Origin of the sequence: Sphingomonas sp. SRS2, assembly GCF_000971055.1 — a bacterium.
Lineage (GTDB): Bacteria > Pseudomonadota > Alphaproteobacteria > Sphingomonadales > Sphingomonadaceae > Rhizorhabdus.
The window spans coordinates 1-52,772 of the sequence record NZ_LARW01000164.1; the positions used below are offsets into that span (position 1 = coordinate 1).

Consider the following 52,772-nt stretch of genomic DNA (forward strand, 5'->3'; position numbering starts at 1 on the left):
ATGGCCGAAGCCGCTCGAACTGCTGTTCACTCAACCAAAACTCGCTCAAATCCACGCTCCTGCTGTCGCAGAGCCTGAATCACATCCGAGCCGCCGTGGGAATCCCATTTATGGGTCCGGACCCTAGCGCAACGCCAATGCTCCTCGCCAGATTGGAAACCTCATGCGAGTGGGTGAGGCGATTTCTAACACTATCGTTCTTATCCAGTGGGAAGACTTGAGTTTTATCCGCCAATCTGCGCACCGGGGTACTGAACAATATCCGGTCGTAGTCCCTCTCAATCTCTGTTCGCGTCCCTGCTGCATTCAACGGCACAGGATCCGCCTTGTCGGAGAGGTCTTTTCGCCTAGCCGAACTCAGCAATTTTCCCCAGTCCAACATGATCAACGGATCTCCCATTTTTATCGCGTAAGCGCCGAAAAGAAACTTCTTTGATTTCGCAGCCTTACGAAGTCTCCGCTCTTTATTGTATTAGTGCTACGCCTTGTCCCGCCAGATGATGTCACAACTTGCAAATCCGGATTATTGACTAATGAGAAATTGATATCATCGCTGTGAGCAGGTGTCTGATTGTACGAACTCGAATAAAATTTATGAATGCTCAAGTGGCCGCCGTTCTTCTCCAAAAGATTGGGAATATCCCGATCAAGCTGATTTCTAGCATGCGACCTACTGGCACGATCAAAAAGATATAAGTTCAGCTCCTCATTCGGGTTATAATAAAGCATATTCAATCCCGATCTCCCAAAGTGCGCTTGCGCGCTCTTATTCTTATGGAGAACATCGTTATAAACCTGCCGAGCCTTATAAGAGTTAGCGAAATGTATTAGCCAATACCTCCATCCATTTGGATTATGTATAGAGAAGGGGCTAACATAGCTTGAGATACCTTTTAGAGCCTCAAATACTATCTTTTCTACGGACCCTAACCACTGTTTTTTATTCTGATTTTTGTCGATTTCTGCAACATTCCCCGTAAATGGGATAGAGTTATTTGCAGAGATTTCGATCACACGGCTAGGAGTGAGATAAGTAAGAAATGACTCTATAGCAAATGTGAGAAATATCTCAGTCGATCTAGCTACACCCATTAAGTATGCAAGTGACTTCTCAGAAACCTGAGTGTACCCGTACTGATCTAGATTAAATAAAAGATTCTTGAAGTTTTTATATTTTATGCTCTCGCATATGGATATTTTATTCTCCTCAAATGCGCCTACGGAGAAATTTATTTCAAGCGACAGCCTTGGGCAGGTTTCGGCGATCTCTTCGACCATTGATGCAATGTTATTCTGGAGTAACGATATTGCTTCGTGACTCAAATCGTTGAAATATAAAGAACATTCTATATCGAGCGGCTTAAATCCCTCGATGACTCGTATGACATTCAACTCCTTGGAGATTTCCTTAAGCACTCGCAAAAAAATTATCGGGGAACCCACCGAGCCACCGTTATACAATCCTGCTCCACAAAATCCATCAACAATAGCGAGACGAAATTTTCCTTGCTGAGGAAGCACGCATCGAATTCTAAGGTATTCACGAAAATACTCGTCTAATACCTTTAATTTTATCTTAGAGTGGCTATTAATATTAGCGCCATTCGCCCAATCATATTCTTTCTTGGACATCGGGAATTCTCTTGTTAAGGCCTGCATAGAAAATTGGCATATCGTCCCAATGCTTACCTTTATAGGTTCTTCCATTAGCCTTCTTCGATCTACGCCTATTATCGCTGCCCCAAGAACCCCATTGCTTGAAGAAAAATGCTGTATCAGCAATAGAGCATTGATCGAATATTTCGTCTATCCATTCTTCTTTTATCGGTCTGGAACGAGGGCCGCTTTCACCGCCGACGATTGCCCAGTCTATACCAGAAAGGTTCACGTTTCCGACCGAGCTTATCAATGGTTCGAAGGATACGAATCTTATAGCTGCAGGAGTAAGGCGAAGAGAGTCGATCCGATCCACCACATCAGCGGCTTCGACACTCGTTCCAAGCCAAACATTAGGCAAAACTTCGCCAATCTCTGACGAAACTATGGAAGCCATTCGCTCGGGACGCTTCGTCAATATCTGATAATGGTGCCGTGGAGTTTCTTTCATTACTTTCCACACAGCTTTTATGAATTCCAAGCTTACCGCCTCATGAAAAAGATCGCTCATGGAGTTTACGAATATTTTCCGCGGCTTTTTCCACTTGTATGGTACCCCGAGCGAAGCATCATCTAGTCGTACCTTGCCTGTCCAAATCGCTTTACCGCCGGATATTCGGGTTAGCCCCTTATATTTGGACAGTTCCATAGACGCTAAGCGCCTGGCCATATTCATGGCGTAGCAATTCGTGCAGCCGGCCGACACGATATTGCAACCCGCAACTGGGTTCCATGTTGAATCTGTCCATTCAATTTCGGTGGTGCTCATAGTGGATAAGTTCGATCATAAGAATTTTATACGATGGACGTTTGTAGCTAGGCCCGAATGAATCAGGCAGTGAAACAAACCGTCGCGGTAAATTTTGATCGTATCAGATTCGCTTGGCTTCACCAGCGTGTCCAACTCGGTTTCACGGTCTAATCCCGTATCATGCCTTTTTTTTTCGATCGGCATCTAAAATTTGGCGGATCAGCCGGAATTGGCCGAGGTCGCTCAGAAATTTTCGACACGGGGCTTGGTGTCGATTGGTCAATTTTTCCACAAAGTTGGTGGATCGATGCCAAGTTGGTGCCCCCCCTCATCCGCCTTTGGCTCAGAGCTTGTATGTTCACCTCCCAATCCACCAACAGCATGGAGTGAGTTTGTTCGTTGTTTGTTCTTGCAATCTATTGCCATTTCTGATATCGACCACAGATTGAGCGCGCCTTGGATTGCGCCTCAACAATCTGGCAAATCGAGCAGATAAGGCATGCAACCCGACATCCTCGCCAACGCCCCCCGCTGCGGCGCACGCACCCGCGCCGGGCACGCGTGCCTCTCCCCCGCCATCAGCGGCAGACGGCGCTGCCGCATGCACGGCGGCAAAGGCAGCGGTGCGCCGCGTGGCAATCGCAACGCGTGGAAACATGGCCTGCGCTCCGCGCGGATGGCCGAGATTCGGCGTTATCTGCGGGTCAGCAATCTGGTGATCGCCACCTGCCGGGCGCGGCTGGCGCTGTACAGGGCGCTTGAGCGGGCGGGCGCCGATACGCGGGCCCACCTGCCGGCCATGAGCCCGACAGAAAAAATAATAGAAAAACGCACCATCAACCCCATGCACCCGGAATCGTCGCCGGAAACGGGGACAGAAACCGCGCTAAATGAGCCCAGCCAAGGGACTCGACGGATCGGCATACATGCGCCGTCCCATCCGCCCGGCGCGATAGGCGAGGCGTCCGCTCTCGACCGCCAGCTTCATCGCGGTCGCCATCATCACCGGGTTCTTGGCTTCGGCGATCGCGGTGTTCATCAGCACGCCCGCGCAGCCCAGTTCCATCGCGACGGTCGCTTCGGAGGCGGTTCCGACGCCGGCGTCGACCAGCACCGGAAGATTGGTGCCCTCGACGATCAGGCGGATCGTCACCTTGTTCTGGATGCCGAGGCCCGAGCCGATCGGCGCGCCCAGCGGCATGATCGCCACCGCGCCGGCATTTTCCAGCCGCTTCGCCGCGATCGGATCGTCGACGCAGTAGACCATCGGCAGGAAGCCTTCCTTGGCCAGAATCTCGGTCGCGCGCAGTGTCTCGACCATGTCGGGATAGAGCGTCTTCGCCTCTCCCAGCACTTCGAGCTTCACCAGGTCCCAGCCGCCGGCCTCGCGCGCCAGCCGCAGCGTGCGGATCGCGTCCTCGCCGGTGAAGCAGCCGGCGGTGTTGGGCAGATAGGTGATCTTCTTCGGATCGATATAGTCGGTCAGCATCGGCGCCTTGGGATCGGCGATGTTGACCCGGCGCACCGCGACGGTGACGATCTCCGCGCCCGACGCCTCGACCGCGGCGGCGTTCTGCGCGAAATCCTTGTACTTGCCGGTGCCGACGATCAGCCGCGACCGGAAGGTCCGCCCCGCGACCGTCCAGCTGTCGTCGTCAACAGCGGCGGCGTGATCGCCACCCCCTACAAAATGCACGATCTCCAGATCGTCGCCATCCTCGACCAGCACCTGATCGAGCGTCGAGCGGGGCACGACCTCCAGATTGCGTTCCACCGCGACCTTGGTCGGCTCCAGCCCGAGCTCCTGGGCGAGCTGGGCGATGGTGATGCCGGCGATGATCCGGCGATGCTCGCCATTGATGCGGACCTGGATCGTGCCGTCGGGATTGGTCATCATGTCTCCAATGCGCATCTGCCCAATGCGCTTTCGCTTTGTGTCGCGGAGTCATATAGGGGTGGCGGTCGCCCCCTCGCAATCGAAAGGCTGGAAGTTTGGCGGATCGCCCGGTCATCTTCGTCCTCAATGGCCCCAATCTCAACATGCTCGGCACCCGCGAGCCCGAGATTTACGGCTCGGACACGCTCGACGACATCGCGGGCAAGCTGGAGGATCGCGCGCTGGAACTCGGCGTGGCGATCGACATGCGGCAATCGAACCATGAAGGCCATCTGGTCGACTGGATCCAGGAAGCGGCGATCAGCGGCGCAAAGGCGGTGATCATCAATCCCGGCGCCTACACCCACACTTCGATCGCGCTGCACGACGCGATCAAGGGCGTCCGGATTCCGGTGATCGAGGTCCATCTGTCGAACCCGCATGCGCGCGAGGCATTCCGCCATGTCAGCTATGTGGGACAGGCGGCGAAGGGCTCGATCATGGGGTTCGGCGTGCAAAGCTATATGCTGGCGCTGGACGCCGCCGCCCGCTTCTGACAATGGCGTGCGCCACGGATCAACAATCGACGAGCAACTAATGGCCGATCAATCGCAGGGGAAAGCAATGCAGGTAGACCCGGAACTGGTACGCCAGCTTGCCGTGCTCCTCGACGACACCAACCTGACCGAGATCGAAATCCAGGACGGTGAGCGGCGCATCAGGGTCGCGCGCAACATTGCCGCCGCCGCGCCGGTCTACGCCGCGCCTGCCGCGCCGACTGCCGCCCCCGCCGCTGTTGGGGCCCCGGCCCCGGTCGCGCCCGAGGCTGCGGCGGATCATCCCGGCACGGTCAAGTCGCCGATGGTTGGCACCGTCTATCTGTCGGCAGAGCCCGGCGCGAAGCAGTTCGCTTCGGTCGGCGACAAGGTTGCCGCCGGTCAGACGCTGCTGATCGTCGAGGCGATGAAGGTGATGAACGCGATCCCCGCGCCGCGCGCCGGCACGGTCAAGGCGGTGCTGGTCGAGAACGGCCAGCCCGTGGAATATGATCAGCCTCTCATTGTCGTCGAGTAAACGATAATGGCGATCAGCAAGGTCCTCATTGCCAATCGCGGCGAGATCGCGCTGCGCATCCACCGCGCCTGTCACGAGATGGGCATCCAGACGGTCGCGGTCCATTCGACCGCCGACGCCGACGCGATGCATGTCCGTCTCGCCGATCAGTCGGTGTGCATCGGCCCGGCGCCCGCGTCGGAAAGCTATCTCAACATCCCGAGCATCATCGCCGCCGCCGAGATTTCGGGCGCCGACGCGATCCATCCGGGCTATGGCTTCCTCTCGGAAAACGCGCGCTTTGCGGAGATCGTCGAATCGCACAACCTGATCTGGATCGGCCCGAAGCCCGAGCATATCCGGACGATGGGCGACAAGATCGAGGCGAAGCTTTCGGCCGCCAAGCTTGGCCTGCCGCTGGTCCCTGGATCGCCCGGCCCGCTGAGTTCGTTCGAGGAGGCCCGTGCGGTCGCCGCGAAGATTGGCTATCCGGTGATCATCAAGGCCGCCTCGGGCGGCGGCGGGCGCGGCATGAAGGTCGTCGCGGCCGAGGACCAGCTCGAGACACTGATGGCGCAGGCCGGTTCGGAGGCGAAGTCGGCCTTCGGCGACGCCACCGTCTACATGGAAAAATATCTCGGCGATCCGCGCCATATCGAGTTTCAGGTGTTCGGCGACGGCAAGGGCAATGCGATCCATGTCGGCGAGCGCGATTGCTCGCTCCAGCGCCGCCACCAGAAGGTGCTGGAGGAGGCCCCCTCCCCCGTCATCACCCATGCCCAGCGCAACGAGATGGGCGCGATCTGCGCCCGCGCGATGGCCGATATGGGCTATCGCGGCGCGGGGACGATCGAGTTCCTGTACGAGAATGGCGAGTTCTACTTCATCGAGATGAACACCCGGCTTCAGGTCGAGCATCCCGTGACCGAGGCGATCACCGGCCTCGATCTCGTCCGCGAGCAGATCCGCATCGCCGAAGGCAAGCCGCTCTCGGTCGCGCAGGAAGACCTCGAATTCCGCGGCCACGCGATCGAATGCCGCATCAACGCCGAGGACTGGAAGACCTTCATGCCGAGCCCCGGCACGGTTAAAGCCTTCCATGCGCCGGGCGGCATGCACGTCCGCGTCGATAGCGGCATCTACGCCGGCTACCGCATCCCGCCCTATTACGACTCGATGATCGCCAAGCTGATCGTCTACGGCCGCGACCGTGAGGGCTGCCTGAAGCGCCTGCGTCGCGCGCTCGAGGAGTTCGTGGTCGACGGCGTCAAGACGACGATCCCAATGCACCGCGCGCTGCTCGACGACCCCGAGTTTCAGAAGGGCGAATATACGATCAAGTGGCTCGAGGAATGGCTGTCGAAGCAGACCGGCGCATGAAGGCAACGATCTGGCACAACCCGCGCTGCAGCAAGTCTCGCGAGGCGCTGGCGATCCTGGAGGCAACGCCCGGGGTCGAGGTCGAGGTGGTCGAGTATCTGAAGACCCCGCCCAGCCGCGCCGCGATCGCCGCGATCTACAAGAAGGCCGGGATCAGCCCGGCCGAGGGACTGCGTAAGGCCGAGGATGGCGCGAAACCGCTCAAGGGCGCGAGCGACGACGCAATCCTCGACGCGATGGCGGCCGACCCGATCCTGATCGAGCGCCCGCTCGTCGAGACAGCTAAGGGCGCGCGCCTGGGTCGACCGCCGGAGAAGGTGCGCGAGATACTCTGATCGCTTCCGATATCGTCGCCCCGGCGGAGGCCGGGGCCGCTACAGGCTCTTTGACAAACGAAGAACTCAGGACGCGCCCTGCACCTTAGCCGACGCCATCCGGCTCGCGGGTTGCAGGTAGCGGTCGATGATCGCGGTCCAGCGCTGGTAGCCGCTCTCGTTCAGGTGCAGGCCGTCCAGTCGGAAAAGCTGCACGTCGGGCCGCCCGTCGGCCGCCAGCAGCGCCGTCCCGACATCGATATAGTCGAACCCCACCGCTGCCGCGCTCGCCCTGATCGCGGCGTTGGCGGCGCCCATATGCGGATAGAGGTGCCAGCGCGACGGGGTCGGCTTCATCGACAGATAGGCGATCCGCGCCGCCGGCATGTCGCGCCGCAGCCGGGCGAGCAGGGTAAGCACATCGGATGCGGCCTGCTCGGCGCTCGCCCCGCCCGCGATGTCGTTCTCGCCGACATAGACCAGCACCGACGCCGGCTGCACGCCCGCGACCACGCGGTCATAATGGTGGAGGACATCAGCGGTCGTCGCGCCGCCGAAGCCGCGATTGGCGGCGTGGAGCGCCGGAAAGCTCCCCGCGACATCCCACAGCCGGATGCTCGAACTGCCGAGGAACAGCGTCGACGCCTGCCCCGCACCCGCAAAGGCCGCGACCTCCGCGTCGAAGCGTGACAGCGGTTTCGCCGGAACCATCGGTTCCGCCGCCAGCGCCGCCGCAGCCGCCGTCATCGCCATGACTGCCGTCAGTATCAGTTTCATATCCGCCGAAATCCGCCTGCCGCCGCAATTTAGTCACGTCTGGCCGATGGAAAAAGCCGCGGAGGCGAAACTATCCGCCAGCCGTCGCAGCGGTGAAAACCGCCAGCTGATCGGCGAAGGCCCGCTGGTACGCAGGCCGCATTTCGCCCCGCGCGACATAAGCGGAAAGGGTCGGGTAGGATTTCAATATCCCCGAGCCGTCCAGCCTGCGCAGCACCGTCACCATCAGCAGGTCGCCCGCATTGAACGCGCCGTCGAGCCAGTCGGCATCGCCAAGCCGGCGAGCCAGCTCGTCGAGCCGTTTGCGAACGCAATCCTCCAGCATCGGCAACCGCTCCTCGTGCCAGCTCTTGCCGCTCTCCAGGATCATCGCCATTCCGAACTCGACGATCGGCGGCTCCACCGTGTTGAGCGCGGCGAACATCCAGGTGATCGCGCGTGCGCGGGCATTCGCGTCGGCTGGCAGCAGGCCGGCATTGCGCTCAGCGATATGCAATATGATCGCACCCGACTCGAACAGTACGAGATCGCCTTCCCGATAGATCGGGATTTGCCCGAAAGGCTGTAGCGCGCGATATGCGGGCTCCTTCATCTCGGCGAACGAAACGAGCCGCACGTCATAGGGCTGGCCGACTTCTTCAAGCGCCCAGCGAACCCGCATGTCGCGCGCCAGCCCCCGGCCACGGTCGGGAGAGTTTTCGAAGGCGGTGATGGTAATCGTCATCGTAAACTCCCAGGGGCGGCCGGTCCGCTATTCCGCCGCCAGCAACTGTTCCGCCCCGCCAAGATCGACCGAAACCAGCCGGCTCACCCCGCGCTCGACCATCGTCACGCCGAACAGGCGGTGCATCCGGCTCATCGTCACGGCGTTGTGGGTGACGATCAGGTAGCGGGTATCCGTCTCGTTGGTCATCGCGATCAGCAGGTCGCAGAAACGCTCGATATTTGCGTCGTCGAGCGGCGCATCGACCTCGTCGAGAACGCAGATCGGTGCGGGGTTGGTGAGGAACAGCGCAAAGATCAGCGCGACCGCGGTCAGCGCCTGCTCGCCACCCGACAACAGGGTGAGCGACGACAGGTTCTTACCCGGCGGCTGCGCCATGATCTCCAGACCGGCTTCGAGCGGATCGTCACTGTCGATCAGCGCCAGATGCGCCTCGCCACCGGCGAACAACGTGGTGAACAGGCGGCGGAAATGCCCGTCCACCGCCTGGAACGCCGCCAACAACCGCGCCCGCCCCTCACGGTTGAGGTTGCCGATCGAGCCACGCAGCCGGTTGATCGCCTGATAAAGCTCGTCGCGCTCCGTGACGCTCGCACCATGCTGCGCCTCGATCTCGGCGAGTTCGGTTTCGGCGACGAGATTGACCGGGCCCAGCCGCTCGCGGTCGGCGGTCAGCCGGTCGAGCCGCGCCGACTCGCTTCCGCCATCTCCGACATCAGAGCTGTCGAAGCCGATCTTCCCGGGCAGCACCGGCGCGGGACATTCGAAGCGTTCCCCGGAGATGCGCCCCATCTCGACCCGGCGAAGTTCCTGATTCTCCAGCCGGGCCTGCGCGCGCGCCCGCGCCTCGCGCGCAGCGGCCAGCGCTTCGCCGCCCTGCGCCACATCACTCTCGATCTGGCGAAGTTCATTCTCGGCGATCCGCTCCGCCTCGCGCGCGGCTTCGGCGGCCTGATCGGCGGCACGGGCATCCGCGCCGACCGTTTCGATCAGCGCCTGCAATTCCTCGGGCCGCCCTTCGAGCGCCCTCGTCTCGGTCTCGATCGCGGCGGCGCGGGCATCCATCTCGGTGATACGGTTGGCGGCGTCGCCGGCGCGCGCTCGCCAGCTTTTCGCCTCGCCGCGCGCCGCCTGCTGCCGCTGCGCATCCGCCGAAGCGGCCTGCGCCAGCGTCATCGCCTGCCCGCGCGCCTCGAACAGCCGGGCACGAACCATCTCGCTCGCCGCGCGTAGCCGTTCCATCTCGCTGCGGGTCGCCTCGCCATCGGGCAGCGCCATCATAACCGCCATCTGGGTCTGGACCAGTTCGCCCGCTTCGTCCGCCTCGGCCTTGCCGCGCTGGGCCCTTTCGGCCATCGCGCCGCGCTGCCCGGCCAGCCGCTCGATGGCGGTGGTCGCCTGGTCTTCGTCACGGATCGCTCCGCGCTGGGCGATTTCGGCGCGGCCGAGTTCGGCGCGCGCCGCGTCGATCGCGTTCTTTGCCGCCTGCACCGCGCCGTTGGCCTCACCCAGCGCTACCTGCGCGGACTCGAGTTCGGCGCGTGCGCCCGGCAGGACGGCGTCAAGTTCGGCGAGCCTGTTCGCGCGCACCAGCCGCTCAGCCGCCGCCGCACCGACGTCGTCCGCGACAAAGCCATCCCAGCGCCGCATCCGTCCATCGCGCGTCACCAAGCGTTGGCCGACGTCGAGCACGATCGACCCATCATCGCCATCGGCAACCGCAACCTGCGCAAGCCGACGCGTCAGTTCGGCGGGCGCGGTGACATGGTCAGCGAGCCGCTCAGTTCCACCGGGCAGCCTCGGGTCGTCGCCTGCCGCCGCGCCCGTCCAGCGCAGTGGCCCGTCGCCCCCCACCGCCGCATCGAGATCATCGCCCAGCGCCGCCGCCAGCGCGCGCTCATAGCCGGGCGCGGCCTTAATCCGGTCGATGGCGCGATTGCCTTCTCCCGCCCCGCCTGCTGCTTTTTCCAGCGAGCGCGCCTCGGATTCGAGTGCGGCAAGCGCCGCCCGCGCCGCGCCACTTGCGGTTTCAGCCTCATCGCGACGGACAGCGGCAGCGGCGCGTGCTTCCTCGGCCCGACCGATCGTCTCCATCGCCTCTGAAATGCTGCGTTCGGCGAGTTCCCTCGCGGCGATCGCACCGTACCGGCGAGCAATCAGCGGAGCCTCATCGCCAAGCCCTTCCAATTCGCGCGCTATCCGCTGCGCCTCGGCCTGCGCGCGGTCGAGCCGCTGCCGCGCCGCGCTGACATTCGCCTGCGCGACCCGCATGTCGGCCTGTTCGGCGGACCAGGCGGCTTGCGCCTTGGCGACCGCCAGTTCGGCCTCGCGCGCCTCGGTCTCGGCATCGCGGACCTGCGAATCGATCGCCGACTGGCGGACCGTGGCTTCTTCGATCCGGCGGCTCAGCTCCTTCTCTTCTTCGGCGAGCGCGTTGAGCGCCGCCGATGCGTCGATCGCCAGCCGGTCTTCGCGCGCCCTGTCGCGGCTCAGCGTGTCGCGCGACTGGGCTATATCGGCGATCCGGCGGCGAACGGTCTCCAACTCACCGGTCAGCGTCGTGAGCCGATGCGCAAGGCCGGTCGATCGCTCACGCGAGGTCTGCGCGGCGACGCGCGCATCACCCACCTTCCGCGCCGCATCGGCCTGGCGCGCGGTCGCTGCCTTCTGCGCATCGGCGGCGATGGCGACCAGCGCCTCGGCCTGCGCCGCTTCCTTTTTCGCAACGTCGGCGGCCTCCGCGGCATCGCGCCAGCGCGAGAAAATGAGCCGCGCCTCCGCGACGCGGATCTGATCGGTCAGGGCCTTGTAGCGTTCGGCGGCCCGCGCCTGCCGCCGCAGCGATCCGGTGCGCGCTTCCATATCGGCGATCAGGTCGTCGAGCCGGGCGAGATTGGTCTCGGTCGCGCGAAGCTTCTGCTCGGCATCCTTGCGGCGGACGTGGAGGCCGGCGATCCCGGCCGCCTCCTCAAGCATCTGCCGGCGCTCGACCGGTTTCGCGGCGATCACAGCGGCGATCCGCCCCTGGCTGACGAGTGCAGGTGAGTGCGCGCCGGTCGCCGCATCGGCGAACAGCAGGCCAACATCCTTCTGCCGCACGTCGCGGCCGTTCATACGATAAGCAGAGCCCGCACCGCGCTCGATCCGGCGGGTGACTTCGACCTCCCGGTCGTCGTCATCCTCGGCCTCGGGCCGCTCCGTGAAGAGGGTTACTTCGGCGAAGTCGCGCGCCGGACGCGTCACCGTACCGGCGAAGATCACGTCTTCCATGCCGCCGCCGCGCATCGACTTGGCGCTGGACTCGCCCATCACCCAGCGGATCGCTTCGAGCAGGTTGGACTTGCCGCAGCCATTGGGACCGACAATGCCGGTCAGCCCGCGCTCGATCAGCAGCTCGGTCGGCTCGACGAAGCTCTTGAATCCCGAGAGGCGAAGCTTGCGGAAGCGCATGGCCGGCTCAGTAAGCTCCCGCCGATGCGCCTCCGCACGTCATATCAGCGGACCTTTTCGCGTAGCTTGGTTTCCAGGCCCGGCCAATCATAGACGCCTTCCTGCTTCTCCCCGTTGATCAGGAAGTTGGGAGTGCCGTCGATCTTGTCGGTATTGGCGCCATGGTCGCGGATCTTGAGCAGCTGATCGAGCGCCCCCTTATCCGACAAACAGGCCTTGATCCGCTCTCCCGGAACGCCATGCGCCTTGAAGAAATCCTCCAGCCCCGACAGCGTCACCAGCTGAATGAACTGCTCGTGCTGCGGCAGGGCCCCCAGCGACTGAAGCGTCTTCTCGTCGACCGAATTGAACTTGCCGACCCAGTCGCCCTGCGTGGCGAACAGCTGCTCGACGAAGGGGAAGAAGGTTTCCGGCCCCTGACAGCGGGCGACCAGCGACGCCGCGACGTCGAGCGGATTGAGCACGAACGTGCGGTATTCCCAGCTGACCTTGCCGGTCTTTACATATTGCTCCTTGAGCACCGGCGCGCCCGCCTTGGTGAAATCGCGGCAATGCGGGCAGGTCATCGAAGCATATTCGACTAGCTTGTACGGCGCGTCGGGGTTGCCCATACGGAAGCCGCCTTCGGGCGTTTTGGTGACGGTCAGGCTCCAGTCCTGTCCGCTATAGGGAGCCCCGGGCAGCGCGGTGGCCGTATTGCCTCCGACATTGGTGCTGTCCGCGTCCTTCTTACCGCAGCCCGAAAGTAGCAGGGCTGCACCGATCGCCGCGACGGCAAGCGTCTTCTTCATCACCAAGATATCTCCAAGCAGCATGTATGGCTGTCGGAGACAGTGATAACCGTGGCGGCGACAGGCGCAAGGGGGCTGGCCGCCATTCCGCGGCCGCCCGGATCAGGATAGCGGCTTGCCATCCTTTTTCACGATAACGCCGCCATCATGAAGTCCTCTCCTGCTGCGCGATACGGTCAGATGGCGGGAGCGTGATCGATCCCGCCGCCCGTCGAGGTTAGCGAAGCGCCGCCTTGATCAGCGGCTCGAGATCTGCCCAATCGTGGACTCCCTCCTGCCGCTTGCCGTTGATGACGATCAGCGGCGTTCCAGGGATTTGATCGCGTTGCCAGCTATTGCCGGCCATCTGCGTCAGCTGTTCCTTTGCCTTGGCGTCCGCCAGGCACGCGGCATAGGCCTTGGCGGGCATGCCGCGCTTCGAGAAAAAAGCATCGAAGCCCGCCGCCTTTGCCGCCGCCGCGATCTTCTGGTCAGGCGACATCGCGTCGAATCCGGCGATGTTCTTGACGCTCGAGCCCTTGGCCATCCAGTCGGCCTGGCCCGCGAACAGCGCCTCGATCGAACCGAGATACTGCGCCGGCGGCTCGCATCGCAGCAGCAGCGACGCCGCGAAATCATAGCCGTCGCGAACCGCATGGCGCACTTCGAGGCTGGCCACGCCCGTGGCGATATAATCGCGCTTGAGCGGCGCGAGCGCCGAGGCCGACAGATCGGCGCAGTGCGAGCATGTCAGCGACAGATATTCGACCAGCTTCACCTTGGCAGCCGGATTGCCGATCACGATGGCGCCCTCCGCCGTGCGATTGGCGGTGGCCAGCCAGTTGGCCTTCGCGGGAACGGACTTCGCGGGAGCTTTGCCGGGAGCGGCGGTGGCCGCCGCCAGCGGCGTGGCGAGGGCGATCAAAAGCAGCGCCCGTGCGATCGACGGTTTCACCGGTCACTCTCTCCGGAAGCGATGATGGGTGCGCCGCTGGTGGCGGCGAGCGCCCCCGCGAGCGAGGCGAGGCAGGCGCGGAGTTCGGGATCGCCGACGGTGCGCAGGCTCTCACCCAGGTCGATTGGCGCCGCCTTGAGCGACGGCGGCGCGGCGCGGGGCGCAACGGGAGCCTGTGCGGCGCAGATGCCCTGGCGAATCAATATGCGCGCGACCGCCGAATAGCCGAAGAAGCGGTTGACCCGTTCGATGATGGTTGGCGCAACATGCTGGAGCATCGTGCCATGCGCGCCTTCGACGAGCAGGGTCAGCACGCCATCGGCGCGGCGGCCCTGCGGAAAGCGGATCGATTCGGGCACCGACAGCTTCGCATAGCGTTCGCCGACGATTTCGGACCAGCGGCTGACAACCGAACTCTGCACGAAACCGAAGCGGCGAAAGGCGGCACGGCCGACATCGGGCAGCATATCGGCGACCGAACGCGCGCTCCCGCCGCGCGGGCGCGGTTCGGGAGCAGCCTTCGCAGGCTTCACCGATGCCGATTTCTTTGTCTTGCCCGCTTCGCTCATCCTGGCCTTCATGCCATAGGCGCACCATGCGCGTCGATGCCGTAGCTGAAAATTTGCTCGCCTGGTACGACAAGCATCGTCGCCGCCTGCCCTGGCGCACCGAAGCGGGCGCTCCGCCCGCCGATCCTTATCGCGTCTGGCTGTCGGAAGTCATGCTTCAGCAGACAACCGTCGCGGCGGTAAAGCCTTATTTCGAGCGTTTCACGAGCCGCTGGCCAACCGTCGCCGACCTTGCGGCGGCCGACGCCGCCGATGTGATGGCGGCCTGGGCGGGGCTCGGCTATTATGCCCGTGCCCGCAACCTGATCGCCTGTGCCCGGGCGGTCGTCGGCGACCATGGCGGGCGGTTTCCCGATAACGAAGCGGCGCTCCGCACCCTGCCGGGGATCGGCGATTACAGCGCCGCGGCGGTTGCCGCGATTGCCTTTGGCCGCCGCGCGGTGGTCGTCGACGCCAATGTCGAACGGGTCGTCAGCCGGCTGTTCGCCTTCGCCGGGCCTTTGCCCCAAGCCCGGCCCGGCCTGCGCGGGCTGGTCGACAGCATCACGCCGAGCGATCGTGCCGGCGATTTCGCCCAGGCGATGATGGATCTCGGCTCCGGCATCTGCAGCGTCCGATCGCCGCAATGCCTGATCTGCCCGCTGAGCGATGGGTGCGCCGCGCGAACGTCCGGAAACCCCGAGGCCTGGCCGGTCAAGGCCCTCAAGCGCGCCAAGCCGCAGCGGCGCGGCACTGCCTATTGGATCGAGCATGACGGCAGGGTCTGGTTGATTCGCCGTCCCACCAAAGGCCTGCTTGGCGGGATGCGCGCCCTGCCGAGCGGACCATGGAGCGACACCGACCCAGGCCTGATCGATGCGCCGGCCCCCGCGGACTGGCGCGACGTGGGCAACGTCGCGCACGTCTTCACCCACTTCGCGCTCGACCTGCGCGTGATGACAGCGGCGCTGGGGCATGTGCCGGGCGATGACGGCGAATGGTGGCCGATCGACCGGATCGAGGAAGCTGGCCTCCCCACCCTCTTCGCACGCGCCGCCACCCGCGCTATCGCCAGCCGGGACTCGATAGGGAGAGATGATGGCTGACTTCCCCGCCCCCGGTTTCACCGGTTCGCCGCTCGTTCGGATCGACATCGAACGCGGCAATCGCGGCTATTTCGACCAGCAGGTTGCGAGCCTTTCGGCCCGGCTGCTCCGGCTCGACGGGCTGACACCCCAAGTGACCGATGATGGGCGCCTGAGCTGGGGCTCCCTGGCGGAGGCAGACCCGCAGGCGGAACTCGCGTTGCTCGGCCTGATCGATGGTAAGCCACGCTTCGTGTCGCTGGCGCGGGTCGACGAGGACCCTGCCCAGCGAACCACGGCGATGAACACCGCGCTGACGATGCTCGAGCCCGAAGAAGCTGCGACCTATGCGGCGGCGCGCTGTCTCGTCGACTGGCATAGTCGCCATGGCTTCTGCGCGCGCTGCGGCCGGGAAAGCCGCGTCTTCCGTTCGGGCTGGGCGCGACTCTGCGACCGCGACCAGGGCGGCTGCGGAATCGAACATTTCCCGCGCACCGATCCTGTGGTGATCATGCTGGCCGAATTCGAGGATCGCGTGCTCGTCGGCCGCCAGCATCGCTGGCCGCAGGGCCGCTATTCCGCGCTGGCGGGTTTCGTCGAGGTCGGCGAATCGATCGAAGAGGCTGTCGCGCGTGAATTGCACGAGGAAGCCGGCATCGTCGTCCGCGACGTCCGCTATGTCGCCAGCCAGCCCTGGCCCTTCCCGTCGCAGCTAATGATCGCCTGCATCGCCCGGGCGGAAAGCAACTTGATCAACCTCGACGCCAACGAGCTGGAACATGCCCAATGGGCGAGCCGCGACGATGTCCGCGCCGCTCTTGCCGGGTCGTCCGACGCCCCTTTCCTGGCGCCGCCGCCCTATGCCATCGCTCATACGCTGCTGACGGCCTGGCTCGGCGAAGCCGGGAGCGATCAGCCGACGATGCGTTCGCGGCCCTGGGGATAGGTGCCGAGCACCCGGACCCATTTGGTGTGGAAGGCCAGTTCCTCCAGCGCGCGGCGGACATGGGGTTCGTCGGGATGGCCCTCTATGTCCGCATAGAATTCGGTCGCCGCGAAGGTCGCGCCACGCTGGTAGCTTTCGAGCTTGGTCATGTTGACCCCATTGGTCGCGAAGCCGCCCATTGCCTTGTAGAGCGCGGCTGGAATGTTCTTCACCTCGAAAATGAAGGTCGTCATCACAGGTGCGCTGTCCAGCGGCACATCGCGGCCCTCGCGGGCGAGGACAACGAAGCGTGTGGTGTTGTCCGCCGCATCCTGGAGGTCGTCCCTGACGATCTTCAGCCCGTAGATGCCAGCCGCGATCGACGGCGCCAGCGCCGCGACGTGCAGGTCGCCGGCTTCGGCCACCGCCGCCGCCGCACCCGCCGTATCGGGATAGGAGATCGGCGTGATGCCGTTGGCGCGCAGCCAGTGGCGGCACTGGCCTAGCGCCTGCGGATGGCTCATCACCTCGGTGATCTGCCCATGGTCCGGCAGCGCCATCATCGTGTGGCGAATATGCATGAAATGCTCGCCGGTGATGACCAGCCCCGACTCGGGGAGCAGAAAATGCATGTCGGCCACCCGTCCATGCAGGGAATTCTCGATCGGGATCACCGCGCAGTCGGCACGAAAGTCACGCACCGCGTCGAGTGCGTCTTCGAAACTGAAGCACGGCAGCGGCAGACCATTGGGGAAGGCCTCGATCGCGGCGAGATGGGAATTGGCGCCGGGAGCGCCCTGAAACGCCACGGCGCGGCCCGGATCGGCGGCGCAGGCGACGGACATTTCGGCGACGAGCGCCTGGGCGGGGGCTGGATAGTTCTGCATATCGCGCAGCCGATTAGGCGGGCCGTACCCGCACCGCAACATATTCCGGCGTTGGAACGCTTGCGGAGGCCCCGAACCGATTCTAAAGGGGGCGCAATTTTCGGCGTGGGGTGGCATACCCGCGCAATCAAGGAGCTTTGAGGGGCACATGGACGATCGCGCTAACACGATTGCCGGCTGGGCGCTGGCGGGCGGCATTGCCGCACTAGGCCTCTCGATCCTCAGCGACGGCTATTTCCATTCTGAACGCCCGGAAAAGATGGGCTATGTCGTGGAGGGCGTCGAGGAAGAAGGCGATGCTGGCGGCGCTGTTGCCGAAAAGCCGATCGCCTTCTATCTGGCGAGCGCGGACCCCGCCAAGGGCGCGGACGTGTTCAAGAAGTGCGCCGCCTGCCACAACACCACCAAAGGCGGCCCGAACGCGCTCGGTCCGAATCTGTGGGGCGTGATGGGCGAAGCGATTGGCGCGGGTCATGGCGGCTTCCCCTTCTCCGATGCGCTGAAGTCGAAGGGCGGCAGCTGGGACTGGCAGAGCATGTCGGACTGGCTCAAGAGCCCCAAGGCGTTCGCGCCGGGCACCAAGATGACCTTCGCTGGCCTTTCCAAGCCTGAAGATCGCGCCAACATCATCGCTTATCTCAACCAGCAGAGCGATGCGCCCAAGCCGATGCCGGCGGTTCCCGCCGAAGCAGCACCGGCCGCCGAAGCAGGTGCTGCCGACAACGCCGCGGCCCCGGCCGAAGGTAATGAGGCGGCACCCGCGAACTGATCCGCCGCAAAGCCGAACCGAAAAAGCCCCGGAGCGTCGCTCCGGGGCTTTTTCCTTGTCTTCGGGGCTCGCCATTCCGTTTTTCGGCGGAATGACGATAATCGGGACAAGCTCCATCTGGGTCATTGACTTGCCGCAATCCATCTCTAGAGACGGCGGCGGGCCACGCTGTCCCAACGCAGCGCGTGCTCTCTGTGAGGAGAGTCTTAAATGACTGATTTTGAACGCCCGGCATCCAAGCCGGTACGACCCCATTTCTCTTCCGGCCCCTGCGCTAAGCCGCCGGGCTGGGCCCCCGAAAAGCTCGCCACCGGTTCGCTCGGACGCTCGCATCGTTCGAAGCTCGGTAAGGCGCGTATCAATCATGCGGTCGACCTGACCCGCGAGATCCTCGGCATTCCCGGTACCCACCGCATCGGCATCGTTCCCGGATCGGATACCGGCGCGGTCGAAATGGCGCTGTGGAGCCTGCTCGGCGCCCGCAAAGCGACGATGGTTGCCTGGGAAAGCTTCGGTGAGGGTTGGGTCACCGATGTCGTCAAGCAGCTGAAGATCGAAGCCGATGTGGTGAAGGCGCCCTATGGCACCCTCCCCGACCTCGGCGCGCTCGACCAGTCGACCGACATCGTCTTCACCTGGAACGGTACCACCTCGGGCGTCCGCGTCCCCAATGGTGCCTGGATCCGCGACGACCGCGAAGGGCTCACGATCGCCGACGCGACCTCGGCCTGCTTTGCCATGGACATGCCATGGGACAAGCTCGATGTCGTCACCTTCTCCTGGCAGAAGGTGCTGGGCGGCGAAGGCGCGCACGGCATCCTCGTCCTCGGCCCCCGCGCGGTCGAGCGGCTGGAAAGCTACACCCCGGCCTGGCCGCTGCCGAAGATTTTCCGGATGACCAAGGGCGGCAAGCTGATCGAAGGCATCTTCAAGGGTGAGACGATCAACACCCCGTCGATGCTGGCGATCGAAGATTATATTCACAGCCTCGAATGGGCGAAGCAGATCGGGGGTTTGACCGAACTGATCGCGCGCGCCGACGCCAACGCCGCCGCGCTCGACGCCTGGGTGCAGAAGACCGACTGGATCGACCATCTCGCCGCCGATCCGGCGTCGCGATCGAACACTTCGGTGTGCCTGAAGTTCGCGCCGCACGCGGTCGAGGGACTCGACGAGGATGCGCAACTGGCCCTCGTCAAGAAGATCGCCGGGGCGCTGGAGCTGGAGGACGCCGCGTATGACGTCGCCGGGTATCGCGATGCCCCTCCGGGCCTGCGGGTCTGGTGCGGCGGCACCGTCGACACTGCCGACATCGAAGCGCTCGGCCCCTGGCTCGACTGGGCCTGGTCGCAGGCCCGCATTCCGGCCTGACGGCCAACCTCACCCTTTCTCTTCATTTCAGCAAAAGCCGGAATCTCGCTCCCTTCTTACGACAACAGGGAAGCGGGATACCAATTTTGCGGGATGATTACCTAAAGAACAGGATTAAGAATCATGCCTAAGGTACTGATTTCCGACAAAATGGATCCGCTCGCCGCCCAGATTTTCCGCAACCGCGGGGTTGAGGTCGACGAGATCACCGGCAAGACAAAAGACGAGCTGATCGCGATGATCGGCCAATATGACGGCCTCGCCATCCGCTCCTCGACCAAGGTCACGAAGGAGGTTCTCGCCGCCGCGACCAAACTGAAGGTCGTCGGTCGCGCCGGTATCGGCGTTGATAATGTCGATATCCCCGCCGCCTCCGCAAAGGGCGTGGTGGTGATGAATACGCCGTTCGGCAATTCAATCACCACGGCCGAGCACGCAATAGCGCTGATGTTCGCTCTCGCCCGCGACCTGCCCGAGGCCGACAAGTCGACCCAGGCCGGCAAGTGGGAGAAGAACCGCTTCATGGGCGTCGAAGTGACCAACAAGACGCTGGGCCTGATCGGCGCAGGCAATATCGGGTCGATCGTCGCCGATCGCGCGATCGGCCTGCGCATGAAGGTCGTCGCCTTCGATCCCTTCCTGACGCCCGAGCGCGCAGTGGAAATGGGCGTCGAAAAAGTCAGCCTCGACGAACTCCTCGCCCGCGCCGACTTCATCACGCTCCATACGCCGCTGACCGAATCGACCCGGAACATCCTCTCGAAGGAAAATCTTGCCAAGACGAAGAAGGGCGTCCGCATCGTCAACTGTGCGCGCGGCGGCCTGATCGACGAGGCGGCCCTCAAGGCCGCGCTCGACAGCGGCCATGTCGCGGGCGCCGCGCTCGACGTGTTCGTCACCGAGCCGGCGACCGAATCGCCCTTGTTCGGCACACCGGGCTTCATCTCAACCCCACACCTCGGCGCATCGACCAACGAAGCGCAGGTCAATGTCGCGATTCAGGTGGCCGAGCAGATGGCCGACTTCCTGATGTCGGGCGGCGTCACCAATGCGCTCAACATGCCGTCGCTCTCGGCAGAGGAAGCGCCCAAGCTGCGCCCCTATATGGCGTTGGCCGAACATCTTGGCGGGCTGGTCGGACAGCTTGAAGGCGACGCGATCAAAGCCGTGGCGATCGAGGTCGAGGGCGCCGCCGCCGAGCTCAACCAAAAGCCGATCACCGGCGCGGTGCTCGCGGGTCTGATGCGCGTCTATTCGGACACGGTGAACATGGTCAACGCGCCGTTCCTGGCCAAGGAGCGCGGGCTGGATGTGCGCGAAGTGCGCCATGACCGCGAGGGCGATTATTCGACGCTGATCCGGGTCACGGTCACGACCGCCGAAGGACAGAAGTCGGTCGCCGGCACCCTGTTCGCCAATGCCGAACCGCGTCTCGTTGAAATCTATGGCGTCAAGGTCGAGGCCGACCTGACCGGCGACATGGTCTACATCGTCAATGTCGACGCGCCCGGCTTCATCGGCCGTCTGGGATCGACGCTGGGCGAGGCCGACGTCAACATCGGCACCTTCCACCTCGGCCGCCGCTCCGCGGGCGGCGAGGCGGTGCTGCTGCTCTCGGTCGATACCAAGGTCGACGACGCGCTGAAGGCGAAGATAGCCAAGCTGCCAGGCGTGAAAACCGCCAAGGCCCTGAGCTTCTGAACCAGATAAACTTCGCCCCGGCTGATGCCGGGGTGACGTTTATGTTGAACCGCGCTCCCGCGCCGCTATGAGCCTCTGCGCATGAGCATAGCCCCTGGCCTTTTGCCCGAAGGATTGCGTGACCGCCTGCCGCCACAGGCGGAGGCCGGGTCGCGGCTGCTTCACCGCGTGATCGTAGCGATCGGGCGGCATGGCTATGCGCGCGTCTCGCCCCCGCTCGCCGAGTTCGAAGAAGGGCTGGTTGCACAGCTCAAGTCGGCGGGTTCGCGCGACCTGCTTCGCTTTGTAGATCCTGTCTCGCAGCGCACGCTGGCGCTGCGTCCCGACATTACCGCACAGGTTGGCCGTATAGCCGTCACCCGCATGGGCCACCGCCCGCGCCCCCTGCGCCTCGCTTATGGCGGCCCCGTGCTCAAGCTGCGCGCGACCCAGCTCCGCCCCGAACGCGAGCTGACCCAGGCAGGCGCCGAACTGATCGGCACCGACAGCCTCGCCGCCGTCATCGAAATTTTGCGGGTCGCGGTCGAAGCATTGGAGGTTGCGGGCGTCACCGGAATTACCGTCGACCTTACCCTGCCCGACCTTGTTGAGACGCTGGCGGCGAGCGCGATGCCGCTGCCCGCCGACAAGATCGATGCGGTGCGCGACATGCTCGACGCCAAGGATGCCGGCGGCCTCGCCAGCCTCGGCGCCAGCGCCTACCTGCCTTTCATCGAGGCCGCCGGCCCGGTCGCCCCGGCGCTCGCCAGGCTACGCGCCATTGCCGGGCCAAAGGCGCTCGATAAGCGGATCGAAGCGATCGAGGCGATCATCGCCGCGATCGGCTACAAGGTTACGCTGACACTCGACCCGACCGAACGCCATGGCTTCGAATATCAGCACTGGATTGGCTTCTCGCTATTCGGCCAGGGCCTGACCGGCGAGATCGGCCGCGGTGGAAGCTACACCATCCTTCATCCCGACGGGCGCGAGGAAAAGGCGATCGGCTTCTCGCTGTTCATCGATCCGCTGGTCGATGTTGGCCTCGGCGTCGTCGAACATGCCCGCGTCTTCCTGCCACTCGGCACTAATCCGGCGCTGGCCGCGACGCTGCGCGCCGACGACTGGATCACCATCGCCGCGCTGTCCGCCGAGGACGATGCGGCGGCGCTGGGCTGCACCCACATCCTGCGCGACGGCCAACCCGCCGCGCTCTGAACGAACGGAACTGCAATGGCGAACGTCACCGTGATCGGCGCCCAATGGGGCGATGAAGGCAAGGGCAAGATCGTCGACTGGCTCGCCGAACGCGCCGATGTCGTCGTGCGCTTCCAGGGCGGCCACAATGCCGGCCACACGCTGGTCGTCTCGGGCAAGACCTACAAGCTCAGCCTGCTGCCATCCGGCATCGTGCGCGGCACGCTGTCGGTGATCGGCAACGGCGTCGTATTCGATCCCTGGCATTTCCGCGACGAGGTGGCCAAGCTCAAGGAACAGGGGGTCGATATCACTCCCGAGAACCTCCAGCTCGCCGAAACCTGCCCGCTGATCCTGCCGATCCACCGCGATCTCGATGGTCTGCGCGAGGACGCATCGGGCGCGGGCAAGATCGGCACCACCCGGCGCGGCATCGGTCCTGCTTATGAAGACAAGGTCGGTCGCCGCGCCATCCGCGTCTGTGATCTCGCCCATCTCGACGATCTCGAACTCCAGCTCGATCGCATCTGCGCCCATCATGACGCACTGCGCGCCGGCTTTGGCGAGAGCCCGGTCGACCGCGACCGGCTCAAGGCCGATCTGGCCGAGATCGCCGACTTCATCCTGCCGTTCGCTAAGCCGGTCTGGCTGACGCTCAACGAAGCGCGCAAGAAGGGCCGCCGCATCCTGTTCGAAGGCGCGCAGGGCGTGCTGCTCGACGTTGATCACGGCACCTATCCGTTCGTCACCTCATCGAATACCATCGCCGGCACCGCTTCGAGCGGATCTGGCCTTGGCCCCTCGGCGGCGGGCTTTGTGCTCGGCATCGTCAAGGCCTACACCACCCGCGTGGGCTCCGGCCCCTTCCCGTCCGAACTTGAGGACGAGACCGGTCAGCGGCTCGGCGAGCGCGGCCGCGAGTTCGGCACCGTCACCGGGCGCAAGCGCCGCTGCGGCTGGTTCGACGCGGTGCTGGTACGCCAGTCGGCGGCGGTCTCGGGCATCACGGGTGTGGCGCTGACCAAGCTCGACGTGCTCGATGGCTTCGACGAGCTCAAGATCTGCATCGGCTATACGCTCGACGGCAAGACCTATGACTATCTGCCGCCGCATCCGCAGGATCAGGCGCGCGTCAAACCAATCTATGAGACGATAGCCGGTTGGAGCGAGTCGACTGCGGGTGCGCGTAGCTGGGCGCAGCTTCCGGCGCAGGCGATCAAATATATCCGCCGCGTCGAGGAGCTTATCCAATGCCCGGTCGCGCTCGTCTCGACGAGCCCCGAGCGCGAGGACACGATCCTGGTCAGGGATCCGTTCACGGATTGAGCAGCCAATCTTATCGCCATGCCAGCGAAGGCCGGCATCGCTGTCGTCACTGAGAGCTCAGCCTTCGCTGACGTGGCAGTTCATGGTCAGGCCGCGCTGGCCTTCATGTCGAGATACGGCTCGATCACGCCCATAGCGCGATCGACCCATGCCTGCTTCTCACCGACCGGCGCGACATAATGGAGAGCGTCGGCGGCGTCCGCTACGGAAGCGCCGCGTGCGATCAGCCACGCCGCGAGATAGTTGGATGCAAGGCATCCACCCGCCGTTGCGACGTTGTCATGGGCAACAAAGGGCGCATCGATCACGCTGACACCTGCTTCGATCACCCAGGGCTTCGTGGTCAGGTCGGTGCAAGCAGGCAGCGCACCGATCAGGCCCAGTTTCGCCAACAGCAACGTTCCCGAACATTGCGCGGCGATAAGCTGGCGCTTCGGGTCCAGCCCGATCCGCGCCAGCATCGCCGGATCATTGGCGATCTCGCGCGTCCGGATGCCGCTACCGATCACCACCGCATCAGCCATCGCGGCGAATTCGAGCGGCTGCTGACGGTGGATCGTCACTCCGTTCATCGACGTCACCGTCTCGCTGGGCGCGGTTATATGCGCCATCCACCCCTTCGGCCGCATCCGGTTGAGGATCGCCGCCGCCACGAAGCTGTCGAGCTCATTGAAGCCATCGAAGGTGAGAACGGCGATCTGCATCGGCGAGACACAGCAGCTTACAAGCCCCCACGCAAGTCGGCAGCCTCAGCCGCTGCTCAGGCCGTAGCCGGGATTCAGGCGGCGTCGCGGCGGAAGCAGTCAACGGCATGGTCGTTGACGATGCCAACCGCCTGCATCCACGCATAGACGATCGTCGGCCCGACGAACTTGAAGCCGCGCTTCTTCAAGTCCTTCGATATCCGTGCCGACAATTCGGTCTGCGCGGGCACATGGCGGCCGTCTCCGGTCAGCGGTGCGCCATCGGTAAAGGACCAGCAATATTCGGCGAAGTCTTGGCCGGCGTCGCGCATTGCCAGAAAGATGCGCGCACCCCCGATCGTCGCTTCGATCTTGGCGCGGGCGCGAACAATGCCGGAATCCGCCATCAGCCGCGCGACATCCTCATCGTCGAAACCGGCGACCTTCTCGGGATCGAAGCCGGCGAATGCGGCGCGGAACGCGTCGCGCTTGCGCAGAATGATGATCCAGGCGAGCCCGGCCTGAAATCCTTCCAGCATCAGCATTTCCCACAGCATGCGCGGATCGCGCTGCGGTACGCCCCATTCGGCGTCATGATAAGCACGCATCAGCGGGTCCGATTGCGCCCAGGAACAGCGCCCGGTCATGCTCCCGCCCTTTCCAGCAACGCCCGCGTCGCCTCGTCATGGCGCCCGTCGAACCAGCGATCGAGAGCAGCCTCGAACAGTCGCCCTCCGCCCGCCGCGGCGAACAGCGTCAGCGACGAGCGGAGCTTGAGCGCGTCGATCTCGCCGAACACCGTTTCCGCGGTGCCACCGTCAAGGTCCTGAAGCGCCTCGACGCAGCTTCGCAATCGCTCCCCTAGCAACCGATGATCGAGATAGGCACGCGCCTCTTCGATCGAGGCGATCGCATAATGCTGTGCCATCGCACTGCGGCCAAGGCCGGCAAGTTGGGGAAAGACGAACCACATCCAATGGCTGCGCTTCTGGCCACGCCGTATTTCCGCGAGGGCGGTGTCGAACACGGGATCCTGCGCGGTCACGAACCGCTCGAGATCGAAAGAAGAACTCATCACGATTGCCGCCTGTCCTCCTGTGCCCATCACATTTCCGCATCCGTCAAAGATGACGGCTGCTCCATAGAACATATAAGGAACACTGCCAAGACCGAGCTGCGGCGAAAAAGGTTAAGTGACGGCATCGGCCAGAATTGGCCGCTCCCGATCCCGTCATTCCGCCGTGGTTACCGTACCCGGTGAACCACGACCATCACCCCACTCAGCGGTTCCTGTCGGGTGAACCGCCGCCTGATCCCGTCCCGCCCCGGACGGCCGCCGCGCGGGACTCGGCGACATAGCGGCTCAGATCATGCCAGTCTTCGGATGTGGGTTGCGTTGAACGAGTCCGCGACCGCCCCGTCGCATGGATATGCTCATGCATAAGCCTCCCTCCTGTTGCGCCGCCGTAGCGACATTTTGGAGAATAGCCGCGAAACAACATGTTGCACGCAATTTCTTACACTTGGCCCTTAACCAATCGTCCCGGAATAGATCAGCGTCGCTTGGCGGCGCGCATCTTGCTATATTTGGAGGTCCGAGTGCCCGGCTTTCCGCCAGTCGCATGCGCCTTCACCGGCGCGCGATGCTCATCGACGGGAAGGCCGAGTTCTTCCTGCTCAAGCTTGCGGATTTCGTCGCGCAGGCGTCCGGCTTCCTCGAACTCCAGATCGGCGGCGGCGGCGCGCATCCGGGCCTCCAGATCTTCGATATAGCCGCGCAGATTATGGCCGACGAGATGGGGGCGATCTTCGATCCCGGTATCGACCGTCACCTGATCGCGCGACGCCAAATGGCCGACGATATCGGTGATGTTGCGGCGGATCGTCTCCGGCGTGATGCCATGCTCGATATTATAAGCTTCCTGCTTCTCGCGGCGGCGCGCGGTTTCCGCCATCGCGCGCTCCATCGATCCAGTAATACTGTCGGCATAGAGGATCACGCGGCCATCCACATTGCGGGCGGCCCGGCCGATCGTCTGGATCAACGACGTCTCCGAACGCAGGAAACCCTCCTTGTCCGCGTCGAGGATCGCGACCAGACCGCATTCGGGAATATCGAGGCCCTCCCGCAGCAGGTTGATGCCGACCAGTACGTCATAGACGCCCAGGCGCAGATCGCGGATCAGCTCGATACGTTCGAGCGTCTCGACGTCCGAATGCATGTAACGGACCTTGATCCCGGCCTCGTGCATATATTCGGTCAGGTCCTCAGCCATGCGCTTCGTCAGCGTAGTGACGAGCGAGCGATACCCCAGCTTGGCCGTCTCGCGCACTTCGAAGACGAGGTCGTCGACCTGGCTCTCGATCGGACGCACCTCGACCGGTGGATCGATCAGCCCGGTCGGGCGGATCACCTGCTCGGTGAAGACGCCGCCGGTCTGCTCCATCTCCCACCCGCCGGGGGTCGCCGAGACATAAACCGTCTGCGGGCGCATCACTTCCCATTCGGCGAAGCGAAGCGGCCGGTTGTCGATGCAAGACGGCAGGCGGAAGCCATATTCGGCAAGGGTGATCTTCCGGCGGTGATCGCCGCGAGACATGCCATTGATCTGGCCGATCGTCTGGTGGCTTTCGTCGACGAACAACAGCGCGTTTTCGGGCAGATATTCGAACAGCGTCGGCGGTGGCTCGCCCGGCATCCGCCCGGTCAGGAAGCGTGAATAATTCTCGATGCCCGCGCAGCTTCCCGTGGCGGCGATCATCTCCAGGTCGAAATTGGTGCGCTGTTCGAGCCGCTGCGCCTCCAGCAACTGGCCGCCGCCGACCAGTTCCTTGAGCCGTTCGGTCAGCTCGAAGCGGATCGCCTCCATCGCCTGCTTCATCGTCGGCCCGGGGGTGACATAGTGCGAATTGGCGAAGACGCGGACATAGTCGAGGCTTGCGGCCTTCTTGCCGGTCAGCGGATCGAACTCGACGATCTCCTCGATCTCGTCGCCGAAAAAGGACACCCGCCAGGCGCTGTCCTCATAATGCGACGGGAAAATCTCCAGATTCTCGCCGCGCACGCGGAAATTGCCCCGATTGAACGCGGCGTCGTTGCGCTTGTACTGGAGCGCCACCAGCTTACGGATGATCTCCCGCTGATCGACCGTTTCGCCCTTCTTCAGGTCGAAGATCATAGCTGAATAGGTTTCGACCGAACCGATGCCATAGAGGCAGGAAACCGAGGAGACGATCAGCACATCGTCGCGTTCGAGCAACGACCGGGTCGCCGAATGGCGCATCCGGTCGATCGTCTCGTTAACCGAGCTTTCCTTCTCGATATAGGTGTCCGACCGCGGGACATAGGCTTCGGGCTGATAATAGTCGTAATAGCTGACGAAGAACTCGACCGCATTGTCGGGAAAGAACTGCTTGAACTCGCCGTAGAGCTGCGCCGCCAGGATCTTGTTCGGTGCCAGGATCAGCGCGGGGCGCTGGAGCTGCTCCACCACCTTGGCCATCGTGAAGGTCTTGCCCGATCCGGTGACGCCCAGCAGCACCTGATCGCGCTCGCCCGCCTCGGCCTGCGCGACCAGTTCGGCGATCGCGGTAGGCTGGTCGCCCGATGGCTCATAGTCCGATACGATCCGGAACGCCTTGCCGCCCTCGGTCTTCAGGGGCCGTTCGGGGCGGTGCGGCACAAAGGCCTGCCCATTGTCGATGTCGGCGAGGCTGGTGCGGATCTGGATGGTCATGACATGGCATATGTAGGATAGGGAATGCGAATGTTCACCTTTTATCTTCCTTGCCGATGAGCCTGCTCGTTCTGCACGATCGCGACGGCCGCGCGGTCTTCGATGCGGAGGAGTGCCGCGCGGCGGGAAAGGCGCTGCATCCCCGCTATGCCGCCGCCCAGCCCTTTCCGCATGTCGTGGTCGACGACTTCCTCGATGTTGCTCTGCTCCGTGCCCTCATGAGCGGTTTTCCGGACAGCGACGATAGGCGCTTTTTCGACCGGGATCAGGAACGCTTCAAATATCAGATCGCTCCTGACGAGATCGCCGATACGGCGCTGCGCCGACTGTTGCTTGAACTAAACAGCCCGGCCTTCCTGGCCTTTCTTGCAGCGCTGACCGGGATCGACGGCCTGATCCCCGATCCCTATTTTGTCGGTGGCGGCCTGCACGAGACGCGCAGCGGCGGACATCTTTCGATCCATGCCGACTTCAACCTGCATGAACAGATGAAGGTGGAGCGGCGGCTCAACCTGCTCATCTACCTCAACGACGACTGGCCGGCCGCATGGGGTGGCGACCTCGAACTGTGGAACCGCGACATGCGCGCCTGCAAGGTAAAGGTAGCCCCGACGATAGGCCGCGCGGTCGTCTTCAACACCGATGCCGACAGCTTTCATGGTCATCCAGATCCGCTCGCCTGTCCGCCCGACCGCAGCCGCCGGTCGATCGCGACCTATTATTATACCGTGCCGCGCAGCGACGGCCCGGTACGCACGACCCGTTTCCAGGTTCGTCCGGGCAGCGGTGATCGCGCGGACCGTCGCATCGCGTTCGGCCATTTCGTCAACGACTGGGTGCCGGCGCGTCTCCAGCGCTATGCGCGGCGCTTGAACCCGTTCCGCTGACCGGGCTTGAACAGTAGCGGCCAGCCGCTAAGGATTTGCTGCGGCGAGGAGAAAAGCCCGATGAACAAGTGGACTGTGCTTCTACTGGCCGGACTGGCCGCTCCGGTAGCGGCCGAGGGCTTCGCCCCGGGCAAATGGCAGCATGAGACCAAGACGATCAGCGCCGAAGTGCCGGGCGTGCCGCAATGGGTGGTCAAGATGTTCGCCGGCAATAGCAGCCGCAAGAGCTGCCTTACCGCGCAACAGGCGGTGTCCCGTCCGGAGGCGCTGCTTACGCAGGATGACGCGGCGGTCTGTACCAAGCGCAAATTCTCGCTCGCGGGCGGCAAGATAATCTACGACACCTTCTGCACCAACAAGCGGTTTCCGGAAGGCCTGCTCGTCGCCTCGAAGGGCAACTACACCGCCGACAGCTATGAAATATCGACCCTGACGACCGGCACCAAGGAAGGCGAGCCGGTCAGGATCGTGACGACCGGCGCCGGCCGCCGCACCGGAGCGACATGCAAATAACCGAACCGATCGACCTCGACGCCTATCTCACGCGCATCGCCATTGGCGTCGCGCCCGACGCCGATGCCGTTGGGCTGGCGGCGGTTCAGCGCGCGCATCGCCTGGCTATTCCATTCGAAAATCTCGACGTGAGGCTGGGGCGCGGAATAAGCCTCGATCCCACCCATGTCTTCGACAAGCTCGTCCACAAGCGCCGTGGCGGCTATTGTTTCGAGCAGAACCAGCTTTTCCTGCGCGCCCTCACCGCAATCGGGTTTGACGCACGACCGCTGCTCGCCCGGGTCTGGCTGATGGCGGTCGACATCCCGCCCCACACGCACACGCTGAACCTCGTCCGCATCGATGGAGAGGACTGGATCGCCGATGCCGGCTTCGGGGGCAGCTATTCGCCACCGATGCGGCTGATCGACGGCGCGGAGACGACCGCGCCCGATGGCGCGCAGTTCCGGCTGTCGTTGACCGACGATCTCGGCTGGCTGCTCGAACGGCGGGCAGATCCGGCACTGACCGACGGACGAGCTGTCAGCGCCGACTGGCAGGCGCAGTACAGCTTTACGCTGGAAAATGTCGCCGGGATCGACCTGGAAATGTCGAACCACTGGACATCGACACGCCCCGATACATTGTTCACCACCCGCTCGGTCGTCAGCCTCTGCCTGCCCTCGGGCTTCGCCTCGCTGCTCGACCGGCACTATACCCGCCGCAATGGCGACCAGCATGTCGAAGCCGATATCGAAAGCCCCACCGCTTACCGGCTACGGCTCAATATCGTCTTCGGAATCGCCGTCGACGACGTCGAAATCGGTGGGCTGGGGCTGTTTTGAGCGCAACGCGCCCCCGCAACGCCGTCCGGTCGGTCGTCGGTGGATCGCTTGGCAACCTCGTCGAATGGTACGACTGGTACATCTATTCGGCCTTTGCGCTCTATTTCTCGAAAAGCTTCTTCCCCAGCGACGATCCCACCGCGCAACTCCTGTCGACCAGCATCGTCTTCGCCATCGGCTTCCTCATGCGCCCGCTCGGCGGCTGGCTGCTCGGCGTCCTGGCCGATCGCTATGGCCGCAAGAGCGCGCTGACCTGGTCGATCACGCTGATGTGCGCGGGGTCGCTGATCATCACCTGCACCCCGACCTATGCCTCGATCGGCATCTGGGCACCGATCCTGCTCACACTTGCGCGCATGGCGCAGGGGCTGAGCCTGGGCGGCGAGTTCGGCACCGCCGCAACCTATCTGGTCGAGATCGCCCCGCCCGAGAAGCGCGGCTTCTGGTCGAGCTTCCAATATGTCACGCTGATCGCTGGCCAACTGCTCGCGCTTGCGTTGCTGCTATTGCTTCAGTTCGTCTTCCTGACCGAGGCACAGCTTGAAAGCTGGGGCTGGCGCGTCGCCTTCGCGACCGGCGCGATCCTGGCTGTCAGCGTCTTCTGGCTGCGGCGCGGGATCGACGAGACCCCAGACTTCCTCGAAGAGGGCGGCGCCAAGCGCAAAGGCGGCCTGATGACCTTGATCCGCGAGCAGCCGAAACAGGTGGCGCTGGTGTTCGGCCTGTCGATCGGCAGTAATGTCAGCTTCTACGCCTTCACCACCTATATGCAGAAATATCTCGTCGCGAGCGCCGGTTTCGCGAAGAGCGACGCTTCGTTGATCTGCTCGGGCGCGCTGATCTTCTACATCGTCATCCAGCCTATCCTCGGTGCGCTGTCCGACAAGATCGGCCGCAAGCCGCTGCTATACTGGACGTGGATCGCCGGCGTGCTGGCGACCGTGCCGCTGTTTACCGCGATCGGGGCGGCGCAGAGCATGCTCAGCGCCTTTCTCCTCATCTGCCTCGCCTATCTGATCATCTCGGGATCGAGTGCTACCAGCGCCGTCGTGAAGGCCGAACTGTTTCCGCCGCATGTCCGCGCCCTGGGCGTCGGCCTGCCCTATGCGATCAGCCAGGCGATCTTCGGCGGAACGGCGGAGTCGGTCGCGCTGTCGTTCAAGGCGGCGGGGATCGAGTCCGCCTTCTTCTGGTATGTCGCCGGTTGCATGGGGGTCGCGCTGATCACCACCCTGTTCGTGCCCGAGACACGCTGGCCCGGCGGCAAGCCCAAGCGCGCGGCATAGGCGATGTGCGTCCTCGCCCTCGCCTGGCGAGCGCATCCACGCTGGCAACTGGTGGTCGCCGGCAATCGCGACGAATATCACACACGCCCCGCCGCCCCGCTTGCGCGCTGGGAAGACGTGCCGCACATCCTCGCCGGCCGGGATCTGTTGTCTGGCGGCACCTGGCTCGGCGTGTCGGAGCAAGGCCGCTTCACCGTCGTCACCAATCTGCGCGGTTACGGACTGCCCGAGGAAGGCCGCCCGTCGCGCGGCGCGCTTGTCACCGGCCTGCTCGGCGGCGCTGATCCGGATGCAGTGGCGATCGATGCCTACAACCCGGTCAACCTGATCAGCATCGACGGCGACCGCGCCCACTTCCTGTCGAACCGGCCCGAAACGCTCCGCACCAACCTGTCCCCGGGCCTCTACGGCCTCTCCAACGGCACCCTCGACGAGCCCTGGCCCAAGACACTGCGGATCAAGTCGATGCTGCTCGACTGGCTGACCAGAGACGCCGATCGCCCGGAACTGCTGCTCGATGGTCTGCGTGAGGAAGTGCTGCCCGACATCGGCCTTGACCCGGCGACGCCATCCGACGTGCCGCAGGAACCCAGTCACAGCCCAATCTTTATCCGCAACCCGGTCTATGGGACGCGGTGCAGTTCGGTGGTGGCGATCGATGCGGACGGCCGGGGAATATTCGTCGAGCGGCGATTTTCGGCCAACGGGGATGCTATTGGCGACGAGGCGCTGTCGTTTGACTGGTCGATCAGCGCCAATGTCTGACGAGGGGTGGTTAGCTGCCGTTGTCTAGTCGTCGATTTCGACGCGAACGCATGCGCGAAAGCCGCCAGTTTCACCCTCCTCGCGGTGCCAGACCTCGACCACATTGTAGTAGCTAAAATACCCGCCCACATCCTTGGAGATGTATTCCCCTCGTCTGGGTAAGAACGGGAAATCGCCTTGAAAGAGGGGCGTCATCTCGTCTTTTCCAAACACCTCGACAGTCGGCATGGCGGTCTCCTCACACAGTCCTAAACTGATCCCATGATCTCTGCTATGGGTCGGCAGCCGCCATTCGATCCGATTTGGCGCAGAAGTTCCGATGTTAGCTGGCCGGCTTGGCAATCCGCAAACCGTCGCTTCGTCATTATCCGCCGATAGACCTGCGTCGCATCAGCCTCTAAGGGCGGGAGCGCATGCGCCGGGCGTTGGAATCATGGCTACCTGACCAGCCGCCCGAGATCGTCCGGCGTCGCGCCATCGGCGTGGCCGCGGTGGTCATCGTCCATATGCTCGGTTTTCTGCTCGCCTTCCTGATGTCGCCACCCTTCGACCTGAAGAAGCGCGAAGCCGAGCTGAAGGATTTTCGGCTGATGACGCTCGCCGAGGAGAAGGTCGCGCCCAAGCCTAAGCCACGCGCCAGCGCGGCGCAGAAGAAGAAGGTCGTCACCGAAACGCCCCCGCCGCCCGAACAGCCGGTCGCCCTGCCCTCGCCCCTGCCAATGATCATGGTCAGCCGCGACGTCTTCGCGTCGTCGGACATCTCGCGCATACCGACGCGCCGTAGCGAGGGCGCGCCGAGCGTGGGCGAGAGCACAAGCAATGGCCGGGACGACGGCCCCGGCGAAGGCCCCGGCGGCGAGCGGCTCTACGATCCCGACTGGTACCGCGAGCCGACCGACGCCGAGATGGCCTATTATATGCCCAAGGGCGCGCCGCGCAGCGGCTGGGGCCTGATCGCCTGCCGGACGGTCCCCGATTTCCGGGTCGAGGATTGCCGCGAGCTGGCCGAATCTCCCTCGGGGTCCGGCATCGCCCGCGCGGTGCGCCAGGCCGCCTGGCAATTCCGCGTGCGGCCCCCGCGCATTGGTGGCAAGCCGGTCATGGGGGCCTGGGTGCGCATTCGCTTCGACCTGACGGTCGGCGTCAAAAAATAGGCATCATGGCACCATCCAGCCGACACCCGGCTCGGTGGTGATAAAGCGATCAGCCGCGATGCCAGCGGCCATCACGCTCTTCGCCAATTCGCCGCGCGGCGCATCTGCGGCTTCGTCGGTCAGCTGGAATGTGCCCCAGTGGATGCCCAGCGCATGGCGCGCGCTCAAGGTTCTGAATACCGACACGGCCTGCTCCGGATCGATATGATTGCCGCCGAATATGTCGCGCGGATGATAGGCCCCCACCGGCAGGATCGCCAGACGGAACGGCCCATGGCGCGCCGCGTCGCGCGGCCAGGCACCATCGCCGAAGCCGGTGTCGCCCGCGAAGAAGACATTCCCGCCCGGCAACGTCACGGTAAATCCGCTCCACAGCGCGCGGTTGCGATCCTGTCCCCATCGCGAGCCCCAGTGATGGACACGCTCGACAATCACCGAGACGCCGGGTTTGACCGGCACCATCCCGTCCCAGTCGCGCGTGGCGGCAACGATGCCATATTCCTTCAGGATCGCCTCATTACCCAGGCTGGTGACGATCAGCGGCCGGTCGCGGGTCCACAAGCGTTGGAGCGTCGGCAGGTCCATATGGTCATAATGATTGTGGCTGATCAGCACGACGTCGATTTTCGGAAGATCTTCAAAGCGCACGCCGGGCGCCCGCACCCTGCTGGGGCCGACCATGTTCCACGGCCCGGCGACATCCGACCATATCGGATCGGTCAGGATGTTGAGCCCCTGTGTCTGCACCAGCGCGGTCGCATGGCCGATCCAGGTGACACGCATCGCCCCGCCCGCCACACGGGCGGGCGGCCGCGACGGGCGCACCGCGATGCTTTCCGGCCAGCCCGGCGCAGCCTGACCCGTGATCATGCCCCATAGCCGCGACAGGAGGAACTTGCGCGGGACCTGTGCAGACTCACCCTCAGGGTTAAAGAAGCGCTGCCCGTCGAAATGACCGCTGACCGGCCCGCGATAATAGACACGGTCGAGATAGAGCGGGCTCGCGACATAAGCGGCGGCGATAAGCACCGCCAGTGCCGCGATGATTCCCCCCGTCCATTTTGCCATCCGCTTCATTGCCTGCCTCCCGACCCCGCGCCATGATGCCACGATGCGTCTCGCCATTCCGTTGATCCTGCTCGTGGCCCTCTTTGCACAGGATGCACGCGCCGAGCCACAGCTTCGTCCGCCCGCGGCGGCTGTCCGGCTGGACTTCACGCGAGACCGCCTCGGCACGGCTTGGACTCAGGGTGTTGCCGACCGCGCGACAGGCCGCGCCGTGACCGCCGATGACCCGGTACGCATCGCTTCCATCTCCAAGCTGGTCGTGGCGCTGGGCGTGATGCGGCTGTCGAAGCCGGGACGGTCGATCTCGATCGCGACGTGTCAGCTTGGCTAGGCTGGCCCGTGCGTAACCCGGCATTCCCCGACAGGGTGATTACCCTGCGCCTGCTGCTCTCGCACCGTGCGTCGCTGACCGACGCCGCCGACTATGTCCTGCCCTTCGATCAATCGGTGCGCGACAAGCTCGCCGACCCGAAGGCGTGGGATCGCGAGCATGCCCCGGGCAGCTTCTATCGCTACGCCAACCTCAACTTCCCGCTGATCGCGTCGGTGATGGAGCGTGCGACCGGGGAGCGTTTCGACCGGCTGATGGCGCGGCTGGTAATCGATCCGCTCGGCCTCAAGGCCTGCTTCAATTGGGCAAGCTGCGACGACGCCACCATCGGCCGCGCGGTCACGCTATACGGCGCAGACGGAGCGCCTCTGCGTGACGATGATCATGGTGTCCGCCCCGGCTGTCCGATCGTGCCCGCCCGGGACGGCAATTGCGATCTCGCGCGATGGCAGGCCGGTTTCAACGGAGCGAGCTTCTCCCCGCAAGGTGGCCTGCGTATCTCAATGCGCGATCTCGCCCGTATCGGGCAGCTGCTACTGAACCGGGGCCGCGCGGACGGCACGGCCTTCCTGTCGCCCGCCTCGATCGATCTGCTGCTCGCGCCCGTCTGGACCTATGACGGCAGCAATGGCGTAACCGGCGAGACGACGCCGGGCACGATCTGCCGCTATGGTCTGGCGACCCAGACGCTCGCCACGAAGGCGGAGGGTTGCCGTGAAGACCTGTTCGGTGACGGCATCCCCCGTGTCGGCCACGCCGGCGAAGCCTATGGCTTGCGCTCGGGCCTGTGGATCGACCTGAAGGCCGGCACCGGGATCGCCTATTTCGTCACCGCCGTGGCGGACGACGCACCACTTGGCCCGAAAACGAACTTCAGCCAAGCCGAGGTCGAGATAGCGCGCGAGCGCTAACTCAAACCCCTTCGAGCAGCTTCTCGCGGGCGATCTTCTCGCGCCACACCAGCGGCGCGGTGTGGTGGACGCTCTCGCCCGTCGCATCGACAGCAACCGTCACCGGCATGTCGCGCACGTCGAACTCATAGATCGCCTCCATGCCGAGATCATGGAAGCCGACCACCTCCGCGCCCTTGATCGCGCGCGCGACCAGATAGGCCGCGCCGCCGACCGCCATCAGATAGGCCGCCTTGTGCTTCCTGATCGACTCGATCGCCGTGGGCCCGCGCTCGGCCTTGCCGACCATGGCGATCAGCCCGGTCTTCTCGAGCATCATGTCGGTGAACTTGTCCATGCGGGTCGCGGTGGTCGGGCCCGCCGGGCCGACCACCTCGTCGCGCACCGGATCGACCGGGCCGACATAATAGATCACCCGGCCCTTGAACTCGACCGGAAGCTCCTCGCCCTTCGCCAGCATGTCCTGAATGCGCTTGTGCGCGGCGTCCCGGCCGGTGAGCATCTTGCCGTTGAGCAGCAGGCGATCGCCGGGCTTCCAGCTCGCCACCACTTCCCGGGTCAGGGTGTTGAGGTCGACGCGGATTGATTCCTTCGACGGCGCCCATTCGACCTTCGGCCATTCGTCGAGGTTCGGCGGATCGAGGAAGGCGGGGCCCGAACCGTCGAGATGGAAATGCGCATGGCGCGTCGCCGCGCAGTTCGGGATCATCGCGACCGGCTTCGATGCAGCGTGGGTCGGATAGTCAAGAATCTTGACGTCGAGGATGGTCGAAAGCCCGCCCAGTCCCTGCGCACCGATGCCCAGCGCGTTGACCTTGTCGAAAATCTCGATGCGCAGCTTCTCGATATCGTTCTGCGCCCCGCGCTGCTTGAGCTGCGCCATGTCGATATCGCCCATCAGCGATTCCTTGGCCATGGTCATCGCCTTCTCGGCCGTTCCGCCGATGCCGATGCCGAGCATGCCCGGCGGGCACCAGCCGGCGCCCATCTTCGGGATCATCTCCAGCACCCAATCGACGATCGACTCGCTGGGATTGAGCATCGCGAATTTGGATTTGTTCTCCGAACCGCCGCCCTTTGCCGCGACAGCGACCTCGACATGATGGCCTGGCACCATCTCGACATTCAGGACCGAAGGCGTGTTGTCCTTGGTGTTGACGCGGCTGAAGGCCGGATCCTTCAGGATCGAGGCGCGCAGCCGGTTCTCGGGATGGAGATAGGCGCGGCGGACGCCTTCGTCGACGACCTCCTGCAGGCTCTTCTCGCTATCCAGCATGCACTGCTGGCCCCATTTGATGAAAACGGTGACGATGCCGGTGTCCTGGCAGATCGGGCGATGGCCCTCGGCGCACATCCGGCTGTTGGTCAGGATCTGCGCGATCGCGTCCTTGGCGGCCGGGCCCTGCTCGGCCTCATAAGCCACGCCGAGCGCCTTGATATAATCCATCGGGTGATAATAGCTGATATATTGGAGGGCGTCGGCGACGCTCTCGATCAGGTCGGCTTCCTTGATGATGACGGTCATGGCCCCGGCTCCGATAATGCTGCCCCTGTTGGAGAGCACATAGCCCCGAAAGCGCGCAGCGGCAGCCCCAAAAAGACTTTTCATGTCGGTGGAAATAGTATCATTTGTTGCTATATCTGGCGAATGCTCAAGACGGATCAGAATATTCCGGCCGCTCTTCCACCGGGCGCCGCAGCCGACTGGACAGTCGATCAGGCGTGGGAAAGCTACACGCCAGACGATCATGCGACATGGAACACCCTGTTCGCACGCCAGTCCGCCATGCTGCCCGGCCGGGTTGCGCCGGCTTTCCTGGAGGGTCTCGAACTGGCGGGGCTGTCGCGACCCGGCATCCCGAACTTCACCGAACTGTCCGATCGGCTGATGAAGGCGACCGGCTGGCAGGTGCTGGCCGTCCCCGGGCTCGTTCCCGAGGATGTCTTCTTCGATCATCTCGCCAACCGCCGCTTCGTCGCCGGACGCTTCATCCGCGCCCCCGAACAGCTCGATTATCTGCAGGAACCCGACATCTTCCATGATGTCTTCGGCCACGTCCCCCTGCTCGCCCACCCGGTGTTCGCCGATTACATGCAGGCCTATGGCCGGGGCGGCCTTCGCGCTCTGGAACATGGCGCGATCGACCGCCTCGCGCGGCTCTACTGGTACACGGTAGAGTTCGGACTGATCCGCGACGGCGATGCCCTGAAGCTCTACGGTGCGGGCATCGTCTCCTCCTATGGAGAATCCCGATTCGCGCTCGACGATCCGTCGCCCAACCGAATGGGCTTCGATCTCAAGCGGGTGATGCGCACCCGCTATCGGATCGATGACTATCAGCAGAATTATTTCGTGATCGACAGCTTTGACGATCTGCTCCGCCAGACCATCGAAACCGATTTCGCGCCGCTCTACGCCGAGATCGCGCCTCAGCCCGACTATGAACCGGGCGAAATCGCGCCGGGCGACAGGGTGATCACACGCGGCACTCAGGCCTATGCTCGCGACCGGGAGAAGACCGTCTAGGCTGCCGTCCGGCGCCGCAGATCCTCGACGCAGCGCTCCGCCGTCTTCCCGTCCCAAAAGTCGGGCCGCTTGCGATCCTGCCTGGGTTCGGCAAGCGCGGCGAGCAGGCGATCGAGGAGGCTGTCCGCGTTGACAAGCTGGGCGGTGCCTTCGCTGATCGTGATCGGCCGCTCGGTATTCTCGCGCAGCGTCAGGCACGGAATGCCGAGATAGGTGGTTTCTTCCTGGATGCCGCCGGAATCGGTGATCACCGCTGCCGCACCCGCGACCAGGCTCATGAAGCGGACATAGGCCGCCGGACCGACCAGAGTAATTCCCGCCGCCTCCAGCCGCGCCATGCCGGCGTCGCCCAGCCGCTGTTTCGTGCGGGGGTGAACCGGGAAGATCAACGGCAGGTGCACCTGCACCGCGATCAACGCCTCGACGAGGCGTTCGAGCTGCTCGGGCACGTCGACATTGGACGGGCGGTGAAGCGTCACCACGCCATAGCCCCCTGCCGTGTGGCCAAGCTCGCCCGGATAGTCCGCAGCCTCGATCGCGGGACGGACCAGTTCATAGCTGTCCATCATGATATTGCCGACGCGGGTGATCCGTTCGAGCGGGATGCCCTCCATGATCAGATTGGCGTCGGCGTCTGGCGAAGGCGTCCACAGCACGTCGGCGAGCACATCGGTGACGAGGCGGTTCAATTCCTCGGGCATGTCGCGGTCACGGCTGCGCAGCCCGGCCTCGAGATGGACGATCGGGATGCGCAGCTTGCCCGCCGCCATCGAGGCCGCAGCGGTCGAATTGACGTCGCCGACGACGATCAGCCAGTCGGGCCGCTGCTCAATCGCGAGCTTCTCATAGGCTATCATCACTTTGCCGGTCTGTTCGGCATGACTGCCCGATCCGATGCCGAGATGATGATCGGGCGCGGGCAGGCCCAGATCGGTAAAAATATCGTCGGACATCGCCGCATCATAATGCTGGCCGGTATGGACGATCACCGGAAGGAAATCCTCGGTGGCCTTCAGCGCATGCCACAACGGCGCGACCTTCATGAAATTGGGCCGTGCGGCGGCGATCAGGTGGACAAGCGCGGGTTTGGACATCTCAGCCTTACTCAATGATCGTGATGGTCGTGCGCGGCTGGACCACAATCGCGCTGCTCGTCGGCGCAAGCGCCCTGTTCGATCTGGAAGGTCGAATGGCCGATGCGGAATTCTTCGCGCATCAGCTGGGCCGTCTGCGCCAGGAATTCGTCGCGGCTGCGCCCGTCGGGCATCAGCAGATGCGCGGTCAGTGCAACTTCGGTGGTGCTGGTCGGCCAGATATGGACATGGTGAACCGCCGTCACGCCGGGCAGACCGGCCAAACGCGCGGTGACGGCGGCGGGATCGATCCCGCCGGGCACGCCGTTGAGCGACATGGTCAGCGAGTCACGGAACAGGCCCCAGGTGCCGACGACGATCACTGCGACGATAATCAGGCTGATCGCCGGATCGATCCACAGCAATCCGGTCTGCGCCACCAGCAATCCTGCCACGACCACCCCGGCAGACACGCCTGCATCCGCCGCCATGTGAAGAAAGGCCCCGCGGATGTTGATGTCATGCTCGCCGCCGCGCAGGAACAACAGAGCGGTGCCCAGGTTGATGACGATGCCGATCGCCGCGACCGCCATCATCATGCCGCTCTCGATGGGGGCGGGGTTGAAGAACCGCTGGATTGCGCCCAGCGCGATCGCGCCGCAGGCGATGAGCAGGAAGACCGCGTTGAACAGCGCCGCGAGGATCGACGAACCCCTGAGGCCATAGGTGAAGCGTTCGCTCGGCGGGCGTTTCGACAGCGCATAGGCCGCCCAGGCCATCAGCAGGCCCAGAACATCGGACAGGTTGTGGCCAGCGTCGGCGATCAGCGCCAACGATCCGGAGAGCAGTCCCGCCGCGCCCTCAATGATGACGAAGCCGAGGTTGAGCGTCACCCCGATCGCGAAGGCGCGACCGAGTTCGGCGGGAGCGTGCGAATGGCCGTGATGGCCGTGGCTGCCATGCCCGTGATCATGCGCATCGCCCGCATGGTGATGATGATGGTCCGCCATTGCCGCAGCCAAGCCATAGCGCTTCGCCAAAGGCAAGGGCGCTATCCGATTCGCACCGATTCGCGCCGTAACGAGCGACCAGGACGGCATCGCCCCATCGGCGTTTTCGCCCGTTTTCAGGGCACTCCGGGCCTCTGCGGGGATAGACTGCGGATCGAAACTTTACATCGAGGTTTCAGCACCATATATCCGCGCCTCCGCTGCCCCATGGGACTTCCACCGCAAGGCAGCTTTCTTGCCAACGTTACACCCGGAGGTCCCTTGAGTTGCACAAGCATCATAGCGCGCTGGGGCTAGCTACGTCCCTTCGACCGGTTCAACCGGTCACGCTTCTTCGCCCCCACGCCGCTGCGCGGGCCGCCCGGTTCTTCGTCGAGAAGTTCCAGGGGCGCTCGATGTATGCGGTCAAGGCGAATCCATCGCCCGACCTGATCCAGATCCTGTGGGATAATGGCATCACGCACTATGACGTGGCGTCGATCGCCGAGGTGCGTCTGGTGGCCGGTCTCCTGCCCGAGGCAACCCTGTGCTTCATGCACCCGGTCAAGGCAGAAGAAGCGATCGCCGAAGCCTATTTCGATCATGGCGTCCGCACCTTCTCACTCGATTCGATTGAGGAGCTGGAGAAGATCGTCCGCGCCACCAAGGGTGCGGCCGACCTGACTCTGTGCGTCCGCATGCGCGTTTCGTCGGAAATGTCGAAGCTCAGCCTCGCGTCGAAGTTTGGCGTCGAGCAGCATGAGGCGAAGGAACTGCTCCAGCGCACCCGTCAGGTCGCCGATGCCCTGGGCATCTGCTTCCATGTCGGCAGCCAGGCGATGAGCCCTTCGGCCTATGTCCAGGCGATGGAGCGCGTTCGTGCCGCGATCGTCGCCGCGGCTGTCACCGTGGACGTGATCGATGTCGGCGGTGGCTTCCCCTCGGTTTATCCGGGGATGGAGCCGCCCGCGCTCGAAGCCTATTTCGCGGCGATCCATCAGACTTTCGAAAGCCTGCCGGTCAGCTATTCGTCCGAACTGTGGTGCGAGCCCGGCCGCGCGCTGTGCGCCGAATATGCGAGCCTGCTGGTCCGTGTCGAGCGTCGCCGTGGTGACGAGCTGTACATCAACGACGGCGCCTATGGCGCGCTGTTCGATGCGGCGCATGTCGGCTGGCGCTTCCCGGTCAAGCTGCTGCGCGAGCCGGACTCGAACGCCCGCGACCTCGGCTTCAGCTTCTACGGCCCGACGTGCGACGACATGGATCGCATGGCCGGCCCGTTCATGCTGCCCGCCGACGTCGGCCCCGGCGATTATATCGAGATCGGCATGCTCGGCGCTTATGGCTGCGCGATGCGCACCGGCTTCAACGGCTTCACCGCCGGCGAACGGGTGATCATGTCGGACGAGCCGATGGCGAGCCTATACATCGCCGACATCGCCGAGGACGAGGATCGCGAAGCGGTTCCGTCGAACGTCATCAAGCTGTAAGAGCCGCCTACCACATAGTTCCGTCATTCCAGCGAAAGCTGGCATCTCTCTTCCTTGACACGAAGAAGGGAGAGCCCAGCTTTCGCTGGGATGACGAGTGCCCAGAATTCCGGAGACCATCATGACCGAAGCCGCCATCAACGACACGCGCAAGGCCGAGCTGCTCTCGACCGTCGTCGAGCATATCGACATCAAGAGCTTCGATGCGCGTCCTATCATCGACGCGATGGGCAAGATGAGCTTCACCAGCCGTGATCTTGCCCGCGCGACCGGCATCTACAACCAGATGCTCGAAGACCCCGATTGCACCATTTTCCTGGTGATCGCGGGCTCGACCTCGGCAGGTGGATGCATGGACGCCTATGCCGAACTGGTCCGCAGCGGCATGGTCGACGCGATCGTCGCTACCGGCGCCTCGATCGTCGACATGGATTTCTTCGAGGGTCTTGGCCACAAACATTATCAGGCGCTCGAGGTGCCCGACGACGATACGCTACGCTCGCTGCTGATCGACCGTATCTACGACACCTATATCGACGAGGAGCAGCTTCAGGATTGCGACTTCACGATCAACAAGATCGCGAACTCGCTGGAGCCGCGCCCCTATTCGAGCCGCGCCTTCATCCGCGAAATGGGGAAATATCTCGTCGAGCATGGCAAGAAGGAAAACAGCCTCGTCAAGCTGGCCTATGAGCATGACGTGCCGATCTTCTGCCCGGCCTTCGTCGACTCTTCGGCCGGATTCGGCCTCGTGAAGCATCAGGTCGACTGCATGAAGGCCGGCCGCCCCTATATGGTCCTCGACGCGATCGCCGACTTCCGCGAACTGACCGACATAAAGATCAAGGCGGGCACCAGCGGCCTGCTGATGATCGGCGGCGGCGTGCCGAAGAACTTCATTCAGGACACCGTCGTCTGCGCCGAAATCCTCGGCCATCACGATGTCGAGGTGCACAAATATGCCGTGCAGATCACCGTCGCCGACGTACGCGACGGCGCCTGCTCCTCGTCGACCCTCCAAGAGGCGGCGAGCTGGGGCAAGGTGAACACGGGCATCGAGCAGATGGTGTTCGCCGAGGCCGGATCGGTCATCCCGCTGCTGGCGTCGGACGCCTATCATCGCGGCCATTGGAAGGGCCGCGCCAAGCGCGCCTGGGGCAAGATTTTCGACTGATCGCCGGACATTCCTCCCTACGCTCGGCGTGGGGAGGAACCCGACCACTATTTCGTGGACGGCCTTCCAATCGGGGCGTCCCGATCATGGCTTCCTTGCGCCATCCGCTGGATGAGTTCGTACAGCTGCGCCGTCTGCCCAGCCTGATTCAGCGCGTCTTGCTTGTGCAGAACGGTCGCGATCTTGCGATCCATGTAGCTCGCATTCCCCCAATAGACGATGCTCCAATCGGGAAAGCGATAGCCGTCGATCGGCTTGCGCTCGATGATGGTGATCTGATCATGCCGGGGGTCCTCGATGATCCTCTCCATCACCTCTTCGACTGCGGTCTCAGGCCCCTCGAGCAGTTGCGCGAAATGCTGCTCGGTAAAGAGCAGAGCGCCACGGACGCCAAGCCGCGCGTTGCGCTCAACCGAACCAGTAACGATGCTGTCGATCTCCGCTTCCTGGGCCTCGCGCGCAATCAGACTGTGGCTGACATAGATAAGCGATATGAACATGGCCAAACATGACATGCTTCCTCATGGTCCCGCATCTTACAAAATTGGAAATAAGCGTGATATTCCGGGAATGTGTAGGTCGAAAGTATGAGCCTCATGGTGAATGCTCGGAGGCGGCTCAAGTTTGACAGGACCCGTGCGGCTCGCCAGACTAATCCACGATAAGGGGAGAGCGGATCATGCATACGCCAATATTAGGCGCAGTCATCGCGCTGGTGCTGTGGACCTTCGTGATGTGGTTCTGGCTTTACGCCACGCGGCTGCCCGCGGTCATCAAGGGCAAGATCGTCTATGATCCAAACCGCCCGCCGAGCGAGTTCATGGACCGCATTCCGCCCAGCGTCCGCTGGAAGGCCGACAATTACAACCATCTCCACGAACAGCCGACGATCTTCTACGCGGTGGCGATCACGCTGGCGCTGCTGGCGGCTGGTGGTGGCATCAATGCGACGCTGGCCTGGATCTACGTCGGTCTACGCGTGGCGCACAGCCTGGTGCAGGCAACGGTCAACAAGCCCATGCTGCGCTTCGCTATCTTCGTCGCGGCGTCGATCGTGCTGCTGATCCTCGCGGTCAATGCCGCGTTGATCCTGTTCTCCGCTCCGGGCGCTTAGAACCGATATCCCGCCGCGAAACGCAGCACGGGGCGAAAGCCCCGGTCCTCGTCGCGTCTGTGCGATGTCATTTCGATCGGAGTGACGAGCACACCGCCGGCGCCGCGGCCCATATCGTCGCCGAGCAGGCCGACATCGCCGCCCAGCGACAGGCCTTCGCCCACCTCTTCGGCATAGCCGATCGAGATCGTCGGGGCATATTGCGCGGTGCCGATGTCGGCACGGTCATTGCCGCCGCGTAGCAGACGGCGATTGCCGTCCTCGCGCAGGCCTAGCGAAACGCGGAAGCCGTCGCCGAACGGGTGGATGTCCCCGGTCATCGCATAGGCGCGGGGCCGCGCGCTGGCCGGGGCGGGTACGGCGGTAACGTCAGCGAGGGGATCGGGGCGGACGAAGGCGGCGCTGCGCCGGATCGTCAGCCAGCGTCTTGGATGATAGCTGACCTCGGACGCGCCTTCGAGGGTGCGAAGATTGAGCGACAGGCGCATCGCGGGAGCGGACGCGGCCTGCGCCCCACCCGCCATCGCCAGACATGCCAAAGCAACGAAGACCCGGCCTGAAGCCATTACGCACCACCTTGTGAAGGGATGCGCCTTCCTAGCCGGTCGGCCGACAAGATATGGTTAAGCGATCGTTACGGCGGCGTATTGCTTAACGTCCGAACGACGCCACCAGCTCGACATGCGTCGACCAGCGGAACTGGCCGACGGGCGTGATCCGCTCGAGCCGCCAGCCGCCCTCCGTCAGCGTGCGCGCGTCGCGCGCGAAGGTCGAAGGATTACAAGACACATAGGCGATCCGCGCGAGCTTCTTCGTCGCGGCGAGCGCGGCCATCTGTTCGCGCGCGCCCGCGCGTGGCGGATCGAGCACGACCGCATCGAACCGGTCGAGCTCTGCGGCATCGAGCGGACGACGGAACAGATCGCGGTGGTCGACCGCAATCATCCGCTGCGTCCGGTCGGCCGCGGCCTTGAGCGCGAGGACGGCGTCTCGCGCACCCTCCGCCGCGTAAACGCGCCGGTCACGCGATAGCGGCAGGGCGAAGGTGCCGAGGCCGGCGAACAGGTCAGCGACCACCGCAGCATCGCCGACGATCGCCTCGACCGTCGCAACCAATGCCGCCTCGCCTTCCGCCGTGGCCTGAAGGAAACCCGCCGCCGGAAAAGCGACATGGACGCCGCCGAGCGTCACCGTCGCAGGCTCGGGCTCCCAACGCGGCTGCGCGCCATAGCCATCGTCGATCGACAGTCGGGCGAGCTTATGCTGCACGGCAAAGTCGTTGAGAGCCTCGATCGCCGCCAGCCCCTCGACCTCGATCTTCTCGATCAGCAGGTCGACACCCTGGTCGACCAGCGTCATCTGGACGCCCGCGGCGCGCCGGTCCCGCAGCATGGGGTGCAGCAATTTTCGGAGCGGGCCGACCAGCGCGAACAACGCCGGGTGCAGGATCGAGCACATCTTCAGGTCGACGATATGATGGGTCTGAGCTTCGTTGAAGCCAAGCAGCATCTTCTTACCCTGCCGCTCGGCGCGCAGCGCGGCGCGGCGGCGCGTTTCCGGCGCGGACAGGATCGCAGGCGCGAGTTCGGGCGGATCGATCTTCTGCTGCCCCAGCGCGCTGACGATGCGTTGGCCGATGAAGTCGGCATAGCTGGCATCGTCGACATGCTGCAGCTGGCAGCCCCCGCATTTCGGGAAATGGCGGCACGGCGGATCGACATGGTGCGGCCCATGAGTCAGCGTTCCATCGACGGCCAGCAGATCGCCGGGCGCCGACAGCGGGGAGTGGCGTCCATCCTCGGTGATGCCCTCGCCGCGTGCGGCGATACGGACGATGGGGGCGAGTTCGGTCACAGGCATTCCGCCAGCGCCTGCGGCAGATGGCCGATGAGATCGTCGGCGATCAAGCCCGGTCCCGCCAGTTCGGCGGCGCGGCGGTGCAGCCACACGCCGGCACAGGCCGCCTCGAATGCGTCCAGACCGCGGGCGCGGTTGGCGGCGATGAGGCCCGCCAGCACGTCGCCGGTGCCTGCGGTAGCAAGCCAGCCCGGTGCGGGCACGGAAATTGCCGCACGGCCATCGGGCGCGGCCACCACCGTGTCGGGGCCCTTGAGCACGATCACCGCCTGCGCATTTGCGGCGGCGGCGCCGGCGCGCTCGACCCGGTTGCCGGGCAGTTCACCGAACAGTTCGGCAAACTCGCCTTCATGCGGGGTCAGGATCGGCATGCCCTGGAGCGGGCGGCGTTCCGTGAGCAGCATCAGCGCATCGGCATCGAGTATCAGCGGCTTCTTGCTCGCCAGCGCGGCATCGAGCAGCGCGCGTGCCGCAGCCTCGCGGCCGAGCCCCGGTCCGATCAGCGCCGCCCCAACCCGCCGGTCCACAAGGATGTCGGCGAGATCGCCGCCGCGTCGCACGATCGCGGCCGGGCCGCCCGTTCCATGCCCCGTCAGCGTCACATAGCCCGCGCCGCCGCGCTGCGCCGCCATCGCGGAGAGCATGGCAGCGCCAGGCATCGCGCCCTCGACCACGACGACATGGCCGCGCGTATATTTGTGGTCGTCCGGGCCCGGTGCGGGGAGGTGCGGACGGGCTATTTCGCTGAGCCGCGATGTCCCCGCTATGCCGATATCGGCGACGATCAACCGACCCATCAGCGCCGCTGCCGGTTGCAGCCGGTGCGCGGGCTTCAGCACCGCGAGCGCGACCGTCACGTCATAGGCGATTGCAGGGCCGAGCAGCGCGCCGTCATCGCTGCCGATCCCGCTCGGCAGATCGACCGCGAGCCGCATCTGCGCCGCCGCCGCCAGCCGTTCGAGCGGTCCCGCGATCGCCGGATCAAGCGCACGGACCAGCCCGCTGCCGAACAGCGCATCGATCAGCAGCCGCGCCGGCTTCGCATCGGCGAGCGTCTCGACGGGGCCATCCCACCGCCCGCGATTGGCCCGCGCCGCATCGGTCCTGGGCTCGCCGCTCGCCGCCACGCGCACCGGCACTCCGCGATCCTTCAGCCGACGTGCGATCACATAACCATCGCCGCCATTATTGCCGGGGCCACAGACCACCAGCGCCGGCGCGCGCCCCGCATAGCGCCACGCCACCTCGGCCACTGCCGCGCCCGCGCGCTCCATTGCCTGCTCGACCGTGACGCCGGTCGCGAACACCGCCACTTCGGCGGCGCGCATCTCCGCAGCGGTCAGGATTGGGCGGCCGGTCACGGCGCGATCTTTGCCGGCAGACGATAGACGATGTCGCCCGCCATGACGTCGATCCCATCCGATCCGGCGGGCGTGACCTTGACCATCTCGGCTCCGTCCGCCGCGATCACGCCGCGCCCGTCCTTCACCACCAGCAGGCGGCGAAACTCGCCATCGGGCGCACGCGCGGTGAGGACGGCGCCATCGGGGGTGATCATGCGGTCGATGGTGCACAGCATCTTATATTCGCTCGCGCCGGGCAGGAGACAGGGGATCGGCTCGCTGCCGTCGATCTGGGTTTCGTCGGTGGCGTTGCAGGCGGGGAGGATGAGGAGCCCCGCCCACAGGTGAGCCTTCCGCACAGGAAGCCGGCGCATCGCCGCGAGGTCCTGCAAGCCCACCCCTAACCCCGCCCGAATGCGGGCGGGGAATACGGCGACGGATCAGATATCCGCGAAGACATGCTTTTCGGACCTGGCGCCGGGATGCGTCACCGCTCCCTGCCAGGCCGGCCCGACGTTCTGCGCATAGCGCCACAGCGCGCCCGACTGATAGTCGTTCTCGCGCGGCTGCCACTTCGCCCGGCGCGCGGCGAGCACGTCGCGGGCCACGTCGAGATCGATCGTTCCGGCAATCGCGTCGATCGAAATGATGTCGCCATCCTCGATCAGCGCGATCGGGCCGCCATCGGCGGCTTCGGGGCCGACATGGCCGATGCAGAAGCCCCGCGTCGCGCCCGAGAAGCGGCCGTCGGTGATCAGCGCGACCTTCTCGCCCATGCCCTGGCCATAGAGCGCGGCGGTGGTCGCCAGCATCTCGCGCATGCCGGGGCCGCCCTTGGGGCCTTCATAGCGGATCACGATCACCGAACCCTCGACGATCCTGCGCGCCTCGACCGCGGCAAAACAGTCTTCCTCGCAATCGAACACCTGCGCCGGGCCGGTGAACTGGAGCCGCGCCATGCCCGCGACCTTCACGATCGCGCCTTCGGGGGCGAGCGTGCCCTTCAACCCAACGACGCCGCCAGTCGGGGTGATCGGGGTCTTCGCGTCGTAGATCACTTTCTGATCGGGGTTCCAGGTGATCTCGTCGATATTCTCGCCCAGCGTCTTGCCGGTGACGGTCATGCAGTTGCCGTGCAACAGGCCTTCGGCCAGCATCGTCTTCATCAGCATGTAGACGCCGCCCGCTTCGGCCATGTCGCGGGCTACATAGCGGCCGCCTGGCTTCAGATCGGCGAGATAGGGGGTGGTCTTGAAGATATCGGCCACGTCGAACAGCGAAAAATCGATCCCCGCCTCATTCGCCATCGCGGGCAGATGGAGCCCGCCATTGGTCGAGCCGCCGGTCGCCGCGACGATCCGCGCGGCGTTTTCGAACGCCTCGCGGGTGCAGATGTCGCGCGGACGGATATTCTTCGCGATCAGCTCCATGATCTGCCGCCCCGCGGCGCGCGCGATATCGTCACGCGCCTTGTAGGGCGCGGGGGCCATGTTGGAATTGGGCAGCGACAGGCCGATCGCCTCGCCGACGCAGGCCATGGTGTTCGCGGTGAACTGCCCGCCGCACGCGCCGTGGCCGGGGCATGCCGCCTTCTCGATCGCGGTGACTTCGGCAAGGTCGCAGGCCTGGGCCGAATAGCGGCCGACCACCTCGAACACGTCCTGCACGGTCAGGTCGCGGCCCTGATAGGTGCCGGGCAGGATCGACCCGCCATAGACGAAGATCGACGGCACATTGAGCCGCAGCATCGCCATCATCATGCCGGGCAGCGACTTGTCGCACCCCGCAAAGCCGACGACCGCGTCATAGCAATGACCGCGCACCGACAGCTCGACCGAGTCCGCGATCACCTCGCGGCTGACCAGCGACGATTTCATCCCCTGATGACCCATCGCGATGCCATCGGTAACAGTGATGGTGTTGAAGCGGCGCGGCGTGCCCCCCGCGGCCATCACGCCCTCGCGGCAGATGTCCGCCTGCGCATCGAGCGTGGTGTTGCACGGCGCGCTGTCGTTGCCCGCCGAGGCGACCGCGACGAAAGGCTGCGCGATCTCCTCCTCGGTCATCCCCATCGCATAATAATAGCTGCGCTGCGGCGCGCGCTCGGGACCTACCGAAACATAGCGGCTGGGGAGCTTCGACTTGTCGAACGTGTGTGTCATCGGGCCTTCCTCCGTGTGCCGAGGCGTCTAGGCGGGAGGCCGGAATGAGGCAAGAGGATGGTGGCCGCGAGGGTGACGGATTTCGGGTGCACGGGGTTGTCTGCGCGTTTTTCGTGTTTTTTTATTTTTGTGGGGTTGGGTAGCTGGGCTTGAGGAGCGGTCGAGGCGGGCGGGGAGAAATTGATCGGCGAGGTCATTGCCGCTGCGTAGCAGGCGATATCCTACAATGGGAGAACATAGGCGAAACTATATCGCCTCTACCCGCCAACGCCTAAAGCGACGCAAAATAGGAAGGTGAGGATGGTCTGCTGTTGGGCCGCTAGCCGACTAGCACTTTGGAGCTCGCTGGCGGCGATAGCGGTCGTTCATCTGGTTGGACCGAGGCGTCCGCTAACGACCAGACCAAGACATTCGGGCGTGCCGGCACGATCGCCCGGATCTGACAGAAGCGGACGCTTGACGCTCACGAAGTTGCTCTTTGGCTCCCCGCATTCGTCGCCGCTCAAGCGTCACATTGTCTAAGCTGCAAGCTGCGGTGCCAAGCGTTGCGCTAAGAATAGAAGGAAGTGCGTCGGCCAATTGCGCCGTGGGTACACTCGCGCCATCAACTTCTTCAGCCTCAAGGACGAGAACGTTGGCTAGAAGAGGCTGGCTATTGTCTCCCGCAGCCAGCGTTGGGCTGGGTGTGTATCGTTGCGACGATGCCAGGCGAGCACGAGCGGCACGGATGCGAGATCGAGCGGCGGCGTCAGGACACTCAGGTCGTGGGAATGCCCCGAGGCGCTGACGACGCCGGCCATGAGCGTCGCGATCATGTCCGATCGCGCGATCAGCGCGGGCGCAGCATACATCTGCGGCAGCGTCAGCGCCACGCGGCGCTTCAGGCCACGTTTGGCCAACGCGGCGTCGACATGGCCGAACCGCTCGTTCTCTGGGGACACGAGCAGGTGCGACAACCCAAGGAAGGCCTTCAGGTCGAGCGGCAGGTCGGCCGCGGGGTGATCGCGGCGCAGGACACACACGAACCGCTCCTCGAACAGCGGGCGGGTGAGGATGCGTGCGGCCGGAACGGTCGGCGGCACGCCGACCGCGAGATCGATCTCACCGGCATCGAGCATCGTCACCGCATCGTCGCGCGCGGTGAAGCTGCGGACGCGCAGGACCACCGCCGGCGCGATCTCGCGCAGCCTCTCGACCAGCCGCGGCAGCAGGACGTGGGCGGGATGTTCGGAGAGGCCGAGCGAGAAGGCCGCGGCCGACGAGCGTGGTTCGAACCGCTGGGTGAACGCCAGCGTCCGCTCGATTTCCGCCAAGGCGCGCCCGAGCGGCTCGGCCAGGTCGAGCGCTCGCGGCGTCGGCTGAAGTCCGGTCGGTCCGCGCACGAACAGTTCGTCGCCCAGAAGCGCGCGCAACCGCGACAGCGCCGCGCTCATCGCCGGTTGCGTGCGCCCGACCCGCGCGCCGGCGCGCGTCACGCTGCGCTCCGCCATCAGCGCGTCGAACGCGACAAGCAGGTTCAGGTCAATGCCATGCAAATCCATCGCGTGGATGTTGCCACATCCAATCTATCGATTTCAACACCGCCGCGCCGCTTCCTACCTTGGTCACATCACTCGAGGAGAATGGATGTGAGCGACTATTCGACCACCAGCGATGCAGCCCGTCAGGTCCGCACAACGCTGGACACCTTCTACCGCGCCTTTGCGGGCGAGCCGGACCTGCTCGATGATGTCGTGACATCCGACTGGCAGGATATCCCGCTTCTGCCGGGCCAGGGTGGTGGGCCGGAGGGGATCAAGCCGATGATTCGCGCCTTCAGGCAGGCGATCCCGGATCTCGCGATCACCGTTCACAGCGTGATCGCCGACGGCGACCAGGTCGGCGTGCGCGCGGCGATGACCGGCACTCATACTGGCGAGTGGTTCGGCGCCGCGCCGACAGGACGCGCCTTCACGATCACCCTCCACGAATTCCACCGCATCGAGAACGGACGCCTCACGCACACCTGGCATCTCGAAGACTGGTTCGGCTGGCTGAACCAGATCGGTGCCTGGCCCGCCGACAAGAAGGACGCATCATGAAGACCGCACGTATTTCCGCCTACAAGGCCGAGCCCGTCATCGCAGATACACCGGTACCCGCGATCGGCACCGGTGAGGTTCTGGTTCGCGTCGCCGCCACCGGACTCAACCCGCTCGACACCAAAATCCAGCAAGGGTTCATGCACGATTTCTTTCCGGTCGTGTTTCCCTACACGCTTGGCACCGACCTCGCCGGCACGATCGCCGAGGTCGGACCCGACGTGACCGGCTGGCGTGTCGGCGACCGTGTCGTCGCGCGGACCGATCCCTCTTCAGGCGGTGCGCTTGCGGGACGCGCGGTAGTCCCCGTCACGCACCTCGTCAGGCTCCCCGCGCCTGTGTCGTTCGAGCAGGCGGCCGGCGTACCGACCGCCGCCGGCACCGCCTGGCAGGCGCTGTTCGAGGTCGCGAAGCTTCGGTCGGGCCAAACCGCGTTGATACATGCCGGCGCGGGCGGTGTCGGCAGCTTCGCAATCCAGCTCGCCCGCAACGCCGGCGCGCGCGTCATCGCCACCGCTTCCGGCGACGGTGTCGAGATCGCCCGCCGCCTCGGTGCCGATCAGGTGATCGACTACACGGCGCAGCCGTTCGAGGATGCGGTGTCGGATGTCGATGTCGTACTCGACACGATCGGTGGCGACACCGAGCAGCGATCTTTCGGCGTGTTGCGCCGTGGTGGCTATCTCGCCGCCACCGCTTCACCGCCCGACGACGCGCTGGCGAGCGCGCATGGCGTGAACGCCGGCTTCGTGTTCCACCAGTCCGACGCCGCGCGGCTGGCACGGCTGCTTGAACAGGTGGCCGCCGGCACGCTCAGCGTGCTGGTCGACCGCGTGATCCCGTTGGACCGGTCCGACGAGGCGTTCGCCCATCAGGCTTCGGGCCATGCCCGCGGCAAGATCATCGTCCAGATGGAGACGACGTGATGGCACAGCAGCAGAGAAGCGCGATCGTGACCGGCGCGTCGCACGGCATCGGAGCCGCTGTCGCCGGACGGCTGACGCAGGACGGGCTGGCGGTGGCGATCAACTATTCGTCAGCCAGCGACCCGGCGGACGCGCTCGTCGCGAAGATCGCGGCCGCCGGCGGGAAGGCGACCACGGTCAAGGCTGACGTTTCCGATCCGGCCGCGGTCACGGCGCTGTTCGACGCCGCCGAGCAGGCGTTCGGCGGGGTCGGCGTGCTGGTCAACGATGCCGGCGTCATGACCCTGACGTCGATCGCCGAAGCGGAGGACCATGCGTTCGACGAGACGATCGCGGTCAACCTGAAGGGTGCGCGCGCAAACCCATCCCCCCGGAACGCCAGC

General features: G+C 64.4%; 50 protein-coding genes and 2 pseudogenes. 26 read left to right on the forward strand and 26 right to left on the reverse strand.

Going from position 1 to position 52,772, the window contains the following annotated elements:
* Window positions 1-402: 402 nt before the first annotated feature.
* Entirely contained in the window at window positions 403-1,632 is a 1,230-nt protein-coding gene (locus WP12_RS24520) for a three-Cys-motif partner protein TcmP (RefSeq protein WP_160299275.1), read from the reverse strand.
* Complete coding sequence (locus WP12_RS24525) at window positions 1,613-2,425, reverse strand: DUF5131 family protein (RefSeq protein ID WP_084691309.1); 813 nt, start codon at window positions 2,423-2,425, stop codon at window positions 1,613-1,615. The genes WP12_RS24520 and WP12_RS24525 overlap by 20 nt, the downstream gene beginning before the upstream one ends.
* 481 nt (window positions 2,426-2,906) lie before the next feature.
* Between WP12_RS24525 and WP12_RS26530 the strand changes: the two are divergent.
* Window positions 2,907-3,023, forward strand: a pseudogene (locus tag WP12_RS26530) (HGGxSTG domain-containing protein); the annotation flags it as partial.
* Window positions 3,024-3,293: 270 nt separating this feature from the next.
* Here WP12_RS26530 and thiS read toward each other — a convergent pair.
* Window positions 3,294-4,304: a sulfur carrier protein ThiS gene (gene thiS, locus WP12_RS22820; protein ID WP_443027899.1), complete on the reverse strand. Its 1,011-nt coding sequence runs from the start codon at window positions 4,302-4,304 to the stop codon at window positions 3,294-3,296.
* 95 nt (window positions 4,305-4,399) lie between these two features.
* Between thiS and aroQ the strand changes: the two genes are divergently transcribed.
* The 4 genes from aroQ to arsC all read left to right on the forward strand — a co-directional run bounded on the left by aroQ (window position 4,400) and on the right by arsC (window position 7,051).
* Window positions 4,400-4,840 carry a type II 3-dehydroquinate dehydratase gene (gene aroQ / locus WP12_RS22825; protein ID WP_046195945.1) on the forward strand — a complete coding sequence of 147 codons (441 nt, stop codon included), beginning with the start codon at window positions 4,400-4,402 and terminating at the stop codon, window positions 4,838-4,840.
* 67 nt (window positions 4,841-4,907) lie between these two features.
* Entirely contained in the window at window positions 4,908-5,357 is a 450-nt protein-coding gene (gene accB / locus WP12_RS22830; RefSeq protein ID WP_084691312.1) for an acetyl-CoA carboxylase biotin carboxyl carrier protein, read from the forward strand.
* Window positions 5,358-5,363: 6 nt separating this feature from the next.
* Window positions 5,364-6,716 (forward strand): acetyl-CoA carboxylase biotin carboxylase subunit, encoded by a 1,353-nt coding sequence (gene accC, locus WP12_RS22835; RefSeq protein ID WP_046195947.1) that lies wholly within the window; start codon window positions 5,364-5,366, stop codon window positions 6,714-6,716.
* Complete coding sequence (gene arsC / locus WP12_RS22840; RefSeq protein WP_046195983.1) at window positions 6,713-7,051, forward strand: arsenate reductase (glutaredoxin); 339 nt, start codon at window positions 6,713-6,715, stop codon at window positions 7,049-7,051. Before accC ends, arsC begins: the two co-directional genes overlap by 4 nt.
* A gap of 66 nt (window positions 7,052-7,117) precedes the next feature.
* On the opposite strand, the gene WP12_RS22845 is transcribed toward arsC, so the two are convergent.
* The 6 genes from WP12_RS22845 to WP12_RS22870 all read right to left on the reverse strand — a co-directional run bounded on the left by WP12_RS22845 (window position 7,118) and on the right by WP12_RS22870 (window position 14,287).
* Window positions 7,118-7,807: a GDSL-type esterase/lipase family protein gene (locus WP12_RS22845; RefSeq protein ID WP_046195948.1), complete on the reverse strand. Its 690-nt coding sequence runs from the start codon at window positions 7,805-7,807 to the stop codon at window positions 7,118-7,120.
* Window positions 7,808-7,877: 70 nt separating this feature from the next.
* Window positions 7,878-8,531 carry a glutathione S-transferase family protein gene (locus WP12_RS22850; protein ID WP_046195949.1) on the reverse strand — a complete coding sequence of 218 codons (654 nt, stop codon included), beginning with the start codon at window positions 8,529-8,531 and terminating at the stop codon, window positions 7,878-7,880.
* A gap of 27 nt (window positions 8,532-8,558) precedes the next feature.
* On the reverse strand, window positions 8,559-11,981 hold the full coding sequence (gene smc, locus WP12_RS22855) for a chromosome segregation protein SMC (protein WP_046195950.1): 3,423 nt from the start codon (window positions 11,979-11,981) through the stop codon (window positions 8,559-8,561).
* Between the two features lie 44 nt (window positions 11,982-12,025).
* Window positions 12,026-12,772: a thioredoxin domain-containing protein gene (locus tag WP12_RS22860; RefSeq protein ID WP_046195984.1), complete on the reverse strand. Its 747-nt coding sequence runs from the start codon at window positions 12,770-12,772 to the stop codon at window positions 12,026-12,028.
* Window positions 12,773-12,989: 217 nt separating this feature from the next.
* The gene (locus WP12_RS22865) at window positions 12,990-13,706 is read right to left on the reverse strand and encodes a thioredoxin domain-containing protein (protein WP_052730588.1); all 717 of its coding nucleotides are present in this window, start codon (window positions 13,704-13,706) and stop codon (window positions 12,990-12,992) included.
* The gene (locus tag WP12_RS22870; protein WP_046195951.1) at window positions 13,703-14,287 is read right to left on the reverse strand and encodes a DUF721 domain-containing protein; all 585 of its coding nucleotides are present in this window, start codon (window positions 14,285-14,287) and stop codon (window positions 13,703-13,705) included. The genes WP12_RS22865 and WP12_RS22870 overlap by 4 nt, the downstream gene beginning before the upstream one ends.
* A gap of 14 nt (window positions 14,288-14,301) precedes the next feature.
* On the opposite strand from WP12_RS22870, the gene mutY reads away from it, so the two are divergent.
* Together mutY and nudC are read left to right on the forward strand one after the other, a co-directional pair.
* Complete coding sequence (gene mutY, locus WP12_RS22875; RefSeq protein WP_046195952.1) at window positions 14,302-15,360, forward strand: A/G-specific adenine glycosylase; 1,059 nt, start codon at window positions 14,302-14,304, stop codon at window positions 15,358-15,360.
* Complete coding sequence (gene nudC, locus WP12_RS22880; protein WP_046195953.1) at window positions 15,353-16,285, forward strand: NAD(+) diphosphatase; 933 nt, start codon at window positions 15,353-15,355, stop codon at window positions 16,283-16,285. Before mutY ends, nudC begins: the two co-directional genes overlap by 8 nt.
* On the opposite strand, the gene WP12_RS22885 is transcribed toward nudC, so the two are convergent.
* Window positions 16,252-17,151 carry a prephenate dehydratase gene (locus WP12_RS22885; protein WP_046195954.1) on the reverse strand — a complete coding sequence of 300 codons (900 nt, stop codon included), beginning with the start codon at window positions 17,149-17,151 and terminating at the stop codon, window positions 16,252-16,254. The two genes, nudC and WP12_RS22885, sit on opposite strands and share 34 nt — an antisense overlap.
* Before the next feature lie 148 nt (window positions 17,152-17,299).
* Here WP12_RS22885 and WP12_RS22890 point away from each other — a divergent pair, with 148 nt between their 5' ends.
* The 5 genes from WP12_RS22890 (at window position 17,300) to WP12_RS22910 (ending at window position 23,494) form a co-directional block, all read left to right on the forward strand.
* On the forward strand, window positions 17,300-17,920 hold the full coding sequence (locus WP12_RS22890) for a c-type cytochrome (RefSeq protein WP_046195955.1): 621 nt from the start codon (window positions 17,300-17,302) through the stop codon (window positions 17,918-17,920).
* Window positions 17,921-18,130: 210 nt separating this feature from the next.
* Window positions 18,131-19,291, forward strand: a complete 1,161-nt coding sequence (locus tag WP12_RS22895) for a phosphoserine transaminase (RefSeq protein WP_046195956.1) — start codon at window positions 18,131-18,133, stop codon at window positions 19,289-19,291.
* Window positions 19,292-19,414: 123 nt separating this feature from the next.
* A complete protein-coding gene (serA, locus tag WP12_RS22900; RefSeq protein ID WP_046195957.1) occupies window positions 19,415-20,992 on the forward strand; it encodes a phosphoglycerate dehydrogenase in 1,578 nt (525 codons plus the stop codon).
* Window positions 20,993-21,073: 81 nt separating this feature from the next.
* Window positions 21,074-22,189, forward strand: a complete 1,116-nt coding sequence (locus WP12_RS22905) for an ATP phosphoribosyltransferase regulatory subunit (protein ID WP_046195958.1) — start codon at window positions 21,074-21,076, stop codon at window positions 22,187-22,189.
* 15 nt (window positions 22,190-22,204) lie between these two features.
* Window positions 22,205-23,494, forward strand: coding sequence for an adenylosuccinate synthase (locus tag WP12_RS22910; RefSeq protein WP_046195959.1), 1,290 nt, complete (start codon window positions 22,205-22,207; stop codon window positions 23,492-23,494).
* Window positions 23,495-23,580: 86 nt separating this feature from the next.
* On the opposite strand, the gene WP12_RS22915 is transcribed toward WP12_RS22910, so the two are convergent.
* The 4 genes from WP12_RS22915 to uvrB form a co-directional block, all read right to left on the reverse strand.
* Window positions 23,581-24,198: a DJ-1/PfpI family protein gene (locus tag WP12_RS22915; protein WP_046195960.1), complete on the reverse strand. Its 618-nt coding sequence runs from the start codon at window positions 24,196-24,198 to the stop codon at window positions 23,581-23,583.
* 74 nt (window positions 24,199-24,272) lie between these two features.
* Entirely contained in the window at window positions 24,273-24,824 is a 552-nt protein-coding gene (locus WP12_RS22920) for a DNA-3-methyladenine glycosylase I (protein WP_046195961.1), read from the reverse strand.
* A complete protein-coding gene (locus WP12_RS22925) occupies window positions 24,821-25,252 on the reverse strand; it encodes a DUF1810 domain-containing protein (protein ID WP_046195986.1) in 432 nt (143 codons plus the stop codon). Before WP12_RS22925 ends, WP12_RS22920 begins: the two co-directional genes overlap by 4 nt.
* A 478-nt stretch (window positions 25,253-25,730) precedes the next feature.
* Window positions 25,731-27,914 (reverse strand): excinuclease ABC subunit UvrB, encoded by a 2,184-nt coding sequence (uvrB, locus tag WP12_RS22930; RefSeq protein WP_046195962.1) that lies wholly within the window; start codon window positions 27,912-27,914, stop codon window positions 25,731-25,733.
* Window positions 27,915-27,970: 56 nt separating this feature from the next.
* Between uvrB and WP12_RS22935 the strand changes: the two genes are divergently transcribed.
* From WP12_RS22935 to WP12_RS22955, 5 genes are read left to right on the forward strand one after another with little or no spacing between them, the layout of a single operon-like run.
* Window positions 27,971-28,801, forward strand: a complete 831-nt coding sequence (locus WP12_RS22935) for a 2OG-Fe(II) oxygenase (RefSeq protein ID WP_046195963.1) — start codon at window positions 27,971-27,973, stop codon at window positions 28,799-28,801.
* Window positions 28,802-28,861: 60 nt separating this feature from the next.
* On the forward strand, window positions 28,862-29,314 hold the full coding sequence (locus tag WP12_RS22940; RefSeq protein ID WP_046195964.1) for a DUF3617 domain-containing protein: 453 nt from the start codon (window positions 28,862-28,864) through the stop codon (window positions 29,312-29,314).
* On the forward strand, window positions 29,305-30,138 hold the full coding sequence (locus tag WP12_RS22945) for an arylamine N-acetyltransferase family protein (protein WP_046195965.1): 834 nt from the start codon (window positions 29,305-29,307) through the stop codon (window positions 30,136-30,138). Before WP12_RS22940 ends, WP12_RS22945 begins: the two co-directional genes overlap by 10 nt.
* The gene (locus WP12_RS22950) at window positions 30,135-31,424 is read left to right on the forward strand and encodes an MFS transporter (RefSeq protein ID WP_046195966.1); all 1,290 of its coding nucleotides are present in this window, start codon (window positions 30,135-30,137) and stop codon (window positions 31,422-31,424) included. Before WP12_RS22945 ends, WP12_RS22950 begins: the two co-directional genes overlap by 4 nt.
* A gap of 3 nt (window positions 31,425-31,427) precedes the next feature.
* Window positions 31,428-32,189 (forward strand): NRDE family protein, encoded by a 762-nt coding sequence (locus WP12_RS22955; protein ID WP_046195967.1) that lies wholly within the window; start codon window positions 31,428-31,430, stop codon window positions 32,187-32,189.
* Window positions 32,190-32,213: 24 nt separating this feature from the next.
* Here the strand turns inward: WP12_RS22955 and WP12_RS22960 are convergent, their stop codons facing one another.
* The gene (locus WP12_RS22960) at window positions 32,214-32,417 is read right to left on the reverse strand and encodes a hypothetical protein (protein WP_046195968.1); all 204 of its coding nucleotides are present in this window, start codon (window positions 32,415-32,417) and stop codon (window positions 32,214-32,216) included.
* 185 nt (window positions 32,418-32,602) lie between these two features.
* Between WP12_RS22960 and WP12_RS22965 the strand changes: the two genes are divergently transcribed.
* Window positions 32,603-33,343: a hypothetical protein gene (locus WP12_RS22965; RefSeq protein WP_052730589.1), complete on the forward strand. Its 741-nt coding sequence runs from the start codon at window positions 32,603-32,605 to the stop codon at window positions 33,341-33,343.
* A 3-nt stretch (window positions 33,344-33,346) separates the two neighbouring features.
* Here WP12_RS22965 and WP12_RS22970 read toward each other — a convergent pair whose 3' ends face one another.
* Window positions 33,347-34,420 carry an MBL fold metallo-hydrolase gene (locus WP12_RS22970; RefSeq protein ID WP_052730590.1) on the reverse strand — a complete coding sequence of 358 codons (1,074 nt, stop codon included), beginning with the start codon at window positions 34,418-34,420 and terminating at the stop codon, window positions 33,347-33,349.
* A 34-nt stretch (window positions 34,421-34,454) separates the two neighbouring features.
* Here WP12_RS22970 and WP12_RS22975 point away from each other — a divergent pair.
* Window positions 34,455-35,653: pseudogene (locus WP12_RS22975) on the forward strand (serine hydrolase domain-containing protein).
* A gap of 1 nt (window position 35,654) precedes the next feature.
* Here the strand turns inward: WP12_RS22975 and WP12_RS22980 are convergent.
* Window positions 35,655-37,178, reverse strand: a complete 1,524-nt coding sequence (locus tag WP12_RS22980; RefSeq protein WP_046195969.1) for a fumarate hydratase — start codon at window positions 37,176-37,178, stop codon at window positions 35,655-35,657.
* Window positions 37,179-37,301: 123 nt separating this feature from the next.
* On the opposite strand from WP12_RS22980, the gene phhA reads away from it, so the two are divergent.
* Window positions 37,302-38,180 (forward strand): phenylalanine 4-monooxygenase, encoded by an 879-nt coding sequence (phhA, locus tag WP12_RS22985; protein ID WP_046195970.1) that lies wholly within the window; start codon window positions 37,302-37,304, stop codon window positions 38,178-38,180.
* On the opposite strand, the gene wecB is transcribed toward phhA, so the two are convergent.
* Together wecB and WP12_RS22995 are read right to left on the reverse strand one after the other, a co-directional pair.
* Entirely contained in the window at window positions 38,177-39,274 is a 1,098-nt protein-coding gene (gene wecB, locus WP12_RS22990) for a non-hydrolyzing UDP-N-acetylglucosamine 2-epimerase (protein ID WP_046195971.1), read from the reverse strand. The genes phhA and wecB overlap by 4 nt on opposite strands.
* Before the next feature lie 11 nt (window positions 39,275-39,285).
* Window positions 39,286-40,263 (reverse strand): cation diffusion facilitator family transporter, encoded by a 978-nt coding sequence (locus WP12_RS22995; protein ID WP_046195989.1) that lies wholly within the window; start codon window positions 40,261-40,263, stop codon window positions 39,286-39,288.
* Between the two features lie 266 nt (window positions 40,264-40,529).
* Between WP12_RS22995 and WP12_RS23000 the strand changes: the two genes are divergently transcribed.
* Both WP12_RS23000 and WP12_RS23005 read left to right on the forward strand, forming a co-directional pair.
* Window positions 40,530-41,732: a decarboxylase gene (locus tag WP12_RS23000; protein ID WP_046195972.1), complete on the forward strand. Its 1,203-nt coding sequence runs from the start codon at window positions 40,530-40,532 to the stop codon at window positions 41,730-41,732.
* Between the two features lie 121 nt (window positions 41,733-41,853).
* The gene (locus WP12_RS23005; RefSeq protein WP_046195973.1) at window positions 41,854-42,906 is read left to right on the forward strand and encodes a 1,9-bis(guanidino)-5-aza-nonane synthase; all 1,053 of its coding nucleotides are present in this window, start codon (window positions 41,854-41,856) and stop codon (window positions 42,904-42,906) included.
* Window positions 42,907-42,953: 47 nt separating this feature from the next.
* Here WP12_RS23005 and WP12_RS23010 read toward each other — a convergent pair whose 3' ends face one another.
* On the reverse strand, window positions 42,954-43,421 hold the full coding sequence (locus WP12_RS23010; RefSeq protein WP_235399292.1) for a BLUF domain-containing protein: 468 nt from the start codon (window positions 43,419-43,421) through the stop codon (window positions 42,954-42,956).
* Window positions 43,422-43,585: 164 nt separating this feature from the next.
* Here WP12_RS23010 and WP12_RS23015 point away from each other — a divergent pair, with 164 nt between their 5' ends.
* Entirely contained in the window at window positions 43,586-44,020 is a 435-nt protein-coding gene (locus tag WP12_RS23015; RefSeq protein ID WP_046195974.1) for an MAPEG family protein, read from the forward strand.
* Here WP12_RS23015 and WP12_RS23020 read toward each other — a convergent pair.
* From WP12_RS23020 to WP12_RS23045, 6 genes are all read right to left on the reverse strand, one after another.
* A complete protein-coding gene (locus tag WP12_RS23020) occupies window positions 44,017-44,586 on the reverse strand; it encodes a hypothetical protein (RefSeq protein ID WP_152664125.1) in 570 nt (189 codons plus the stop codon). The genes WP12_RS23015 and WP12_RS23020 overlap by 4 nt on opposite strands.
* An 85-nt stretch (window positions 44,587-44,671) precedes the next feature.
* Window positions 44,672-45,880, reverse strand: coding sequence for a class I SAM-dependent RNA methyltransferase (locus WP12_RS23025; protein WP_046195976.1), 1,209 nt, complete (start codon window positions 45,878-45,880; stop codon window positions 44,672-44,674).
* The gene (locus tag WP12_RS23030; protein ID WP_200894587.1) at window positions 45,871-47,238 is read right to left on the reverse strand and encodes an NAD(P)H-hydrate dehydratase; all 1,368 of its coding nucleotides are present in this window, start codon (window positions 47,236-47,238) and stop codon (window positions 45,871-45,873) included. The genes WP12_RS23025 and WP12_RS23030 overlap by 10 nt, the downstream gene beginning before the upstream one ends.
* The gene (locus WP12_RS23035) at window positions 47,235-47,594 is read right to left on the reverse strand and encodes a hypothetical protein (RefSeq protein ID WP_152664126.1); all 360 of its coding nucleotides are present in this window, start codon (window positions 47,592-47,594) and stop codon (window positions 47,235-47,237) included. The genes WP12_RS23030 and WP12_RS23035 overlap by 4 nt, the downstream gene beginning before the upstream one ends.
* Before the next feature lie 66 nt (window positions 47,595-47,660).
* Complete coding sequence (gene ilvD / locus WP12_RS23040) at window positions 47,661-49,382, reverse strand: dihydroxy-acid dehydratase (protein WP_046195977.1); 1,722 nt, start codon at window positions 49,380-49,382, stop codon at window positions 47,661-47,663.
* Window positions 49,383-50,020: 638 nt separating this feature from the next.
* Window positions 50,021-50,923, reverse strand: coding sequence for a LysR family transcriptional regulator (locus WP12_RS23045; protein WP_046195978.1), 903 nt, complete (start codon window positions 50,921-50,923; stop codon window positions 50,021-50,023).
* An 87-nt stretch (window positions 50,924-51,010) separates the two neighbouring features.
* On the opposite strand from WP12_RS23045, the gene WP12_RS23050 reads away from it, so the two are divergent.
* The 3 genes from WP12_RS23050 to WP12_RS23060 form a co-directional block, all read left to right on the forward strand.
* Window positions 51,011-51,463, forward strand: coding sequence for an ester cyclase (locus WP12_RS23050; RefSeq protein WP_200894588.1), 453 nt, complete (start codon window positions 51,011-51,013; stop codon window positions 51,461-51,463).
* Window positions 51,460-52,389 carry an NADP-dependent oxidoreductase gene (locus WP12_RS23055; protein WP_046195980.1) on the forward strand — a complete coding sequence of 310 codons (930 nt, stop codon included), beginning with the start codon at window positions 51,460-51,462 and terminating at the stop codon, window positions 52,387-52,389. The genes WP12_RS23050 and WP12_RS23055 overlap by 4 nt, the downstream gene beginning before the upstream one ends.
* Window positions 52,389-52,772, forward strand: a 384-nt coding sequence (locus WP12_RS23060; RefSeq protein WP_046195981.1) for an SDR family NAD(P)-dependent oxidoreductase, incomplete at its 3' end; no start/stop codon positions are given. The genes WP12_RS23055 and WP12_RS23060, both read left to right, overlap by 1 nt.

Coding starts and splice junctions, on each gene's coding strand:
- phhA (WP_046195970.1), top strand. CDS start 37,302: ATGCTCAAGACGGATCAGAATATTCCGGCCGCTCTTCCACCGGGCGCC.
- WP12_RS22850 (WP_046195949.1), bottom strand. CDS start 8,531: ATGACGATTACCATCACCGCCTTCGAAAACTCTCCCGACCGTGGCCGG.
- mutY (WP_046195952.1), top strand. CDS start 14,302: ATGCGCGTCGATGCCGTAGCTGAAAATTTGCTCGCCTGGTACGACAAG.
- WP12_RS23035 (WP_152664126.1), bottom strand. CDS start 47,594: ATGCGCCGGCTTCCTGTGCGGAAGGCTCACCTGTGGGCGGGGCTCCTC.
- WP12_RS23010 (WP_235399292.1), bottom strand. CDS start 43,421: ATGTCATGTTTGGCCATGTTCATATCGCTTATCTATGTCAGCCACAGT.
- WP12_RS22895 (WP_046195956.1), top strand. CDS start 18,131: ATGACTGATTTTGAACGCCCGGCATCCAAGCCGGTACGACCCCATTTC.
- WP12_RS22960 (WP_046195968.1), bottom strand. CDS start 32,417: ATGCCGACTGTCGAGGTGTTTGGAAAAGACGAGATGACGCCCCTCTTT.
- WP12_RS23005 (WP_046195973.1), top strand. CDS start 41,854: ATGACCGAAGCCGCCATCAACGACACGCGCAAGGCCGAGCTGCTCTCG.
- WP12_RS22890 (WP_046195955.1), top strand. CDS start 17,300: ATGGACGATCGCGCTAACACGATTGCCGGCTGGGCGCTGGCGGGCGGC.
- WP12_RS22945 (WP_046195965.1), top strand. CDS start 29,305: ATGCAAATAACCGAACCGATCGACCTCGACGCCTATCTCACGCGCATC.
- smc (WP_046195950.1), bottom strand. CDS start 11,981: ATGCGCTTCCGCAAGCTTCGCCTCTCGGGATTCAAGAGCTTCGTCGAG.
- accB (WP_084691312.1), top strand. CDS start 4,908: ATGCAGGTAGACCCGGAACTGGTACGCCAGCTTGCCGTGCTCCTCGAC.
- WP12_RS23045 (WP_046195978.1), bottom strand. CDS start 50,923: ATGGATTTGCATGGCATTGACCTGAACCTGCTTGTCGCGTTCGACGCG.
- WP12_RS22920 (WP_046195961.1), bottom strand. CDS start 24,824: ATGACCGGGCGCTGTTCCTGGGCGCAATCGGACCCGCTGATGCGTGCT.
- uvrB (WP_046195962.1), bottom strand. CDS start 27,914: ATGACCATCCAGATCCGCACCAGCCTCGCCGACATCGACAATGGGCAG.
- WP12_RS22845 (WP_046195948.1), bottom strand. CDS start 7,807: ATGAAACTGATACTGACGGCAGTCATGGCGATGACGGCGGCTGCGGCG.
- WP12_RS22940 (WP_046195964.1), top strand. CDS start 28,862: ATGAACAAGTGGACTGTGCTTCTACTGGCCGGACTGGCCGCTCCGGTA.
- WP12_RS22980 (WP_046195969.1), bottom strand. CDS start 37,178: ATGACCGTCATCATCAAGGAAGCCGACCTGATCGAGAGCGTCGCCGAC.
- WP12_RS23055 (WP_046195980.1), top strand. CDS start 51,460: ATGAAGACCGCACGTATTTCCGCCTACAAGGCCGAGCCCGTCATCGCA.
- wecB (WP_046195971.1), bottom strand. CDS start 39,274: ATGTCCAAACCCGCGCTTGTCCACCTGATCGCCGCCGCACGGCCCAAT.
- serA (WP_046195957.1), top strand. CDS start 19,415: ATGCCTAAGGTACTGATTTCCGACAAAATGGATCCGCTCGCCGCCCAG.
- WP12_RS23025 (WP_046195976.1), bottom strand. CDS start 45,880: ATGCCTGTGACCGAACTCGCCCCCATCGTCCGTATCGCCGCACGCGGC.
- thiS (WP_443027899.1), bottom strand. CDS start 4,304: ATGATGACCAATCCCGACGGCACGATCCAGGTCCGCATCAATGGCGAG.
- nudC (WP_046195953.1), top strand. CDS start 15,353: ATGGCTGACTTCCCCGCCCCCGGTTTCACCGGTTCGCCGCTCGTTCGG.
- WP12_RS22965 (WP_052730589.1), top strand. CDS start 32,603: ATGCGCCGGGCGTTGGAATCATGGCTACCTGACCAGCCGCCCGAGATC.
- WP12_RS22885 (WP_046195954.1), bottom strand. CDS start 17,151: ATGCAGAACTATCCAGCCCCCGCCCAGGCGCTCGTCGCCGAAATGTCC.
- WP12_RS23015 (WP_046195974.1), top strand. CDS start 43,586: ATGCATACGCCAATATTAGGCGCAGTCATCGCGCTGGTGCTGTGGACC.
- WP12_RS22925 (WP_046195986.1), bottom strand. CDS start 25,252: ATGAGTTCTTCTTTCGATCTCGAGCGGTTCGTGACCGCGCAGGATCCC.
- WP12_RS22935 (WP_046195963.1), top strand. CDS start 27,971: ATGAGCCTGCTCGTTCTGCACGATCGCGACGGCCGCGCGGTCTTCGAT.
- WP12_RS23020 (WP_152664125.1), bottom strand. CDS start 44,586: ATGGCTTCAGGCCGGGTCTTCGTTGCTTTGGCATGTCTGGCGATGGCG.
- ilvD (WP_046195977.1), bottom strand. CDS start 49,382: ATGACACACACGTTCGACAAGTCGAAGCTCCCCAGCCGCTATGTTTCG.
- WP12_RS22910 (WP_046195959.1), top strand. CDS start 22,205: ATGGCGAACGTCACCGTGATCGGCGCCCAATGGGGCGATGAAGGCAAG.
- accC (WP_046195947.1), top strand. CDS start 5,364: ATGGCGATCAGCAAGGTCCTCATTGCCAATCGCGGCGAGATCGCGCTG.
- WP12_RS22970 (WP_052730590.1), bottom strand. CDS start 34,420: ATGAAGCGGATGGCAAAATGGACGGGGGGAATCATCGCGGCACTGGCG.
- WP12_RS22905 (WP_046195958.1), top strand. CDS start 21,074: ATGAGCATAGCCCCTGGCCTTTTGCCCGAAGGATTGCGTGACCGCCTG.
- WP12_RS22915 (WP_046195960.1), bottom strand. CDS start 24,198: ATGCAGATCGCCGTTCTCACCTTCGATGGCTTCAATGAGCTCGACAGC.
- WP12_RS22995 (WP_046195989.1), bottom strand. CDS start 40,263: ATGGCGGACCATCATCATCACCATGCGGGCGATGCGCATGATCACGGG.
- arsC (WP_046195983.1), top strand. CDS start 6,713: ATGAAGGCAACGATCTGGCACAACCCGCGCTGCAGCAAGTCTCGCGAG.
- WP12_RS22955 (WP_046195967.1), top strand. CDS start 31,428: ATGTGCGTCCTCGCCCTCGCCTGGCGAGCGCATCCACGCTGGCAACTG.
- WP12_RS24525 (WP_084691309.1), bottom strand. CDS start 2,425: ATGAGCACCACCGAAATTGAATGGACAGATTCAACATGGAACCCAGTT.
- WP12_RS22860 (WP_046195984.1), bottom strand. CDS start 12,772: ATGAAGAAGACGCTTGCCGTCGCGGCGATCGGTGCAGCCCTGCTACTT.
- WP12_RS22870 (WP_046195951.1), bottom strand. CDS start 14,287: ATGAAGGCCAGGATGAGCGAAGCGGGCAAGACAAAGAAATCGGCATCG.
- WP12_RS24520 (WP_160299275.1), bottom strand. CDS start 1,632: ATGTCCAAGAAAGAATATGATTGGGCGAATGGCGCTAATATTAATAGC.